At 65.6% G+C, this 57,671-nt stretch carries 47 protein-coding genes (2 of these 47 cut by a window edge); 20 read left to right on the top strand and 27 right to left on the bottom strand.

The features are described 5' to 3' along the window. From pelG to RMET_RS21470, 8 genes are all read right to left on the bottom strand, one after another. Positions 1 to 898: the 5' portion of an exopolysaccharide Pel transporter PelG gene (gene pelG, locus RMET_RS21505; RefSeq protein WP_011518650.1), read on the bottom strand. It extends 473 nt beyond the left edge of the window; the window shows 898 of its 1,371 coding nt (coding positions 1-898); it begins with the start codon at positions 896 to 898; its stop codon lies off the left edge, out of view. Position 899: 1 nt separating this feature from the next. After that, positions 900 to 2,489 (bottom strand): GT4 family glycosyltransferase PelF, encoded by a 1,590-nt coding sequence (gene pelF / locus RMET_RS21500; RefSeq protein WP_011518649.1) that lies wholly within the window; start codon positions 2,487 to 2,489, stop codon positions 900 to 902. Further along, positions 2,486 to 3,472 (bottom strand): tetratricopeptide repeat protein, encoded by a 987-nt coding sequence (locus RMET_RS21495; protein WP_011518648.1) that lies wholly within the window; start codon positions 3,470 to 3,472, stop codon positions 2,486 to 2,488. The genes pelF and RMET_RS21495 overlap by 4 nt, the downstream gene beginning before the upstream one ends. Before the next feature lie 3 nt (positions 3,473 to 3,475). Beyond that, positions 3,476 to 4,939, bottom strand: a complete 1,464-nt coding sequence (locus RMET_RS21490) for a PelD GGDEF domain-containing protein (RefSeq protein ID WP_011518647.1) — start codon at positions 4,937 to 4,939, stop codon at positions 3,476 to 3,478. 23 nt (positions 4,940 to 4,962) lie between these two features. Then, positions 4,963 to 5,511, bottom strand: a complete 549-nt coding sequence (locus RMET_RS21485) for a hypothetical protein (RefSeq protein ID WP_011518646.1) — start codon at positions 5,509 to 5,511, stop codon at positions 4,963 to 4,965. A gap of 51 nt (positions 5,512 to 5,562) precedes the next feature. Then, on the bottom strand, positions 5,563 to 9,720 hold the full coding sequence (locus RMET_RS21480) for a tetratricopeptide repeat protein (protein ID WP_029309896.1): 4,158 nt from the start codon (positions 9,718 to 9,720) through the stop codon (positions 5,563 to 5,565). Continuing rightward, entirely contained in the window at positions 9,683 to 12,544 is a 2,862-nt protein-coding gene (locus tag RMET_RS21475; RefSeq protein ID WP_011518644.1) for a bifunctional glycoside hydrolase 114/ polysaccharide deacetylase family protein, read from the bottom strand. Before RMET_RS21475 ends, RMET_RS21480 begins: the two co-directional genes overlap by 38 nt. A gap of 288 nt (positions 12,545 to 12,832) precedes the next feature. Further along, positions 12,833 to 14,041, bottom strand: a complete 1,209-nt coding sequence (locus RMET_RS21470) for an IS4-like element ISBvi1 family transposase (RefSeq protein WP_011517431.1) — start codon at positions 14,039 to 14,041, stop codon at positions 12,833 to 12,835. A gap of 755 nt (positions 14,042 to 14,796) precedes the next feature. On the opposite strand from RMET_RS21470, the gene RMET_RS21465 reads away from it, so the two are divergent. The 10 genes from RMET_RS21465 (at position 14,797) to RMET_RS21420 (ending at position 25,244) form a co-directional block, all read left to right on the top strand. Further along, positions 14,797 to 15,897 carry an IS5-like element ISRme1 family transposase gene (locus RMET_RS21465; RefSeq protein ID WP_011515952.1) on the top strand — a complete coding sequence of 367 codons (1,101 nt, stop codon included), beginning with the start codon at positions 14,797 to 14,799 and terminating at the stop codon, positions 15,895 to 15,897. A 375-nt stretch (positions 15,898 to 16,272) separates the two neighbouring features. Then, complete coding sequence (locus RMET_RS21460; RefSeq protein WP_011518643.1) at positions 16,273 to 17,238, top strand: IS481-like element ISRme14 family transposase; 966 nt, start codon at positions 16,273 to 16,275, stop codon at positions 17,236 to 17,238. A 4-nt stretch (positions 17,239 to 17,242) separates the two neighbouring features. Continuing rightward, positions 17,243 to 17,446, top strand: coding sequence for a cold-shock protein (locus tag RMET_RS21455; RefSeq protein ID WP_008650922.1), 204 nt, complete (start codon positions 17,243 to 17,245; stop codon positions 17,444 to 17,446). Between the two features lie 180 nt (positions 17,447 to 17,626). Further along, entirely contained in the window at positions 17,627 to 18,100 is a 474-nt protein-coding gene (locus RMET_RS21450; protein WP_231138555.1) for a BON domain-containing protein, read from the top strand. A 110-nt stretch (positions 18,101 to 18,210) separates the two neighbouring features. Next, entirely contained in the window at positions 18,211 to 19,059 is an 849-nt protein-coding gene (gene hpnD / locus RMET_RS21445; RefSeq protein ID WP_011518641.1) for a presqualene diphosphate synthase HpnD, read from the top strand. A 75-nt stretch (positions 19,060 to 19,134) separates the two neighbouring features. Beyond that, positions 19,135 to 21,144 carry a squalene--hopene cyclase gene (gene shc / locus RMET_RS21440; RefSeq protein WP_011518640.1) on the top strand — a complete coding sequence of 670 codons (2,010 nt, stop codon included), beginning with the start codon at positions 19,135 to 19,137 and terminating at the stop codon, positions 21,142 to 21,144. Positions 21,145 to 21,172: 28 nt separating this feature from the next. Further along, the gene (locus RMET_RS21435; RefSeq protein WP_011518639.1) at positions 21,173 to 21,820 is read left to right on the top strand and encodes a phosphorylase; all 648 of its coding nucleotides are present in this window, start codon (positions 21,173 to 21,175) and stop codon (positions 21,818 to 21,820) included. A 316-nt stretch (positions 21,821 to 22,136) separates the two neighbouring features. Beyond that, entirely contained in the window at positions 22,137 to 23,156 is a 1,020-nt protein-coding gene (locus RMET_RS21430; RefSeq protein WP_011518638.1) for a Bug family tripartite tricarboxylate transporter substrate binding protein, read from the top strand. Positions 23,157 to 23,193: 37 nt separating this feature from the next. Continuing rightward, the gene (locus tag RMET_RS21425) at positions 23,194 to 24,393 is read left to right on the top strand and encodes a CaiB/BaiF CoA transferase family protein (RefSeq protein ID WP_008650915.1); all 1,200 of its coding nucleotides are present in this window, start codon (positions 23,194 to 23,196) and stop codon (positions 24,391 to 24,393) included. After that, a complete protein-coding gene (locus RMET_RS21420) occupies positions 24,390 to 25,244 on the top strand; it encodes a citryl-CoA lyase (RefSeq protein WP_011518636.1) in 855 nt (284 codons plus the stop codon). Before RMET_RS21425 ends, RMET_RS21420 begins: the two co-directional genes overlap by 4 nt. Before the next feature lie 42 nt (positions 25,245 to 25,286). Here RMET_RS21420 and RMET_RS21415 read toward each other — a convergent pair whose 3' ends face one another. Next, positions 25,287 to 26,516, bottom strand: a complete 1,230-nt coding sequence (locus RMET_RS21415) for a GGDEF domain-containing protein (protein WP_011518635.1) — start codon at positions 26,514 to 26,516, stop codon at positions 25,287 to 25,289. Between the two features lie 151 nt (positions 26,517 to 26,667). Beyond that, entirely contained in the window at positions 26,668 to 27,444 is a 777-nt protein-coding gene (locus RMET_RS21410) for an IclR family transcriptional regulator (RefSeq protein WP_011518634.1), read from the bottom strand. 202 nt (positions 27,445 to 27,646) lie between these two features. Between RMET_RS21410 and RMET_RS21405 the strand changes: the two genes are divergently transcribed. Continuing rightward, positions 27,647 to 28,873: an MFS transporter gene (locus RMET_RS21405; protein WP_011518633.1), complete on the top strand. Its 1,227-nt coding sequence runs from the start codon at positions 27,647 to 27,649 to the stop codon at positions 28,871 to 28,873. Positions 28,874 to 28,906: 33 nt separating this feature from the next. Here the strand turns inward: RMET_RS21405 and RMET_RS21400 are convergent, their stop codons facing one another. The 5 genes from RMET_RS21400 to RMET_RS21380 form a co-directional block, all read right to left on the bottom strand. Then, complete coding sequence (locus RMET_RS21400) at positions 28,907 to 29,674, bottom strand: class I SAM-dependent methyltransferase (RefSeq protein ID WP_011518632.1); 768 nt, start codon at positions 29,672 to 29,674, stop codon at positions 28,907 to 28,909. An 84-nt stretch (positions 29,675 to 29,758) separates the two neighbouring features. Continuing rightward, a complete protein-coding gene (locus RMET_RS21395; RefSeq protein ID WP_029310267.1) occupies positions 29,759 to 30,628 on the bottom strand; it encodes an ABC transporter permease in 870 nt (289 codons plus the stop codon). 47 nt (positions 30,629 to 30,675) lie between these two features. After that, a complete protein-coding gene (locus tag RMET_RS21390) occupies positions 30,676 to 31,515 on the bottom strand; it encodes an ABC transporter ATP-binding protein (RefSeq protein WP_011518630.1) in 840 nt (279 codons plus the stop codon). Position 31,516: 1 nt separating this feature from the next. Then, positions 31,517 to 32,542: an ABC transporter substrate-binding protein gene (locus tag RMET_RS21385; RefSeq protein ID WP_011518629.1), complete on the bottom strand. Its 1,026-nt coding sequence runs from the start codon at positions 32,540 to 32,542 to the stop codon at positions 31,517 to 31,519. 49 nt (positions 32,543 to 32,591) lie between these two features. Then, entirely contained in the window at positions 32,592 to 33,518 is a 927-nt protein-coding gene (locus RMET_RS21380; RefSeq protein WP_011518628.1) for a TauD/TfdA dioxygenase family protein, read from the bottom strand. A 201-nt stretch (positions 33,519 to 33,719) separates the two neighbouring features. Here RMET_RS21380 and RMET_RS21375 point away from each other — a divergent pair, with 201 nt between their 5' ends. The 5 genes from RMET_RS21375 (at position 33,720) to RMET_RS21355 (ending at position 38,410) form a co-directional block, all read left to right on the top strand. After that, a complete protein-coding gene (locus RMET_RS21375) occupies positions 33,720 to 34,169 on the top strand; it encodes a hypothetical protein (RefSeq protein ID WP_141192917.1) in 450 nt (149 codons plus the stop codon). 187 nt (positions 34,170 to 34,356) lie between these two features. After that, positions 34,357 to 35,460, top strand: a complete 1,104-nt coding sequence (gene pdhA, locus RMET_RS21370) for a pyruvate dehydrogenase (acetyl-transferring) E1 component subunit alpha (RefSeq protein WP_008650901.1) — start codon at positions 34,357 to 34,359, stop codon at positions 35,458 to 35,460. Continuing rightward, positions 35,453 to 36,433 carry an alpha-ketoacid dehydrogenase subunit beta gene (locus RMET_RS21365; RefSeq protein ID WP_011518625.1) on the top strand — a complete coding sequence of 327 codons (981 nt, stop codon included), beginning with the start codon at positions 35,453 to 35,455 and terminating at the stop codon, positions 36,431 to 36,433. The genes pdhA and RMET_RS21365 overlap by 8 nt, the downstream gene beginning before the upstream one ends. A 16-nt stretch (positions 36,434 to 36,449) precedes the next feature. Next, positions 36,450 to 37,583, top strand: coding sequence for a dihydrolipoamide acetyltransferase family protein (locus tag RMET_RS21360; RefSeq protein ID WP_011518624.1), 1,134 nt, complete (start codon positions 36,450 to 36,452; stop codon positions 37,581 to 37,583). A 173-nt stretch (positions 37,584 to 37,756) separates the two neighbouring features. Then, a complete protein-coding gene (locus RMET_RS21355) occupies positions 37,757 to 38,410 on the top strand; it encodes a peroxiredoxin (RefSeq protein ID WP_008650897.1) in 654 nt (217 codons plus the stop codon). 278 nt (positions 38,411 to 38,688) lie between these two features. Here RMET_RS21355 and RMET_RS21350 read toward each other — a convergent pair whose 3' ends face one another. Genes RMET_RS21350 through imuA form a run of 3 tightly spaced genes read right to left on the bottom strand, consistent with a single transcriptional unit; the run spans position 38,689 to position 44,706 of the window. After that, complete coding sequence (locus RMET_RS21350) at positions 38,689 to 42,150, bottom strand: error-prone DNA polymerase (RefSeq protein ID WP_011518623.1); 3,462 nt, start codon at positions 42,148 to 42,150, stop codon at positions 38,689 to 38,691. Positions 42,151 to 42,176: 26 nt separating this feature from the next. Next, complete coding sequence (locus RMET_RS21345; RefSeq protein ID WP_049799797.1) at positions 42,177 to 43,886, bottom strand: Y-family DNA polymerase; 1,710 nt, start codon at positions 43,884 to 43,886, stop codon at positions 42,177 to 42,179. Then, a complete protein-coding gene (gene imuA / locus RMET_RS21340) occupies positions 43,777 to 44,706 on the bottom strand; it encodes a translesion DNA synthesis-associated protein ImuA (protein WP_011518621.1) in 930 nt (309 codons plus the stop codon). The genes RMET_RS21345 and imuA overlap by 110 nt, the downstream gene beginning before the upstream one ends. A 223-nt stretch (positions 44,707 to 44,929) precedes the next feature. Between imuA and RMET_RS21335 the strand changes: the two genes are divergently transcribed. Further along, on the top strand, positions 44,930 to 45,265 hold the full coding sequence (locus RMET_RS21335) for a helix-turn-helix domain-containing protein (protein ID WP_231138554.1): 336 nt from the start codon (positions 44,930 to 44,932) through the stop codon (positions 45,263 to 45,265). A gap of 58 nt (positions 45,266 to 45,323) precedes the next feature. Here RMET_RS21335 and RMET_RS21330 read toward each other — a convergent pair whose 3' ends face one another. The 4 genes from RMET_RS21330 to RMET_RS21315 form a co-directional block, all read right to left on the bottom strand. Further along, a complete protein-coding gene (locus RMET_RS21330; protein ID WP_011518619.1) occupies positions 45,324 to 45,956 on the bottom strand; it encodes a nitrogen fixation protein NifQ in 633 nt (210 codons plus the stop codon). A gap of 94 nt (positions 45,957 to 46,050) precedes the next feature. Beyond that, complete coding sequence (locus tag RMET_RS21325; protein ID WP_011518618.1) at positions 46,051 to 46,548, bottom strand: DUF1579 domain-containing protein; 498 nt, start codon at positions 46,546 to 46,548, stop codon at positions 46,051 to 46,053. A 148-nt stretch (positions 46,549 to 46,696) separates the two neighbouring features. Further along, entirely contained in the window at positions 46,697 to 47,071 is a 375-nt protein-coding gene (locus RMET_RS21320) for a DUF2880 domain-containing protein (RefSeq protein WP_008648670.1), read from the bottom strand. Between the two features lie 101 nt (positions 47,072 to 47,172). Further along, positions 47,173 to 50,244 (bottom strand): efflux RND transporter permease subunit, encoded by a 3,072-nt coding sequence (locus tag RMET_RS21315; protein ID WP_011518617.1) that lies wholly within the window; start codon positions 50,242 to 50,244, stop codon positions 47,173 to 47,175. A 44-nt stretch (positions 50,245 to 50,288) separates the two neighbouring features. On the opposite strand from RMET_RS21315, the gene RMET_RS21310 reads away from it, so the two are divergent. Then, a complete protein-coding gene (locus RMET_RS21310; RefSeq protein ID WP_011516271.1) occupies positions 50,289 to 51,317 on the top strand; it encodes an IS30-like element IS1088 family transposase in 1,029 nt (342 codons plus the stop codon). Positions 51,318 to 51,401: 84 nt separating this feature from the next. Here the strand turns inward: RMET_RS21310 and RMET_RS21305 are convergent, their stop codons facing one another. From RMET_RS21305 to RMET_RS21295, 3 genes are all read right to left on the bottom strand, one after another. Next, positions 51,402 to 52,556: an efflux RND transporter periplasmic adaptor subunit gene (locus RMET_RS21305; protein ID WP_011518616.1), complete on the bottom strand. Its 1,155-nt coding sequence runs from the start codon at positions 52,554 to 52,556 to the stop codon at positions 51,402 to 51,404. Between the two features lie 2 nt (positions 52,557 to 52,558). After that, positions 52,559 to 53,941, bottom strand: a complete 1,383-nt coding sequence (locus RMET_RS21300; RefSeq protein WP_011518615.1) for a TolC family protein — start codon at positions 53,939 to 53,941, stop codon at positions 52,559 to 52,561. 198 nt (positions 53,942 to 54,139) lie between these two features. After that, positions 54,140 to 54,577 carry a hypothetical protein gene (locus tag RMET_RS21295; RefSeq protein ID WP_011518614.1) on the bottom strand — a complete coding sequence of 146 codons (438 nt, stop codon included), beginning with the start codon at positions 54,575 to 54,577 and terminating at the stop codon, positions 54,140 to 54,142. A gap of 411 nt (positions 54,578 to 54,988) precedes the next feature. Between RMET_RS21295 and ptsJ the strand changes: the two genes are divergently transcribed. Both ptsJ and asd read left to right on the top strand, forming a co-directional pair. Beyond that, complete coding sequence (gene ptsJ / locus RMET_RS21290; RefSeq protein WP_011518612.1) at positions 54,989 to 56,284, top strand: MocR-like B6 salvage transcription factor PtsJ; 1,296 nt, start codon at positions 54,989 to 54,991, stop codon at positions 56,282 to 56,284. A 169-nt stretch (positions 56,285 to 56,453) separates the two neighbouring features. Then, positions 56,454 to 57,308 (top strand): archaetidylserine decarboxylase, encoded by an 855-nt coding sequence (asd, locus tag RMET_RS21285; protein ID WP_011518611.1) that lies wholly within the window; start codon positions 56,454 to 56,456, stop codon positions 57,306 to 57,308. 57 nt (positions 57,309 to 57,365) lie between these two features. Here asd and RMET_RS21280 read toward each other — a convergent pair whose 3' ends face one another. Further along, positions 57,366 to 57,617, bottom strand: coding sequence for a hypothetical protein (locus RMET_RS21280; protein ID WP_011518610.1), 252 nt, complete (start codon positions 57,615 to 57,617; stop codon positions 57,366 to 57,368). Positions 57,618 to 57,621: 4 nt separating this feature from the next. Next, on the bottom strand, positions 57,622 to 57,671 hold the 3' portion of the coding sequence (gene pdxK, locus RMET_RS21275; protein WP_011518609.1) for a pyridoxine/pyridoxal/pyridoxamine kinase. It continues 817 nt past the right edge of the window; the window shows 50 of its 867 coding nt (coding positions 818-867); its start codon lies off the right edge, out of view — the gene reads right to left on this strand; its stop codon occupies positions 57,622 to 57,624.

Genomic DNA, 57,671 nt, shown 5'->3' with positions numbered 1-57,671 from the left:
ACTCGACAAAGTCCGTCTCGATCCGCACCAGGAACACGGCCATGCCCGGAATGATCGCCAGATAGGCCAGGAACACCGGAATGTCGTAGATGATCGACGCATGGAGCGGCCCGATCATCTGCTGGCCGGTGGACGGCGCATACCAGAACATGAACTTGTCGAGCCAGATGCCAAGGTTGTAAAAGAGGCCGATGGCGATCAGGCTCGGATACGCGTAGCGCTTCTGGAAGACTTCGAACGACATGAAGCGGCGGCTGGTGTAGTTCCGGTAGATCAGCGTGATCATGCCCACCAGCAGGCATAGCTGGCCGACCACAAAGCCGCCGAGCAGCCCTTCGAGCCCGCTCTTGCGCATTGCCAGCGCCGCCAGCACGGTGATGGCATAGCCGATCAGGAAGGTCCACACGATGGCCTTGTACTGCTTCATGCCGGACAGGAAGATCGCCGCGATCCAGATGTTGCTCATGATCACGAAGCCCGCGATCATCAACAGCCGGTACAGCACCGACTGCTCCGGAAAGGCCCAGAACGCACACGCCAGCCCGATCAGCCCTGCCAGCATCGTGGCCAGCAACGCCACCGCGTGATAGTTCGACAGCACCAGATCATCGCGACGCTCGAACAGCCGGTCCGAGGTGAAGCGCGTGAACGAGAGCTGCATCGGCCCGGTCAGTATCAGGCTGCACGCGATCAGGTACGTCACCGAGACCTGGAACTGCGTGATCAGCATGCCCGGAATCACGAAACCGACCGACAGCAGGCCAATCAGCAGGATGCCGACGATCGACAGCACCCACGGACCGGAGCTGATCACCCCGGCATAGGCATAGGCGCCGATCAGCCCCGAAAGGCTGTCCCGCCGCAGCATCTTGCGCAGTTCGAATCCGATGCCGGCCATGTCAGCGCCCTCCCCCGTGCACCGGGCACTTTGCCGGGCTTGCCCCGCCGCGTGCGTGATGCGTGTTGTCCGGCATCGCCATCATCGATGCATAGAGCGTGCGATAGCTGCCCACCATCTGTTCCTGCGTGTAGTAGCGTTCCACCCGCGCGATGCCGGCGGCCTGGGCCGCCTGCCATCGCGCGGGCTCCTTGATCAGTTTCAGCGCCGCATCGGCCAGCGCCGCCGGGTCCGCGATGCGCACCACGTCGCCCGCGGTCCCCAGCGCCGCGTCCTCGCCGGGCAGCCCGAAGACGAGCTGGCTGCACGAGCCGACGTCGGTCGTCACGCACGGCACACCCGCCGCGAACCCTTCGAGCACCACCAGCGGCAACGCCTCGGAAATCGAACTCAGCACCAGCACGCCGACTTTCGGCAGCAGTTCGTCGATTTTCTGGAAGCCGAGAAATTTCACCTTGCCGCCCAGCCCGAGGCTTTCGGCCAGGCTGCGACACTCAGTCGCGTAATCCGGATCCTCATCCTCGGGACCGGCAATCCATCCTTCGGCATCGGGATACTCCCGCACCACGGTCAGCATCGCGCGAATGAACGTCTTGATGTCCTTGATGGGCACCACCCGGCCAATCAGGCACAGCACCGGCGGCACACCCGGCGCGCGCCGCTCGCGCAGCGCGGAAAGGCGCGGCAGGTTGATGCCATTCGGGATATTGTGCGTGCGCTCGGCCGGCGCGCCATCCAGCACCTGGCGGCTGCGGTTGCCTTCGTACAGCGCCGTGATCTCGTCACCGGCTTCATAGCAGACGCGACCCAACGTCTCGAAGAAGCGCACCCAGAGCTCGCGGAAGTAGCTAATCTGAGAAATGTCGCGCTCGAAGATGTTCCGGTTATCACGGATCCACTGGCTCTGGAACAGGTCGATCTTCCGTTCCTTCGTATAGATGCCGTGCTCCGAGACCAGCAGCGGGCGCCCAGTGCGATGCCGCAGCATCGCACCGAGGAATCCCGCGTATCCGGTGGAAACCGTGTGATAGACCTTGGCGGGAATCAGCCCGTCCACGATCCGCACGAGCTGCCACAGCGGCTTGTGCATGATCCGGACAGTCCAGAAATAGTCCGTGAACGACGGATCGGTGCAGTACCGTCGGTACTGATCGGTGATCGTGTCCCACGCCCGCTTGCTGTAGAGGAACGCATCCTCGGACAGCGCGCCGCCCTCGCCCAGCGCTGGCATCAGTTCGCGAATCAGATCCCCCGCCTCCACCTCCCTGCCGCGCTGACGCAGCATTTCGTGCAGTTCGTCCGAGCGGTCGAAGGCGTGCGCATCGCCCTTCGTGCCATGCACCATCGGCGGCGGCGCGAAGTCGTAAAGGAAATGCGTTTCCAGATGCACCACATTGTCCGGTAGCGCGTAGGCCATCTCGCCATAGTCCTGTCGGCGGCTGCCGATGAAGACGATGCCGAACCGGATATCGGGGAAGGCACGGATCATCTGATTGACCCAGCTCGACACCCCACCACTCACATAAGGAAACGTGCCTTCCAGAAGCAGCATGACGTCCGCGGACGTTCCCTTGACCAGAATCTCGCTCATGATTGCCAGTACCGCAGCAAGGGCCGCACCAGTGGGAGCGGCGAAGGACTGTCGAAATCCGCCATCAGGCGGCGCACGGTGGCATAGTCGCGTTCCAGGTAAGCCGCCTCGGCAAGCAGCGGCAACACGCGATCACGCGCGAAGCCGAGCGCTTCGGCACGAGCCAGGAACTCGCGCGCCTCGGCGGGCGCGTTGCGCGTCAGCGCCAGCCGGCCGCGCATGTACCAGAGCGCGGCGATGTTGCCGTCGATCTCCAGTGCCGCGCTGGCGTAGCGCTCCACCTGGCTGGCCGTGTAGCGGTACACATCGCCCTGCACCAGGTTCTGGTAGATCAGTTCCCAATACAGGTCAGCCAGCCGCTGGTTGATCTCCCCGCGCGCCTGCGGGCTGTCAGCCGACTCCAGACGGGGCAGCTCGGCCAGGATCTTCTGCGTAAGCTGCTTTTCCGCGCCGTCGAGCATGCCGTAGGCCAGCAGCCGGATATCGTCGGTGCTGTCGGCCAGCAGTTCGCGCAGCATCGGGCTGGCCGTTCGCGTGGGCATCGACTGCATGGCTACCAGCGCGGTCATGCGCTCGGGCAATGGCGCGCGCGAATTGCCGAGTTGCGCGCGCAGCCGCGCGCCCCCGCCATGGGTCACACGCTGGATCAGGTGGGTGACGAACTCGGGCAGCGCCACCGATGCAATACCGCTGTTGCTGCCACGGCGCGGGAACAGTTTCGAGAACAACAGGCTGCCCACGCACACCAATATGCCACCCACCGGCACGAAGAAGCAGAACGCTGCCAGATAGCCGTAGCTCCACACGAACGGTGTCCGGAAGCGGCGCGGCAACAGGCGCCACAACACCAGCCCCAGCAGCGCCGCAGCCGCGCCTTGCAGCGTCAGGAAGCCCAGCAACAGCGGCAGCCCCGTTCCGCCGCTGAACAGCAGCGCCAGGGCGGAGATCTGGAAGGCAGCGCCTCCGAAGGTCAGCTTGCCCATGGGTCAGCCTGCCCGTGCCGGTCCGGCGCTCGCCACGCTGGCGTCGCGCGTGCCATCGGCCTGCACGGCCGTGATCGTGGACGCCCCATCGAGCTGGCAGCGGTGCAGCAGCCGCATCAGCGCCTCCTCCGCACCCTCAGCGGGCACCGAGAGCGTGTAGACGCCAATATGCGCGCTCGAGAAATCGGTGCCGAACTGCGCGCGCAGCATGTCCTCGATACGCACCAGATAGGCGGATACCGCCTGGGCGTCCGACAGTGGCATCAGCGTCAGCATGGCCCGGTGATGGGCGTTGCGCACCGGCCAGGCCACATCGAGCGCACGACGGCTGCGCACGACCTGCTCGAACAGCGCATCGCGTGCTTCGTCGAGGTCGAAGACCAGCGCCACCACCGAACTTTGGATGCCCGTCTCGTGACGCAGCCGCGACAGCCGCGCGTAGTCGAGTGCGAACGCGTACGGAATAGCCGGCGCCATTTCCTGGATGCCGTGCGTGGCGCGGGCGTGTTCCACGCCATCGGCGTAGTAGCCCATCAGCACCATCAGCATCTGCAGGTTTTCATAAGTCAGCGACAGGAACGGCATCCGTTCCACGACCAGCACGCCAATCAACCGGTCCGACCCCGCCAGCACGGGCGCGACGGCCACGTAACGCGTCTGCGCGTCCTGCTGGAGCCCCGTGGAACGCAGATGCGCCAGCGCGCGTGTTTCGAGGCAATGCCGCACGAGCGGATCGTTGACGTCGATCTCGAAGGCCGGGCCGATGCTGGCCACGGCGTTCGGCACGACACGCTCGCCATCGCAGGCATAGAGCGCCGCGCCCTCGACCTGACAGGCCTGCGCGACGACCTGGAGCATCGGCTGCGCGCCGGCCAGCGGACCGGATTTGCCGCCGTTCATCGCGTCCTGCAGGGCCACCGCGCGCAGTTGCGACAACGTGTCGCGCAGCGTCGTCGGGCGCGCCAGCAGATCGTTCTCGAGCCGGGCATGAGAGATGCGCAGCAGGTAGTGGTTCTTCGTCAGCGCGGCCAGCCGTTCGTCGAGATAGCGATTCACGGCCCGCGCTCGCGCCAGGCGCGTATTCCACACGTCCCCGAACTGCCCCGCCACCAGCACCAGCAGCAGCCCGCCCATGAAGAACATGCGCGGGAAGGCGCCACTGTGCGCGCCGATCTCGTCGAAAAAGAACCAGCCGCCCAGCAGCATCAGCACCGCGCCAACGCCCACCAACGTGCCATAGCGCAGCGCCAGAATCACCGGCAGCAACCAGGCCCATGGAAAGCCCATGCCCAGCAGCAGCGGGTTCTGCGGCAGCACTAGCCAGGTGATGCCCATTGCCGCCGCCATGATCACGATCATCTCGATCACGGCTGCCGCACCGCCACCCGCGGGCGCCAGCCAGCGCGCGTAGCGCCCGCCCAGGCCGATGCCCTGCCCCTGGCGCCTTGTCTCCACGGTCTTGGCCACGTCTCTCCCCCGTCCTTCCGTGCTCAACCCTGCATCAGCGGCGCCAGCAGGCGACGCAGCAGCTTCTGCGCCACGCCCGAGAGCGACTCGCGGCTCCAGCCGGCGTTGCTGCCGGTGGCCGACCACACCACCTGGCCGCTGGCCACGTCGATCAGCTGCAGCGAGATGCCCACGGCGGGCTCGCCATCAACGCCAACCTTGTAGCGCCACTCCTGCACCGAACCCGTCAGCGCGTAGCGCGCGCGCTCGCCACGGGCCCACTCAAGCGCCTTGCCCACCGCCTCGCGCTCGGCCGGTTCGAACAGCGTTTCCGGGTTCAGCGAGGCGGGGTAGCGCTTGAGGTTCGCCACGCCGCCGGTCTTCAGCAGCGATTCGGCGATCGCCTCGGCACGCAAGCCAGCCTGGGGCGTCTCGGTGTTGTTGACGATGGGCAGTACCGCCACCACGTCACCGGGCGACATCTGTGGCGCGCGGCCCACGTCGGTAACCGCGCAACCAGCCAGCCACAGTGCCGCGCCGAGCGCGCCACACCAGGCCATCACGCGGCCCATGCGAGTCGTCATCCTGTTCATGTTTTCCATCCCCCTCGTTACTCTCAAGAACTCGATCATCAGTATTCACTATCAGTAGAGCCAGCGATATCGCAAACCCACTTCTGTCAGCGGCGTGCCGCCGTTGCGGGACGCGGTTTCATGCAGCACGTACATCGACATGTGGTCGTTGCCGAACACCGAGCCAGCCATGCCAAGCTGGCCGCGGAAGTTGTGCCCCGCGCGCGAGTCGTAGAGCGCCCCAACGTCCAGGAAGGGCCGCCACTTGCGCGTGTAGTCGTCGAGCAGTTCGGTGCCAAAGCCGAACAGCACACCTGCCTGCGTGAAGTTCTGCGGCATGTAGAACGCAGGCGTCGCGTCGCCACCGGCCGGCACCAGCCGCTGCATCGTGGGCGTCAGCGCGCCGCCGTTGGTGTTGTAAATGCCGCGCGTGCCGACGATGCGGACCGTGTAGTCGGGATACTGCGTGCGAATGCGATAGCCGGCCTCCACGTCGTAGACCATGCCGTGCCCCAGCGAACTGCGGTCCTGCCCGTAGAAACGGTCGTACTCGATCCGTCCGCGAATGAACTCGCGCAGCCCCAGCCGCCATGTCGCGCCCAGTTCGACCAGGTCCTTCATGCCGCCCACACGTAGTTGCGCCGATTCGTCCGCCTGCTGGTTGTAGCCGAGCCGGCCAGTGAAAGAGACCCGATCCTCCAGGTTCCACGCGCCGGTCAGCCGCGCCGTGGTGAAGCTCTGCAGGCCGTCGCGACGCCCCACGCCCAGCAGCCAGAGTTTCTGGGTGTCGCGGTAGGTCAACGCCAATTCGGCGCGACGGTCGCTGCCAGGCACGTTGTCGAGCGCAGTACGGTCGGTCGAGCGTTGATCGCGGAACACGCCGCGCAGGTTCAGCGCATAGCCGTCCCAAAGCCGGGCACCACCGGCCAGGCTGTACTCGTAGAACTCCAGCGGATTCTGACGCTGGTACGACGCGCGCGGCTCGATTGCCTGGGCGTTGAACAACAGTGCGTCCTGCAGTGTCTGCTGCAGCGAGTCATCGGTGCGCGCCAGCTCCTGCGTTTCAAACGCCTGGGTCTGGGCGGCGGCAAGCCGGTCGAGCTGGCGATTGACCTCGATCTGGCTCAGCACAGGCACCTTCCCGGCCTTGCGCTCCATGATCCGGTCGAGCTTGTCCATGTCGTTGTCGTCGAGCGCAATCGCAATCTCGGCATACGCGGGCCGCTGCAGCCGCTCGGCGTACTGACGGGCCAGCCAGGCTCGCGCGAGTTCGTTCGACTCCGACGACATCGCCCAGGCCAGCGCCACCTCGCGACTGGCGGCCGTAAGCTGCGCCTGTCTGCGCCGTTCGCGTTCCACCAGCGCCGGCGGCGGCGTCACTTCGAGCGGGGACAGACCCGGCACGTTGCCGAGCTGCGAGGGCGATTTTGGATCGCTGGGCGCGGCCTGGCGCGCGGCGACGCTTTCGCGATCGCGCCGCAGCATCTCGACGACGAGTCCACGCGACACATCGGCCGAGGCAAAGATCTGCCCAAGCGCGATCATCTGCCTACGGAGATCCGAGCGTGCCGGACGGCCCTGCGCATCTTCTTCGTCTTCATCGGCATACTCGTCGCCGGCGCTTTCCTCGGCCCACTTCGCGCCACCCACGGCCCACGTACGATGCAGTTCGACCCATGCCTCCCGGCGGATACGCCAGGCCAGATCGGTCTGGCCGATAGCCTCGCAGGCATCGGCGGTCACACCGAGCCAGAGCGGATCGGCGCTCTTGCCACGCTGCATCTTTCGCAGGAAGTGCAAGGCGGTGCGACCGTCCTGGAAGCGCATCGCGCCTGCCGCGTAGGCGCCCCAGAGGCTCGGATCATTCTCCGCCTCTGGCTTCAGCCGCAGCATCACCGCGCGCACCTCGGTGTCGGTACCCATGTCGACGAGTGCCCACAGCAATGCGCCGTAGGTTTCGCTATCGGCATCGGCCTGCCCGATGGCATGACGCAGATCGGCAAGCGCGCGTTCGTGGTTACCGGTCGCGCGCCAGTACTCGGCGCGACGCATCAGGAAGCCCGCCGACGATTCGGCCTGTCGCGTCTGCTCGGGAGTCAGGCTGGCCAGCATCTGCTCGATGCGGATATAAGCGTGCGCGCGCGTGTAGTAGTACATCGCCAACTGAAGCTCATCGAGCTTGCCGTTCTTGCGCCAGCCTGCCTCTGCGATGCGGCCGGCGTCGATCGGCCAGCGATCGTAGTACTCGATCAGGTTCGCGAAATCATCGTCCTCGGTGTCGCGAACTTCGGCCAGGCAATCGTTGCGGGCCGCACCGGGCGGCATCGCCATGCAGTGATCGTCATGGCTCTTGGCCATTGAGATCATCATCTGGCGATAGCCCTCCTTGAGCAGATCGTCCCGCTGCGTCAGGCGAGCAAGCTGGGTGTACGTGCGCCAATAGAGCAGGTCCTGCGTGCCGGCCTTGTCGCGCGCGGGCAGCATCGCGTCCATCGCCTGATCCAGCCGGCCGCGCACGAACAGTATGTTGGCGCGTTTGAGCGCGTAGAGCGGGCGCGCGCCGAAGCGCTTCTCCAGTTGGCCGTAGAGCTCGAACGCGCGGTCGTCCTTGCCGGCGCGCTCGGCCAGTTCGGCATTGCGCTCCATCACCTGACGCCCGTTCGGCCCGTTGGCGAGCCCGTCGAGGAATGCCATGCCGGCCTCCGGCTCGCCGAGCCGCTCGTAGGCCGCGACGACCTCGTCGATCGTCTTCAGGTCGCCGCCCGCCGCACGATGCCGCAACGCCGCCAGATAGGCGCGGTCGTCGTTGAGGCCCGGCGCCAGCCGCATCACGTTGTTCCAGGCGCGTTCGTCGTTGGTCTCCTGCGCATACTTGAGCCAGCTTTGCAGCGCGACCATTGGCTGGCGATTCCATTCGGCCACCTGCGCCAGACGCTCGCGCCAGACGGCGTCGTTGGGTAACTTGTCCACGGCCGTCTGCGCCACGCGCTGGGCCTGATCGAGCTTGCCCGCAGCCAGGAACACGCGGTAGGCCAGGTCGTAATCGTCGGGATTGAACGTCTTGCCATTGGCGACAGCCGTGGCCACTTCTGACTTGGCCGTCTCCTGGGCCTCAGCCTGCGTGATGTCGCGGGTGGCCGGCTTCGTCACGACGCCAGACGCCGGGATCGCTTCCGCAGCCACACGACGCAGGCCGAATTCGCCCACCTGTTCGCGCAAGGCAAGGCCGTGCGGACCGTCGAGGAACACCACGCCGCGCGCGAGCCACGGCTCGGTATCGGAGACCCGGCGGAGGTTCCGCTGCCGTTCGGCCTGTGCGAGCTGCGTGCTCTTCGTCGGCCGGTTGGCCGACAGCTTGAGCAGGCGCTCCACATACTTCGCCGCGATATCCGGCTTGTTCGCCGCCAGCGCCAGTCTGGTCAGATAGCGCAGTACCTCGGCGTCATCGAGCAGCTTTCCACCGTGGCGCTCGGCTTCGGCCAGCGCTTCATCGAGCAGGTTGCCGGCCTGCAGTGTTTGCAGGGCCTGCAGGAACAGCGTGCGCTGCTCGTAGAGATTCTTCGCGCGGGCCTGCGCCTCGAACAACGCGCGAGCGGAATCGCGATAGTTGCCGCCCGCCAGGGCGATGCCGGCAAGCTGGCGATTATAGAAATCCACGTTGGCCGGGTCGCGCACGCTGAGTTCGCGGAAGAGCTTCACGGCCGCAGCCGCATTGCCGACCTGGCGCGACTGCGTGGCCAGCGTCTGCAGGTCGGCCACCGACCAGGCACGCAGCATCTCCGGGGTGGTGGCGTCCTTGAGCAGGCCGTCCATCATCGCCAGACGCTCCGCGCGCTCGGCAGAATCCGGCTGGGCCGCATAGGCGCGCTGCTGCGTGATCTCGATGCGCGTGCGCAGGATCTGGCCCGTCAGGTCCTGGCCCTTCACCGCCAACATGCGTTCGAGCATCGTTTCGGCATCATCCAGCCGACCACTACGGGCGTACTGTTCGGCCAGCACGCTCATGAAGTTCGTATCGTTGGGCGCCACACGCGACCACGCCTCGAGATAGGCCACGGTCAGGCCATCGACGGCCCGCCCCTGACCAAGCAGGCGCTCACGCAGGGTCTCGCGCGGGAACATCAGCGCCAGCCCAACCCCCACGATCGCGGTAAAGGTCAGAACCAGCGCCGGCGGCAACAGCCGCTCGCGCTCAGGCGCCGCAGCGGACTTCGACTTGTTGCTGGACATGGATCGGATCATTGACCGCCGGGGTATCGAAACGCAGCGTATTGCGATCGCGCACACCGGTTACTGGCTTGCCATCGATGGAAACACTGCACTGGCCCGCGTTGGCGAGCCGGAAGAACGGCTTGTAGTAGCCGGCGAAGGTAAAGCGGGTGACATTGCCATCGCGGCGCCAGTCGCGCACGAGACCGTTGGCCTCGGGCAGCTCCGGCACCGACTGCGTGGCCGTGGGTACGAAGCGGAAGCGCGCGTTGCCGCCATCCAGATGCACGTAGACGCCGCCGCCCGGCGCCGGCGACGAACCCGTGACGCCGGTTGCGGTGACCACGTCGGGGACGCCCGCGCCCGTCCAACGCAGATTGCGCAGGTTGCCATCGCCCCGCACGCGCCACGCGCCACTGGCCGGCGCACCGTCGGCGCCATCGCCCAACTCGCGGGCCACAGCCATCCCCTGCCAGTCGATCACCTTGAGCACGTAGTCGGTGGAATGCATCGGCAGCAAGTTCTGCGTCAGCACGTAGTCATAGACCTTGCGCAGCGCCTTCAGCGATGCCACCTTGGTACCCGAGTAGCTGTGGTAGTAGATGTTCACCGCCTTGAAGCGGTACGGCTTCTCCGTCATCTCGAACGTTTCGATCACGCGCTCGAAGCCGTAGTACGGCCCATGCCACAGGTTCGTATAGACGTTCTCGTTCTGGTTGGTCGCGAACACCTGGAACGTGTGATCCGCCTTGTGGATGCCCAGCGGAGCGATGGCGGTCCAGGTCGGATTGCTGCGCGTGATCAGTGTGTCGCCGCCATTCATGTTCAGCACGCCAGCGGCTTCGGTCAGCTTGAGCGCCTCGGGCGGGGCCTGGCAGTCACCGGGCCACAACACCAGCTTCACCGGCTTGTTCGGCGACAGCACCTTGTTGATGTAATCGATCGAGCCGCCGATTTCACGGTTCAGGTCCATCTTGTAGCCCGGAATTGCCAGGTGATAGGTGTCATCGCCCTCGATGATCCTGGCGTTACTCTCCTGTCCCGGCACGGTCCGGCCCCATTCGAACGGATGCGAATAGGTATGGCTGGCCACCTCGACATACGGCTGCGCGAAGATCTTGCGGGCAATCGGCTCCAGTTCCGGTGCCAGCTTCGGATACATGCCGCTTTTGCCGACCTCGCCTTCGATCACGGACATCGTCATCGGCAGGCGGTACCGGTCGAAGATCTCGCGGAACAGCACCTCGCCCGAATATCCGCCACCGGGAATCTCAGCCTTCGAGGCAAACCCATCGCCATCGATATGGATGGTCAGCAGCCGGCGGCCGCTTTCGGTGGTGGAATCCGGGACCGGCATCAACGGCAGGCGCAATGCCTCGCGCAGGAAGTCGATCGGCTGCACGATCCAGCGGTCCTGCCCCTTGGGCGTGTTCTGCCGCACGGCGTAGGGGCCCATCACATAGCCGCCCCAGGCCGTGATCGCGGCGGCGTCATACGTCAGCGTGCCCGAACGCAGGCGCAGCAGCGTGCGCGTGTTCGCCGCGCCATCGCGTATCTGCACCGGCACCGCATCGGTACGGTCCGGGGCCACTTGCTGCTCGAAGCCCATCATCTTGTCCTGCGACAGGATCTGGACGTCGCCCGAGGTGCGGCCCTTGACTGCCTTCAGGTCCAGCATCCGTGCCAGCGCCCCGTCGGGCTGCGCGCCAAACCCATTCATGAAGGCCACGGGGATGCCCTGGCGGATCTGTTTCTCCGCCCAGGCGTAGAAGCGGCCCGGGTTCTGGCGGATATTGCCGTTGGTCCAGACCACCACGCCGGCATAGCGGTCGGGAGTGATCTCCGGCAACGTGTCGCGCGTTTCCGCGAAATCGACGCGGTAGCCCAGATAGTTGAGCGGCATCGACAGGAAACGCACGCCGACGCTGTCGTCGATGGAAACATCGAGTTCGTTTTCCTGCACCACCAGCACGCGGCGCGGCATGACCTCGAACGACCCGACGCCCACGGTCTGCAGCCCGGAATCGGTGACATAAGGAGTGATGCCCAGCGCGCCGATGCGACGCGCGGTGTCGCGTCGGCATTGGGCGTCGGTGGGCGGGCAGTAGTCGATCGAGATCACGGGCAGGCCGTACTGCTCGCGGACGATGCGCGCCTGGTTAAGCAACCAGTCACGGTCCTGCTGACTGACTTCGGTGTACGTGCCTTGCGCCTGGTTCCAGCCGCGGAACAGCGATTCAAACACCACGCCGTAGGCCAGCGAATGCACCTGGGGCAGAATCTCAAAGCCACGGTTGAACAGCAGCTTCGCGTCTGGATAGCGTGCCTTGATTGCCTGGAGCACACGCACCATGCCGGCTTCCTGACGCGCGCGGTCGGCGTCGGTCTTGGCCACGAGATGGTACGAATCGAGCGTATCGAGGAAAAAGCCGCGATAGCCGCGTTCCCACAGTGGCGTGATTACTTTGTCGACATAGAAGGCAGGCCAGCCGTCGGCGGCCTGATCGACGACTCTGGCGTTCCATGCGTCATTGCTGCCGGAAAGCCAGGCCTGGGGGATGTCCTTGAAGTACGCGCGGCTCGGCAGGACTTCGCCGACGCTGACATATGCGAACCAGGCGGTGTTCGGCGTTCTGGCGCTACGCGGATCGAAGCCGCTATCGGGCTCCACGACGGCCACGTCGAAGGCCTGCAGCATGTCCACCGGCGGCCGGGCGCCATAGTGAAATGCCACGCTCGGCGCGACGCGCGCTGGCGCCGGTGACTGCGCCAGCGCCGCGGTCGACGGCGTCAGCGTGCCAAGCACAAGCCCTACACCGGCTGCCACAATGGCAATCACGGCCATCACTACACGCCACGCACCGGATCGCGAGCGGCCCGTCGGCCCATCCCTCTCCTCGAAAAGTCCCCGAATCCATCGCTGTAATTGCTTCACTGGCTTAAAGTAAATACTGTTCAGATACGAAGCACCGGCACTGGCTGATGCCGCAAATGGAGCGCTGCGCCGCGATGCCGAACATTGAAGTTGCTCATCTTGCGCTTGACGCCGCGCGGGTTCAGGCGCCCACGACTGCTCACGCAGCGCCCGCGCGCGATCTCGGCCAGCAGGGCCTCGCGCCAGGCAGGCAAACGCTCAGGGGGAAACGGCCGCAGCTTGCGGCATCTTGCGCTTGATCACGCGCACGGCGTGCATGAAGCTCAGGCGATCCGGATCGAGTTCGCGCGCCCAGGCCGCCTGCGCCATCAACTGGCGAATCGCAAAGTGCGCCAGCAGCAGCCCCCACAGCTCCTGCTGCACCAGCTCGGGCGTCTTGCTGCGCAGCACCGTGCTGTTGGCGCGCAAATGCGTCTTGAACTCATCGAACACCCCCTCGATCTCCCAGCGCTCGTGGTACAGCGCGGCCAGCTCCAGGGCCGGCGCCGCATCGGGGTCCAGGAGGTTGGTCAGCAGCCGGTAGCTGCCCTGCGCCGGCGTGGCCGAGCCCTCGAGCGCGTAGTCGATCACACGCACCGTTTGCCCTGCGCGCCGCGCGCGGTCGTCGCTGTCGAACACGCGGCTCAGGTACGAGCCATCGGGCAACATCTGCTCTACCGGCAGCTTGAGGTTGGATTTGACCCGCCAGGCCAGCTTGGCGCCCGTAGCGCAGGCGGTCTGCCAGAGCTTGAAGCCGTAGAAGTTGCGGTCGGCCAGCACCAGCATCTCGGGCGTGAGCTTGGCGGGCAGCAACTGGGCGGCCATGACCTGCTCGCTGTGGCCGTAGGGTGCGATGCCGGCTGCCACCACCGCGTGCGTGCCGCATTCCACCAGGCCCAGAACGCGCGCCTGCGGGAAGGCGCTTTGGCCGCGCGAGGCGCCCGGGTAGCCGAAGAACTTGGCGTTGGCCGCCTCGTCGGCCACGTCCATGCAGCTGCCGTCCAGGGCCATCACGCGCAATCCCCGGTACCACGCCCCTGGCGCCCCCGGCGCGGCCAGCGGGCGCAGCACCCGATCGGCCAATTGGCGCATGACCTCGGGGCCCAGCCGGCTGCGCGCCTGCGAGATCGCGGACTTGCTGGCCTGCACCGCCTCAGTGTGGCCGCCGCCGAGCCATTGCAGGCCTTCGCACACCACGCGCAGCACTTCCTCCAGCGGCGCTTCGCGCCACAGCGCCAGCGCCATCACGTAATACACCACTGCCGGCGCGGGCAGCAGCCGCTCCCGCTGGCTGGCCTTGCCGGTCTCGGCCAACACTTCTTCGATCAACGTCCGTGGACACACGCTGGCCAGCACCCCGGCGCTGATCAAATGCGCAACGTCAACTCTCGACGGCAGCGTCTTGCGTGTTCTGGCCATCACCCTCATCCATTGAAGCTTCGATGGATGAGGATTATGGCTTTAAAAATACTATCTGAACAGTATTGGGCTTAAAGTCCGCTGCTGTTATGACGGTTGCCGATGGCGGCGCGCAGGCCCCGCTCGCATGCATGACCCGCATCTCGGACGATGCCTAAGCCTGCATTATGCTCTATGCAGCACTTTTATATAGGATTTTTCCTAATTTGCGAGCAGGTGGATCCTAGGCCATCCGTTTGAAATAGATTGTCAAAAATTGTGCCCGACAAGCCATGTCATAGGTACGACATTTGGCACGATTCAACCCGCGTGCCCCTTGACCACAGGGGAATCGGTAAGCAGATGTTACACCGGGTGGTAAAAATGCAGATGTCTGCCGCCACTACGCTCGCCTCGACCACAAGTTTCTCGGTTCTGGCATACGGGATAACCATACCTCTCAGGATTTTTATTCCGGCATCTGGCCCATTTGAGGTATTGCGGTGTGATTGTCCGCATGGCAACTGTGGGCAACTGTGTGATATCTCACACTCGTGCCTTACGAATATGTAACGACTGCCGGTACCGCCACGCCCGCAATGACTGACATAACATCGTGGAAGGCACCCTGATGTCAGACAAATCCGGAATGGATGTAGAAGAATTTAATATCTGCTGTTTGTATGCCGAAACACCATTAGCAGGCTGCTGAAATACCGGCAGCGAACGTCAGCGCGACGACTTGCTGAATCGTTAATCTGAGGACTCCATACAATCCCACGTTCATGCGCGGCGCTGACACCTTCACCGAAAGTTTGTTCACCATGCGGCGGCTGGAAGATTTCGTGCCGAAGTCCCACCCCCTGCGCGCGATCCGCACCATGGCGAACCAGGCGCTGGCGAAGATGGATCGGCTGTTCGCGCAAATGTACGAGGCCGATATCAAGGGTGGCCGGCCCAGCATCGCGCCGGAGAAGTTGCTGCGGGCCATGCTGCTGCAGGTGCTCTACAGCGTCCGGTCGGAGCGCCAGCTCATGGAACAGACGCACTACAACTTGCTGTTTCGCTGGTTCATTGGCCTGGCGATGGATGATGTGGTCTGGGTGCCCAGCGTCTTCAGCAAGAACCGGGAACGGCTGATCAAGCACGATGCTGTGATCGACTTCTTCAACGAAGTGCTGGCCATCGCGCAGAAGAAGGACTGGCTGTCGGGCGAGCACTTCAGCGTCGACGGCACGTTGATTAAGGCGTGGGCTGGCCACAAGAGCTTTGTACGCAAGGATGGCGACGACCAAGACGATAACGACGGTGCTGACTTCAAGGGTGAAAAGCGCAGCAACGAGACGCACGAGTCCAAAACCGATCCCGATGCCAAGCTGTACCGCAAGGGCAAAACCGCCAGTGAACTGCGTTACATGGGTCATACCCTGAGCGACAACCGCCACGGCCTGGTGGTGAGCGCCATGGTGACCAATGCGGACGGACACGCCGAGCGCGAGGCCGCGAAGGTCATGCTCAACGATGCCAGGCAGGTGATTGAGGACCTGAATGTGGAAGTCACCGTGGGTGCGGACAAGGGCTACGACGCGCACGAGTTCATTCAAGCCTGCCTGGAGTTGAAGGTGACGCCGCACGTCGCACAAAACACCTCTGGCCGCCGCTCGGCCGTTCCCGACGCCATTGCAGGCACCAAGGGTTATGCCATCTCACAGCAGAAGCGCAAGCTGATTGAACAAGGCTTTGGATGGGCCAAGACCGTTGGGCGCATGCGCCAGGTGATGGTGCGCGGACTAAAGAAGGTCGATCAAATGTTTGTGCTGAGCATGGCCGCCTACAACCTCGTGCGCATGCGTTCGCTGGGACAAATCCGTCCGCAGTTGCAGTAATCGCGGCAATGAGGCCGGAAACGGTCGCCAAATCAACGAAAAAGTCGGTGAAGTGACGATCAGCTTCCGGATTGTGAAAAATAGCGAGCCCATCAGCCTTGCAGAGGGAAGCTTCGCTTTTATGCGGCTAGTACTTCAGCAGCCTGTTAGGGGCATGGTCCGATTGACAGCCAGAAAAAAACAGTCAAAATGGCTGCTCGCATGTGCGCCGGCCTGTAGCGTTTTGCTCCGGTTCGTTGTGAGCGACATGCTTGGTCGGGCAATTACGCCCATTTGAAATTCGAGGTTGGATAGATGTCGTGTCCCTGATGATTGGTTAATTGGTTCACGCCGTGGTTTACTCTTGGCCCGAGAGGTCATGCTGGAGCTGAAACGATGCATCTGAGGCTGCACAAGAACGCCACCACGACACCCAGGATCCGCGCCGAGATCCAGGTCAGCAAGGAGCCCATGAGGGTTCTGGCCCAGCGCTTTGGCGTGAGTGTCTCCACCATCGCTCGCTGGAAGAAGCGTGCATCGGTTCATGACGCCTCCCATACCCCTCATCGACTGCAAACCACGCTGACGCCGGCCCAGGAGTCCATCGTGCTCGTCTTGCGTAAAAGCCTGGGCCTTTCGCTGGATGACCTGCTGGCAGTCGTACGCGAGTTCATCCATCCGACCGTCTCACGCGCTGCCTTGCACCGCATGCTCAAACGCCATGGAGTGTCGGCGCGCGAGGCATTGAGCGTGGATCGCCCCAGGACCAAGCCGTTCAAGGCCTACGAGCCCGGCTTCGTCCACATCGATGTGAAGTACCTGCCGCAGATGGCGGACGAAACCACGCGGCGTTACCTGTTTGTGGCCATTGATCGCGCCACCCGCTGGGTGTTCGTGCGTGTCTATGCCAGCAAGAGCGCTACCAACGCCCGGCGCTTCCTGAAGGAATTGCACAAGGCCGCTGCCTTCCGTATCCGAACGATCCTGACCGACAACGGCAAGGAATTCACGGATCGCTTCATCACACGGGGAGAGCGTACGCCGACCGGCAGGCATCAGTTCGATCAGCTCTGCGAGGAGCTAGGCATTGAGCATCGCCTGACCCGCCCAAAACACCCGCAGACCAACGGCATGGTTGAACGCTTCAACGGGCGCATCGCCGACATCCTGCGCACCCATCACTTCCATTCCGGCGAAGAACTTGAGGCCACCATCCTGCGGTATGTCTGGCTGTACAATCACCAACTGCCACAGAAAGCCTTGGGGCATGTCAGCCCCATCCAGGCCATGAAACAATGGCAGCGATCACACCCCGAACTGTTCAACAGACGTGTTACCAATCAGCCGGGACACGACAGATAGACATATGGAAACCGGTACCGTTAAGTGGTTCAACGACGCCAAGGGCTTCGGCTTCATCACGCCGGACGCAGGCGGCAATGACCTGTTCGCACACTTCTCGGCGATTGAAGGCAATGGCTTCAAGTCGCTGAAGGAAGGTCAGAAGGTTCGCTACGTTAAGGCTATGGGCCAGAAGGGCGAACAGGCCACGAAGATCCAGGCTATCTAACTGGATCACCGGGCAGTTTATCTTGCCTGGGAAGCCCCGCTCCGGCGGGGCTTTCTGCTTTCTGGGCTTTCCACAGGGCAGATAATGTATTGCATTGATGACGTTCGGTCATCGCGGTGTTTTTTGCGCGTGGCAATTCACTTGGCGACACTAATGGCCATGACGATATGCGCGGCGCAAATGGCACTTGGACAGACGACCCGCAACTTCGGCAACGACCCCTTCCTGCAAATCTCGCAGGCGATCGCCAATTGCCCCGAACCGGCGGGCCCGCGCATTACCGAGGCGGATTGGAAACGTGAGGCGCACCACCGCATCGAGGAAGGTAACCACTGCTATATGGAAGGCCGTTGCAGGCTGGCCAACGCTTACCAGTACGACCAGGAAATTGCCGAGGCCCTGCGGCGTCGGCTCGATACGCTGCGGCACACGATGCCCGCCTGGCAGCAAAGCTCGCTCTGGATCATGGTGCGGGGCCGCTGGCTGACCGTGCAGGGCTGCGTGGCCACGGATTTCGACCGGAAAGGATTCCTGGGCGCGCTGCGCGAAGTGCCCGACGTAGAACGGGTTATCGACCAGACCACCACCACCCCGGCACGCGGCGTACCATACCCGCGTTATGGTGATAACGTCACAAATCCCCCGGCGCGATGAAGTTGCTATAATCGCCCGACTTCGAATCCCCCCAAATTCTGCCGTTCCCGGGGCGCCACCCGCTGGCTGCCCCGCTGGAAGGTATTTGACAATGCGTGCCGAGGAAACCCGTGGCCGGTACTGAAATCGCAACGCCAGGCGGGCCGATCGCCGGACCCGCCGTGTCATCCGGAAGCTCGTTCCATGCGGCCATGCGCATCCTGCCCGCTTCGCAGCGGCAGGCCATGTTCGAGATCTACGCGTTTTGCCGCGCCGTGGACGACATCGCCGATGGCGACACCCAGCACGCCGACCGCCTCGCCGCGCTGGAACAGTGGCGCGCCGACATCGCCGCCTGCTATGCAGGCCAGGCGCCTGCGGCGCTGCGCCCGCTCGACGAGCAGATCAAGGCGTTCAATCTCCAGCAGCAGGATTTTTCCGACGTCATCGACGGCATGATCATGGACGTCGTCGCCACGATCGTCGCGCCGGATGCCGCCACGCTGGACACCTACTGCGACCGCGTGGCCAGCGCCGTCGGCCGCCTGGCCGTGCGCGTGTTCGGCCTGGACGAAGCACCCGGCATCGCGCTGGCGCATCACCTTGGCCGTGCGCTGCAGCTGACCAACATCCTGCGCGACCTCGACGAGGACGCCGAGATCGGCCGTCTGTACCTGCCGGCCGAGGCCCTGGCCGCCGCCGGCATTCCCGTCGGCAAGCCATACGACGTCATCCATCACCCCGCGATCGCCGAGGTCTGCACCGGCATCGCGCGCGATGCTCAGGCTCACTACGATGCCTCCGCCGCGATCATGGCGCGCTGCCCGGCGCGCGTGGTGCGTTCGCCGCGCATCATGTCCGATGTCTATCACGGCATCCTGACCCGCCTGCTGGCCCGTGGCTGGCAACCGCCGCGCGCGCGCGTGCGCGTGCCCAAGGCAAAGCTGGTCTGGATTCTGCTCCGACATGCCATCGCATGATTTGCCCGCCTTGTATTTAGCCAAGGCACGCGGCCATTGCCGCGTGCCCAGAACAGAGAAGTGCCCCCGATTTAGATGAACCAGGCCGCAACAATAACCCGCCCCCAGGATGAAACGCTGACCACCAGCGCCCGTCGCCCTGCCCAGCCGGCCCTGCCCGATCCGCTCGATGCCGGCATCGCCCATGTCGTCGAATCCCTGCTGGCGCAACAGCAGTCCGATGGCCACTGGGTCTACGAACTCGAAGCCGACGCCACGATTCCGGCCGAGTACATCCTGATGGTCCACTACCTCGGCGAGACGCCGGATCTGGTACTGGAAGGCAAGATCGCCAACTACCTGCGCCGCATCCAGAACGCCGATGGCGGCTGGCCGCTGTTCCACGCCGGCGCCTCGGACATCAGTGCCAGCGTGAAGGGCTACTTCGCGCTGAAGATGGCCGGCGACAACCCGGAAGCCGAACACATGCGCCGCGCGCGCGCCGCGATCCACGCGATGGGCGGCGCCGAGGCCAGCAACGTATTCACGCGCACGCTGCTCGCGCTGTACGGCGTGATGCCGTGGCAGGCGGTGCCGATGATGCCGGTGGAGATCATGCTGCTGCCCGAGTGGTTTCCGTTCCATCTGTCGAAGGTGTCGTACTGGGCCCGCACGGTCATCGTGCCGCTGCTGGTGCTCAACAGCCTGCGTCCGCAGGCGCGCAATCCGCGCAAGATCGGCATCGACGAATTGTTCGTACGCCCGTGCCAGGCCACCCGCCTGCCGCGCCGCGCGCCGCACCAGAGCCCGCTATGGGTCGGCGTGTTCCGCACGCTCGACGCCGTGGTGCGCATGGCCGAGCCACTGTTCCCGCGTGGCCTGCGCCAGCGGGCCATCGAGCGCGCGCGTGAATTCACGGTCGAACGGCTGAACGGCGAAGACGGCCTCGGCGCGATCTTCCCGGCGATGGTCAACTCAGTGCTGATGTTCGACGTCCTCGGCGTGCCCGAGAGCGACCCGAACCGGGCCATCGCCCGCCGCTCGATCGACAAGCTGCTCGTGATCAAGGATGACGAGGCTTACTGCCAGCCATGCCTGTCGCCGGTCTGGGATACGTCGCTGGCCGCCCATGCCTTGCTGGAAGTCGGCGAGCCGCGCACGATCGCGGCTGCGGCACGCGGGCTGGACTGGCTGCTGCCGCTGCAGGAACTCGAACTGCGCGGCGACTGGACGGTGCGCCGTCCCAACGTCCGCCCGGGCGGCTGGGCTTTCCAGTACGCCAACCCTCACTACCCCGACGTGGACGACACCGCCGTGGTGGCTGCCGCGATGGACCGGGTGGACAAGGGCGACCGCTCCAACCGTTATGACGAGGCCGTATCCCGCGCCTGCGAGTGGATCGTCGGCATGCAAAGCAGCAACGGTGGCTGGGGCGCGTTCGAACCCGAGAACACGCACCTTTACCTGAACAACATCCCGTTCGCCGATCACGGCGCGCTGCTCGATCCGCCCACGGCCGACGTGTCCGCGCGTTGTCTGGCGATGCTGTGCCAGCTAGGCCAGATGCCGGCCAACAGCGAGCCGGCCGCGCGCGCGCTGCGCTACCTGCTCGACGAACAGGAAGCCGACGGAAGCTGGTTCGGCCGCTGGGGCACCAACTATATCTATGGCACGTGGAGCGCGCTGTGCGGGCTGAACGCCGCCGGCATCGGCACGGACGCGCCCGAGATGAAGCGCGCGGCCCAATGGCTGCTGTCGATCCAGAACGAGGATGGCGGCTGGGGCGAGTCGGGCGACAGCTACAAGCTCGAGTATCGGGGCTATGAAAAGGCGCCGAGCACGGCATCGCAAACCGCCTGGGCCATGCTCGGCCTGATGGCCGCCGGCGCAGGCGACCACCCCGCCCTGGTGCGCGGCGTCGAGTACCTGCTGCGCACGCAGGCCAGCCATGGTTTCTGGGACGAGCCGTACTTCACGGCGGTGGGTTTCCCTCGCGTGTTCTATCTGCGCTACCACGGCTATTCGCGCTTCTTCCCGCTCTGGGCACTGGCGCGCTTCCGCAACCTGCTGCGCGATGGCAATCGCGCCATCTCCTGGGGGCTCTGAAGTCGTGGCGGTACTGGCAGTCAGCGGGATGGATTTCGAGGCGCGCATCGCGTCGGGAGCGGGCGTGGAAACGCTCTACGGGCATCGCGATGCGGCACTGGCGCGTGTGCTTGACGCCCGGCTGGCGCAAGGCTGCGACGGCGTCATCAGCTTCGGCGTGGCCGGCGGGCTCGATCCCACGCTGCCGCCGGGCACCGTGATCGTCGCCACCGCCGTACGGGCGGGCGACGCATCCTACTCGACCGACCCGTACTGGACAGCGGCGCTTCGCCGCGCCCTGCCCCAGGCCGTGTGTGGCCTGCTGGCGGGGTCCGATACCCCGGTCACCACGGTGACCGGCAAAACAGCGCTGCACGAATCCCACGGCGCATTGGCCGTGGACATGGAATCCCACATCGCCGCGCTGGCCGCCCAGACCCACCATATTCCGTTCGCCGCGCTGCGCGTGGTGATCGACCCTGCCGATCGTCCCGTGCCCCCGCTGGCCGTGGCCGGCATGGCGGCCGATGGCAGCACCGACATCGGCGCAATCATCTTCGGCCTGCTCAAGGCTCCGCATCAACTTGGCGGCCTGCTGCGGCTGGGGCGCGATGCTTCAGCGGCAAAGTCCGCGCTATCTGCCGCCCGACACGCTGTCGGCGCTGGCTTCGCATTGACCGCACTCGCGGCGGCCTGACGCCACCCTCCCATCTTTTCGCCCTCCCCCTACCCCTCTCGCGCCATCGCGGGTGAGGGGAGCACACCCACGCCCATCAAAACACCCGCTGTTTTTTCCCATCTCCCGCAGCGCCAGAGCGGGCCGGGGAGACGGCAAGCCGTTCAAATTCCCATCCAGGTCAGGATCACACCCGCGCGCTGCGGCCTGACATCCCGCCACCGCCTGTCATCCACCATGACTTGACAGTCCGTCGCCCCCCTCCTATTCTCCGTTTCATTCCTTTCTTAAGATCGATGTTCTGTTCTATAGAACCACAGAAATCGGAGACCCCAGCATGAACAAGATCCACCCGACCCGTCCGACCCGCTCGGCCTCCTCGCGACGCCGCACCCTCGTGCACGGCCTGATCGCCGTGGCGGCCATCGCCGCCCTGCCGGGTGCGTCCGCATTTGCCGCCGACGCCTATCCGGCTCAGCCGATCCGTCTGGTCGTACCGTTCCCGCCGGCAGGCGGCACCGACGTGCTGTCGCGTCTGGTCTTCAACAAGATTGGCACCGCCACGCACTGGACGGTGGTGGTGGAGAACCGCGCCGGCGCCGGCGGCAACATCGGCCTCGACGCCGTGGCCAAGGCACGCCCGGATGGCTACACGATCGGCATGGGCCAGACCGCCAACCTCGCCATCAACCCGACGCTCTACCCGAAGATGCCGTACAACGCGGTCACGGATTTCACGCCCGTGGCCCTGGTGGCCGCGCAGCCCGTGGTGCTGATCGTGCGACAGGACTCGCCCTACAAGACGCTGGCTGACCTCGTGGCCGCGGCCAAGACCAAGCAACTGTCGATGGCGTCAGCGGGCACCGGCACCGTGGGCCACCTGACCGGCGAGATGTTCCAGCGCCGTGCCGGCTTCAAGGCGCTGCATGTGCCATACAAGGGCGCATCGCCCGCGCTGACCGACCTGATGGGCGGCCAGACCGACTTCTACTTCGCCACGCCGCCGATCGCCATGCCGATGCTCAAGGCTGGCAAGCTGCGCGCGCTGGGCGTGACGTCGGTCAAGCGCGTGGCGCTGCTGCCGAATGTGCCCACCGTCGCGGAGCAGGGCTACGCGGGTTTCCAGGCCGAGGACTGGAAGGCACTGGTGGCGCCCGCCGGCACACCGGCCGACGTGATCGCCCGCCTGAACGCGGAAGTCAACAAGGCGCTCAAGGATGCGGATACGATCGCCAGGCTGCGTGACGAAGGCAGCGAACCGCGCGGCGGCTCCGCGGCCGACCTCGCCACGTTCATCAAGAGCGAGCACACGCGCTGGGGCACGATCGTGCGAGACTCCGGCGCTCGCGTTGAATAAGACCAACAACATGCCTGGCCGGACCCACATACCCCTCATGCAAAAGCCGCTTCGCAATATCCGCGTGCTCGACCTCACCAACGTGCTGGCCGGGCCCTTCTGCTGCCACCAGCTCGCCCACATGGGGGCTGAGGTGATCAAGGTGGAAACGCCCGGCACGGGCGACCTCGCACGTCAGCTTGGCGCCGATGCCGAGCTGAACCGCAAGCTGATGGGCGTCTCGTTCCTGGCGCAGAACCCCGGCAAGCGCTCGATCACGATCAACCTCAAGCACGCGCGCGGCAAGGAAGTCTTCCGCAAGCTGGTGCAGAGCGCCGACGTCGTTGTCGAGAACTTCCGCCCCGGCGTGATGACGCGCCTGGGCCTGGGCTACGACGAACTCAAGCTGGTGAACCCGCGCCTGATCTACTGCGCGATCTCCGGATTCGGCCAGGATGGGCCGCTCTCCGACCTGCCGGCCTATGACCAGATCATCCAGGGCATGGCAGGCGTGATGAGCATCACCGGCGACCCGCAGACCGCGCCGTATCGCGTCGGTTATCCCGTCTCCGACACCATCGGCGGCATGACCGCGGCCTTTTCCATCGCCGCCTCGCTGGCCGATACCGAACGCACGGAAGGCTACTTCCTCGACGTATCGATGCTGGAAGCCACGCTGGTCACGATGGGCTGGGTGGTTTCCAACCATCTGGTGGCGGGCAAGGACCCTGCCCCGATGGGCAACGAGAACATGACAGCGAGCCCGTCTGGCACGTTCCGCACTGGCGACGGCCCGCTCAATATCGCGGCCAACAAGCAGGAGCAGTTCGAAGCGGTGTGCCGCGTGGTGGGCCGCCCCGAGCTCGCGACCGACCCGCGCTTTGCCGAGCGCCAGTCGCGCCTGGCGAACCGCGCGGCGCTGACCGCCGAACTGGAAGCGGAACTGGCGAAGAAGTCCGCCACCGACTGGTGGCAACTGCTCAATGAGGCTGGCGTGCCGGCCGGGCCGGTGCTGAAGGTGCCGGACACGCTCGCACTTCCGCAGGTGCGCGACCGCGGCATGATCGGCGCGTTCGAAAACGTGCCTGGCGTGGGTCGCGACATCCGCCTGCTGCGCACCGGTTTCAAGGTCAACGGGCAGGCACCGTCCGTGGACACGCCCCCGCCGCAACTCGGCGAGCATACCGACGACATCCTCGGCGAACTCGGCTATGACGCCGCCGCCATCGACACCCTCAAACAGGAGCGCGCGCTATGAGCGCCACGAACGAAACGATCGACGCCGGCCAACAGGCTTCGCAGGACTGGTGGCGTACCGAAATCATCGACATGAAGCCGGGCGAGATCCGCTATCGCGGCTACCCGATCGAGCAGTTGATCGGCAATGTGTCGTTCGCGCAGATGATCTGGCTGATGCTGCGCGGCGAGCTGCCGGGCAAGCGCGAAGGCGAACTGCTCGACGCTGCGCTGATGGCCGCCGTCGACCACGGCCCGCAGGCACCCAGCATCGCCATCGCCCGCATGGCCGCCACCTGCGGCGTGGGGCTGAACAATGCGATGGCCTCAGCGGTCAACGTGCTGGGCGATGTGCACGGCGGCGCCGGCGAGCAGGCGGTGGAACTCTATCAGGACATCGCGCGCCGCTTCGACGCCGGCACGCCGTTCGATGATGCCGTGGCCGCTGGCCTGGCCCACTATCGCGACCTGCACGGCAAGTTCGTCTCGGGCTTCGGCCATCGCTTCCATCCGCTCGACCCGCGCGCGCCGCGCCTGCTGGCGTTGGTGGATCAGGCTGCCGACGATGGCGTGGTGTCCGGCCGTTACGCGGCGATTGCCCGCGCGGTGGAAAAGGCGCTCGGCGCAGGACGCGACAAGCCGATCCCGATGAACATCGACGGCGCGACCGCTGTCATCTACGCGGAACTCGGCTTTCCGGCGCCGCTGGCACGCGGGCTATTCTGCCTGTCGCGCTCGGTGGGCATCCTGTCTCATGCGTGGGAGCAAACCCAGCAGGGCGGCCGCAACAAGGGGCCGATTCCGCGCCAGTTCATCTGGACGTACGACGGGCAGCCGCAACGGGATGTGCCGGTGGATGGCGGGGCGGTATAAGGACGGCCCAGGTACCCACCGGGCCCGCCTGGGTATCCGCCGTCAAACAATCATCTGCGGCTCGGTCACCGATTGCAGCGCGTCGCCGACCGGTGTCTCTTCGATCATGCTGGACGCCAGCATGAACTGGTCGCGGCCGCGCTGCTTGGCCTGATAGAGCGCGCGGTCCGCCGTGGCGAACAGGCTGCGCCACAGGCCCTCACGGCTCGAGGGCCCGCCGCGCAGCTCGGCCACGCCGATGCTGACGCTGGCATGACCGCCCGCGCCGGGCAGTTCGATCGCCCTCACCTTCCGCAGAATACGATTGGCCAGCGCAGTGGCCTGGTGCTCGTCCGTATGCGGACAGAGGATGCAAAACTCCTCGCCACCGTAGCGCGCGGCAATATCCGACGCGCGCCGCGAATTGTCTAGCGCCGTCGCGATTTCACGCAGCACGTTGTCACCGGCATGGTGGCCGTGCGTGTCGTTGACCAGCTTGAAATAGTCGACGTCGATCACGAGGCACGACAGCGCCTCGCCGTTGCGCTGCCAGCGCGCGATCATGCTGATGGCCAGCATGTCGAGCGCGCCGCGATTGAGCAGCCCGGTCAGCGCATCGGTACGCGCGCCGCTCTCGTTGCGCGCGATGATCTGCTCCATCGACATCAGGCAGAAACCGAACAGGCCCAGCAACACGGCCACCAGCGGCGCCAGCAGCCAGACCGAGCCTTCGGGCTGCAGGAAGAAAGGCGTGACCTCGAAACCCTTGAATGTCGCCCCGTAGCTCAGCGCCGCCACCTGCGAGATCAGCAGCACCAGGTGGGAGGCCAGCACCAGCGGGCTGCCGATGCTCCTGCGGCCGCGCGCGCTGCGCAGCATGGTGATGACAGTGAAAAACGAGATCAGGGCCAGCAAGCCGTACGCGAGGCCATGCACGAGCCTGCTGCCATCGGGCAGGCCGGTCAGCAGCATCAGCAGCACCAGCGTCACGAAGCCGACACCGTGCAGCAGCGCCGCGTGTTCGGACATGCCGTAGTAGACGCGCACACCCCGGTAGATCGTCAGGCGGCCAAACACATAGGCACCGGCGCCGAGCGCGCCGAGTTCCGCCGATCCGGCGCTTGCGCTGGCCGCGATGACCAGCCCCGCGCCCGAGGCGATCACATGCCCGACGGCCCACAGGCGGCCAGCCTCATTGGCGCGCAGCGCGAGCACCAGCCCCGCCGCCATGACGAGCGTGCTGGAGAAAACCACCATCATCACGACCAGGATGGTCTGCTGGGCCAGGTGCACGGGAGTCGAATCCTCTAAAGCTACCGGGGGCGGCTGCCGCTTGTCGAGGTTTACCCTTGACGGGTAGCCCCTGTTGCTATCGTCGGCACGAAAGCACGCATCTTATCCCGCGCGGGTCACCGAGCGGCACCCCCGACAAGCCGGGGGATACTCAGTCGTCCTGCGGGGCAGTTGCCGCCGAGGATGAGGGTCCGGCGGCTTCGACGACCTCCGGGAAAATCCCGCCAAGCGCCTGCGTCAGCCGCCGCGCGGCATCGAGTACCTGTTCGCGGAACGATTCGGAGAAGCGCGGCGTCGGGCAGGTCAGCGTCAAGGCGCCCTTCAATTCCCCACCGGGCCCGAACACCGGCGACGACACGCCCGCGATGTCGGGGCTGCGGTCGCCCACCAGCGCGATTACGCCTTCGTCACGGATACGCTGATAAATCTCTCCGCGCGCGCCGGCGAAAGCGCGCAGCACACGGCCGCCGGCGCCGCGATTGAGCGGCAGCAGATCGCCGGCACGAATGTGGTCGCGCACCGGCTGCGGGGAGTCCACGCGATAAAGGCAGAGCCGGTGTTCCCCCTGCTGGATGTGGAACGCGGCCGATTCGCGCGTGGTGCGCACCAGTTCGCGCAACGCCGGCAACACGACCTGCTCGAGCGAGAACGACGCCGCGTAGACCGCATTAAGCCGTGCGATCTCGGGGCCGAGCCCATAGCGTCCATCCGTATGACGCTGGATCAGCCGCGCGTGCTCCAGCGACGCCAGCAGCCGCAGCAGCGTGCTCTTGTACAGGCCGCTGCGTTGCGCGAGTTCGGCCAGCCCCAACGTCCCGTCGCCTTCCCGGAAAGCCGACAGCACGAACAACGCCCGATCCACGGCGACGGCACCACCTTCAGCGGCGTGCTTGTCGGCTTCGGAGAGTTGGGCGGCTTTGCGGGGCATGGAGAAAGCGTCGAGGACGTGGCATGGAACGGGCGTCCACGGTATAGAACGGCAAAATCAATGTCAATCTGCACGCCAACACGCCGCACGGACCGCGCCCATTCCCGGTATGATTGCCGCTCCCGGGTTTTCCCTATGTTGTCGTACCTGATACACGACCCGGACCCGGCCTGTATCCCCGTCCAATCGCGCCCCGCACCGAATGACCACCCCGCTTTCCCCCGAGGCCACGCCACCGCATGGCGATCTCGCCTCCGGTAATGTGACTCGCCGCATACTTGGCATCGTTGTCTTCAACTTCATCGCATATCTCAGCGTCGGCCTGCCGATCGCCGTGGTGCCCGGCTTCGTGCATGGCGACCTTGGCTATAGCGCGGTACTGGCGGGTCTGGCGGTCAGCATCCAGTATCTGGCCACGCTGCTGAGCCGCCCGTGGGCCGGCAGCCTGTGCGACATGAAAGGGCCGAAGCGCTCGGTGCTGACGGGCCTGCTGCTGTGCGCGGGCAGCGGCTTGCTGATGCTGGTCGCCGCGCAGTTCGCGGGCAACGACTGGCTCGCGCTGGGCTGGCTGCTGTCGAGCCGCCTGATGCTGGGCGCGGGCGAGAGCCTGGTGACCACCGGCACCATCGCCTGGGGCATCGGCAGCGTGGGCGCGCGCCATACGGCAAAAGTGATTTCCTGGAATGGCGTCACCACCTACGGCGCGCTGGCGGTGGGCGCGCCCGTGGGCGTGCTGCTGGCCGGCCACGGTGGCCTGACCGCGATCGGCATCGTGACGTCAGTCATCGCCGGCGCCTCGTGGCTGCTGGCGCGCCGCCAAGCCGCCGTGCCAATCCTCAAGGGCGAGCGGTTGCCCTTCCGTAGCGTATTCCGCGCGATGTCACCGTTCGGCCTGTGCCTCGGGCTTGGCTCGGTCGGCTTTGGCGCGATCACGGCCTTCATCACGCTCTACTACGCGGGGCATGGCTGGGATCATGCCGCGCTGGCGCTGACCGCGCTCGGCACCTGCTTCGTCCTGACGCGGCTGATCATGGCCGACAGCATCACGCGCTTCGGCGGTTATCCGGTGGCGCTGGTGTCGTTCGCGGTGGAGGCAGCGGGTCTGGCGATGCTGTGGCTGGCCCAGGCGCCGTGGCAGGCGCTAGCTGGCGCAGCCGTGGTTGGCTTCGGTTTCTCGCTGGTCTTTCCGTCGCTCGGCATCGAAGCCGTCAAGCGCGTGCCAGCCACCAATCGCGGCTCCGCGCTGGGCGCCTACGCGCTGTTCTTCGATTTCTCGCTCGGGCTGACCGGCCCCGTCGCCGGCCTGATCACGAAGCACGCCGGCTATCCGGCCGTGTACCTGTTCGCCGCGTTGGCGGCAGTGCTGGCGCTGGTGCTCAGCCAGGTCCTGGCTGCGCGCTATCGCGACCGGCTGGCGCCGGCCACCTGATGCTCATCTGACGGTCATCTGACCGCCACCCGATCAGAGCCGTTCGCAGCAGTACGCTTCGGTGCTGTACGGGAACGACACCACGTCGTGCCCCTGCAGCGCCGGGTCGGTGGCAATGACCTCGCGCAACCGGGCGCGCACGGCGTCCTGCTGGTCCTGCGGCAGCGACGCGATAAAGCTGACCGACATCACGCGATCGACGATCACCTGTTCCGGCGCGCCGCTGTGGGTGTACGCAAAGCGTGTCAGACCGAGCGGTCCCATGCCATCGGCCGGGAAGACCTTCTTCCAGTCCCCCTTGTAGAAGCGCGGCGCATCGCCCTCGAACGGCGTCATGATCTCGGTCAGCCTGGCGACCCAGCCCACCGACTCGTCGCGGACATTCCACACCAGCCCGAGCTTGCCGCCGGGCTTCAGCACGCGGCGGATTTCCTGCACGGCAGCAGTGTTGGCAAACCAGTGGAACGCCTGGGCGCAGACCACCGCGTCGACGCTGCCGTCGGGCAGCGGAATCGACTCGGCGCTACCCGCCAGCGCCTGCACGTCCGGCAGTTTCGACGACAGTTGCGCGCGCATGGCATCGACCGGTTCCACGGCAATCACCGTGGCGCCGGTCTGCGCCAGCAGGCGCGTGAACTTGCCGGTGCCCGCGCCGAGGTCGACAACGCTCTTGCCGGGTGCCACGCCAAGCGTGTCGCGCAGCCAGCCGGAAAGCTCGGCGGGATATTCGGGACGCCCACGGGCGTAGGTATCGGCCTGGGCAGAAAAGCCCTGGGCGGCAGCATGATGGATCGCGGTCATGAGCGCGTACGTTACTCCGCTCGCATGACAACGGCAAGACCTGCCTGCCAGTGCTACTGCTACTGCGGCCTGCTAGTGCGGCTACTAGTGCTGCTGCCCCCAGCGCCGGACGGTAACGCGCTCCAGTGTGGCGAATACCAGCCCTTCCACGGCCAGCCCGATCAGGATCACCGTGGCCAGCCCCGCGAACACGCGGTCGGTATAGAGCTCGTTGCGGTTCTGGAAGATGTACCAGCCCAGGCCGCCCTTGCCCGACGAAGCGCCGAAGACAAGCTCGGCCGCGATCAGCGTGCGCCAGGCGAAGGCCCAGCCGATCTTCAGCCCGGAAAGGATGGCCGGCAACGCCGCGGGCACCAGGATCAGCACCACGAAGCGCAGCCCACGCAGGCCATAGTTACGCCCCGCCATGCGCAGCGTTTCCGGCACGCCGCGAAACCCGGCATACGTATTCAGCGCGAGCGGCCACAGCACCGAGTGCACCAGCACGAAGATCAGGCTCTTGCTGCCAAGCCCGAACCACAGCAGGGCCAGCGGCAGCAGCGCGATTGCCGGCAGGGGATTGAACATCGCCGTCAGCGTGTCGAGCAGATCGCGCCCGATACGCGTCGACGCAGCCAGCGTGGTGAGCGCGAAGGCCAGTACGATGCCGGCCGCATAGCCCTGTAGCAGCACCGTCAACGACACCGCCGCCTTGCCCGGCAGTTCGCCACTGGCGACGCCTTCGCCGAACGCCCGCACTGTGGCCAGGAACGTCGGCAGCAGCAGGTCGTTGTCCTGGATGCGGGCGATGATTTCCCACAGTGTGGCCAGCACCACCAGGATCAGGGCCTTGCGCATCCAGCCTTGCTGCCACAGTTGCCGGTACCACGGCAGCGGCAGCGACAACGGCGCGGCCGTGAAGGGAGCCAGCAGGTGCTCGTACTCGGGGCGAACCGGGGGATTGGCGGTACTCATCGCTTGCATCTCGAATCGAAGGGCGGGAATTGGGGGTATCTGGGGATTCAGGCGTGAACGATGCGGCTCGACGCATCCTCCACGGTGGCGGGTTCGTCGAACAGCATCCGGTGGATGCGGTGCGCGGCCGTCTGGAATTCCGCGCTGCCCTGGCTGGCCAGCGTGAACTGATGACTGTTGAGTTCCGCGCGCACCCGCCCCGGATGCGGCGACAGCAGCAGAATGCGGCTGCCGACCACCAATGCTTCCTCGATCGAATGGGTCACGAACAGCAGCGTGAAGGCCGCGTCGTCCCACAGCGCGAGCAATTCCTCCTGCATCCGGCGGCGCGTCAGCGCGTCGAGCGCGGCGAACGGCTCGTCCATCAGCAGCACTTTCGGCCGCATGGCCAGCGCTCGCGCAATCGCCACCCGCTGCTTCATGCCGCCCGACAGCGTGTGTGGATAGGCATCGGCAAAGGCCGCGAGCCCCACCTTGTCCAGGAAATGCAGCGCCACGTCGTTGGCCTCGGCCTTTGACATGCCACGCGCCTGCCGCAGCGGGAACATCACGTTCTGTCGCACCGTCTTCCACGGCGGCAACTGGTCGAATTCCTGGAACACGACGATGCGGTCCGGCCCCGGCTTTTGCACCCGTTGCCCGTCGAGCCGGATCTCGCCTTCGGCCGGCGGCACGAAGCCCGCAACCGCCTTGAGCAGCGTCGACTTGCCGCAACCCGAAGGCCCCAGCAGCACGAACCGGTCCGTGGCGTGGACGTCGAAGCTCACGCGATGCGTGGCGCGCACCACGCGCTGCGCGGTGCGGTACTCCAGCGATACGCCATCCACCTGCAGCAGCGGTTCGTGACTGGCGACCACACGCAGGTGCGCGCTATTGCCTTCGGCCATGTCAGCTCCCTTCGGCGGTTGCCGGGTCCTGGAAGAAATAGTCCTGCCACGACTTCGGCTGATGCTTGATCGCACCCACGCGATACATGAAGTCCGCCAGCGCGAACGTATTCTGCGGCGTCACCTTGAACTGCACCTGCGGGTTCTTCAGGATCTTCACCAGCAGCGCGCGGTCGATCTTCGCCTTGTTCACGCGGATATACAGATCGGCGGCAGCTTCCGGGTTCTTCGTTGCGAACTGGGCGGCTTCGGCCAGCGCATCGACGAACGCGCGATAGGTTTTCGGGTTCTCGCTGCGGAATTTCTCGGTCGCGTAGAGCACCGTGGCGGAGCTGGGACCGCCGAGCACATCGTAGGAATTGAGCACGATGCGCGCGTTCGGATTCCCCGCCAGTTCCTGCTCCTGGAACGGCGGGTTGCCGAAGTGCCCAGTGATCTCGGTGCCGCCTGCAATGATCGCCGCCGCAGCATCGGGATGCGGCACCGCCACGGTCCATTTGTCGAGCCGGTTGAATTCCTTGTCACCCCACTGCTTGGTAGCGGCATATTGCAGCACGCGCGACTGCACCGAGACCGTCACCGCCGGCAACGCGATGCGGTCCTTCTCGGTGAAATCCGCAATCGTCTTGATCTTGGGATTGTTGCTGACCAGGTAATACGGGAAGTTGCCAAGCGACGCCACGCCCTTCACGTTCTGCTTGCCCTGGGTGCGATCCCACAGCGTCAGCAGCGGGCCGACACCAGCTCCGGCGATGTCGATCGCGCCGGAGAGCAAGGCATCGTTGACCGCCGCGCCACCGGAAAGCTGCGTCCATTCGACCTTGACGTCGATACCCTGCTGCTTGCCGTGTTTCTCGATCAGTTGCTGGTCACGTGCGACGTTGAGCAGCAGATAGACCACGCCGAACTGCTCGGCAATGCGCAGGCGGCCTTCGGCGTGCGCATTGCCAGTCAAGGCGAGGCCCGCTGTCAGCATGGCAACGGCGGCGCGACGGGTCAGGGTGGAAGCGGACGAAAACAGCGACATGCAATGGACTCCTGAAAAATGGGGCCGGAGTGAAAAAACGAGAATCGAATCAGAACGGCTGATCGCCTTCGATCGTGGTGCGATACATCACGCGCCGCAGTTGATCGGGCGTGCCGGCGGCCAGATGCAGCAGCGACCGGTTGTCCCAGAACACGAGGTCGTGCTCGCGCCACTGATGGCGGTACACGTGCTCGGGCTTCACGCTGTGCGCAAACAATTCATCGAGGATCGCGCGGCTTTCGGCATCAGGCAGGCCGACGATGCGCGTGGTGAAATGCTCGCTGACGAACAGCGCGCGACGCCCGGTCTCCGGATGCGTGCGGACCACCGGATGCACCACGGGCTTGACCTGCGCGATCTGCTCCGGCGTCAGGTTCGGACGCCACGGGCTGCGCGCCTGCAACTCGGCGTACCGCGCCAGATACGTGTGCTCGGCGGTGAGATCCGCCACCTTGCGCTGCAGCGCTTCCGGCAGGCTCTCCCATGCGGTGTGCATATTGGCGAAAAGCGTGTCGCCGCCTTCGGCGGGCAACTCCCGTGCGTGCAACAGGGAACCAAGACTCGGTGTCTCCTTGTACGAGAGATCCGAATGCCAGAAGTGGCCGGCATCACCCAGCCCGATCGGCTTGCCGTTCTCGATCACGTTCGAGACGATCAGCACTTCGGGGTGGCCCGGCAACTGGAACTGGTTCAGCACGTGAATCTGCAGCGGCCCGAAGCGGCGGCTGAAGGCGATCTGTTGTGCCGGCGTGATGCGCTGGTCGCGGAACACCAGCACGTGATGATCGAGATGCGCCTGATGGATGCGCTGGAAATCACCATGCGACAGCGGCCGCCCCAGATCGACCCCGATGACTTCCGCACCCAGTGCGGCGCCCAGCGGGCGGATCTCGAAATCCTGAAGGGATCTGGTGGAAGACTCGGTGGCGAGGTTGGCGGAGGTATCGACGGAAGCGTCGGCAGTGGCAATCGTCATGGCAGGTCTTTGCTCTGGGGGAAGCACAAGCCTTGCACTGTAGGGAAGCCGCACCGGCCGGACAACGAATCAAATCGCGCGCGATTATGCGGATTCCTTATATCGCGTTGGCGCGCCCGCGGCCTCGCGCCTAAACTTGCTGGAATGACTGGAACAACACCAGGCGCGCGGGAGGCCCGTATGCAAGATGCAATACGTTCCATGCTGTCTCTGTCGATGGCGACAGCCTTCATGGTCTTGACCGGATGCGGAGGCAGCGACAAGCCCAAGGCAGCGGCGCCCGCCACGTCCGGCAGCAATCCGGTTTCCGCCGCATCCAATGCCGCATCCGTCGCCGCATCCAACGCCGGGGCCGGGGCCGTCGCCCAGCCGCCCATCCCGGGAGGCCAGCCAGCGGAGGCCGCAGCGCCCGGCCGGTTCCAGATCGTCGCCAGCGGCCAGACTCGCACCGGCCCGTTCCTGCTCGACACGCAGACGGGCCGGATCTGGCAGTTGAGGGAATTCGCCGGTCTTCAGGGCTCGCCCGTCGCGTGGCACGAGATGACGATCATCGACGACAAGGGCGGCATGGGCATTACGTCCACCCAGTTCCAGAAACTCTATCCACCACGTGGCGGCGTGCCGCCACACGCTGCGTACCGGCACCGCTAGCGCCCCGGCTGCACGTCCGCCGATGAAACCGCCCCACCCGCCCGCGCTGACAATGTGACGGCGGTGCGCCACCGCACGCCCGCAGCGCGATTCCGTGCCCTACACTCAAAGGCAGCAGCGTTCACAAGATGCTGCGCCGCACAGGACACCGCGAACCACAAGGGAGCAACCTCAAGGGGACAACCACATGGGCACTGTTGCGCGTTTTGAAATCGGCTTTACCCGCTACCTCTCCCCCGACGGCTCGCCAGAGCCCGACCTTCCCGACTTTGCCCGCGATCCGGCCACCCTGCTGCCGCTCTATCGCGCCATGGTGCTGACCCGGCAGTTCGATCTCAAGGCCATCGCGATGCAACGTACCGGCCAGATCGGCACGTTCGCGTCCGCGCTGGGCCAGGAAGCGATCGGCGTCGGCGTGGCCACGGCGATGCGCCGCGACGACGTGCTGGTGCCGTCGTACCGCGATCATGCCGCGCAGTTTGTGCGGGGCGTCACGATGACGGAGAGCCTGCTGTACTGGGGTGGCGACGAACGCGGCAGCGCGTTTGCCGCAGTGCCATATGACTTCGGCAACTGCGTGCCGATCGGCACCCAGGTTGGCCATGCGGCCGGCGTGGCCTACACGTTCAAGCTGCGCCAGGCACCGAACGTGGCGGTGTGCATCCTCGGCGACGGCGGCACCTCGAAGGGTGACTTCTACGAGGGGATGAACATGGCCGGCGCGTGGCACGTCCCGCTGGTCATCGTTATCAACAACAACCAGTGGGCCATCTCGATGCCGCGCGCCAAGCAGACGGCGGCGGCGACGCTGGCCCAGAAGGCGATCGCAGCGGGCATTCCGGGCGAACAGATCGACGGCAACGACGTGATTGCCGTGCGGCAGCGCGTTGGCGCGGCCATCGAACATGCGCGCCACGGCGGCGGGCCGACGTTGATCGAGGCGGTGAGCTACCGCCTGGGCGACCATACGACAGCCGATGATGCGTCGCGCTACCGGGACGAGGCATCGGTCAAGGAAGCCTGGCGCTGCGAGCCCATTATCCGGCTGCGAGACTACCTGGCCCGCCTCGGCGCCTGGGACGCCGCGCAGGAAGAGGCGCTGATCAAGGAATGCCAGCAGGCCGTCGGCGCGGCCGTGCAGGCCTATCTTGCGCTGCCGCATCCCGATGCATCGGCGATGTTCGATTGCCTGTATGAAACGCTGCCCGACGCCATGGCCGAACAACTCGACACCGCGCGGCAATACGACGCCTCTGGCAAGACCGATACCTCGGGAGCCCATCATGGCTGAACTGCATATGGTGGAAGCCGTCAACCTGGCCCTGGCCCATGCCCTCGCCAACGATCCCGACGTGGTGCTGCTGGGCGAGGACATCGGCGTGAACGGCGGCGTATTCCGCTCGACTGTGGGGCTGCAGTCGCGCTTCGGCGAGGCCCGCGTCATCGACACGCCGCTGGCCGAAGGCGCCATCGTCGGCGCGGCCATCGGCATGGCGGCGATGGGGCTCAAGCCCGTCGCGGAGATCCAGTTCGCCGGCTTCATCTATCCGGCGATCGACAACATCCTGAATCACGCGGGTCATATGCGGCACCGCACACGCGGCCGGATCACGTGCCCGATGGTTGTGCGCGCGCCGAGCGGCGCGGGCATCCACGCGCCCGAACACCATTCCGAAAGCCCGGAGGCCCTGTTCGCGCAGATGCCGGGCATCCGCGTGGTCATGCCTTCATCGCCGGCGCGCGCCTACGGGCTGCTGCTCGCGGCGATTCGCGACCCGGACCCGGTGATCTTCCTGGAGCCCACCCGCCTGTACCGGCTGTTCCGGCAGGAGGTCGCCGACGACGGCCAGGCGCTGCCCCTCGACGCCTGCTTCACGCTGCGCGAGGGCACGGACCTCACGCTGGTGAGCTGGGGCGCGATGTTGCGGGAAACGCTGGCCGCGGCCGATGTGCTGGCCGACGACGGCGTTTCCGCGGCAGTGATCGACGTGGCCACGCTCAAGCCGCTGGACATGGAGACCATCCTGGAGTCGGTTGCGCAGAGCGGCCGATGCGTGATCGTGCATGAAGCACCGCGCACCGCCGGCCTGGGCGCAGAGATTGCCGCCAACCTGGCCGACGCGGGACTCTATTCGCTGAGCGCCCCGGTGCAGCGCGTGACGGCGCCTGACACGGTGGTGCCGCTGGCGCGACTCGAACACAGCTACATGCCGTCGGTGGCGCGGATTGTCGACGCGGCGCGACGCGCGCTGGAAGCAGCCTAGCCAAGGAGAGATAGCGATGCGGATCTTCAAGCTGCCCGACCTGGGCGAAGGCCTGCAGGAAGCGGAAATCGTCAACTGGCATGTGAAGCCCGGGGACACCATCGCAGCCGACCAGCCGCTGTTGTCGGTGGAAACAGCCAAGGCCATCGTCGAGATCCCCTCCCCGTTCGCCGGACAGGTTGCGAAACTCTTTGCGCAACCGGGCGACATCGTCCACCTGGGCGCGCCGCTGGTTGGCTTCGAGGGCGCGGGGGCGTCCGACGATGCCGGCACGGTGGTAGGCGCCGTGAAGGTCGGCACGCATGTGGTCAATGAAGGCGTCACGCGCGTAGGCGCCGCCGGCATTCCCGGCGGACATGGCATCAAGGCCACGCCGGCCGTGCGCGCGCTGGCGCGCAAGCTGTCGGTCGACCTGTCGATGGTCACCCCATCCGGCCACGATGGCGTGATCACGGCCACCGATGTGCAGCGCGTGGCCACCACCCTGGCGGACGTCGGCGCGCCGGACGTGCTGCGCGGTGTGCGCCGCGCAATGGCGCAGAACATGGCGCGCGCGCAGAGCGAAGTGGCCGCGGCCACGGTCATGGACGATGCGGACCTGCATGCGTGGCAGGCGACCGGCGCATCGGTGACCGGTCAGGACATCACGATCCGCCTGGTGCGCGCGCTGGTGGCCGGCGTGCGCGCGGAACCGGCGCTCAACGCGTGGTACGAAGGCAGGACCGGCAGACGCCACCTGCTCGAGCGGATCGACGTGGGCATTGCGGCGGACCTGCCGGAGGGGTTGTTCGTGCCGGTGCTGCGCAACGTCGGCAAACGCGATGCCGCCGACCTGCGTGCCGGGCTGGACCGAATGCGCGCCGACGTGGTCGCACGCACCATCGCGCCGGAGGAGATGCGCGGCAATACCATCACCCTGTCGAACTTCGGCATGATCGCGGGCCGCTACGCGGCGCCCATCGTGGTGCCGCCAACGGTTGCCATCCTCGGCGCGGGGCGCGTGCGCGACGAAGTGGTGGCATCCGGCGGCGTGCCTGCCGTGCACCGGGTCATGCCACTGTCGCTGACATTCGATCACCGCGTGGTCACGGGCGGCGAGGCGGCCCGGTTCCTGCGCGCGGTCATCGAGGATCTGGAACGGCCCGAGTAGCACGACAGGAGTGATTCCGGCGATACCGGCACGGCCCTGGCCAGGCCGGCCATCCGCCACATGGATGAAGCCCATTGTCCGTCCGGCGGGCAAACCAGTTCCTATACTGGATTTTCGCCGCACAGACGGCTGCGTCACGCCCCCACCCAACCCACCAATAAAGGAGCACGACCATGGCAATCCGACTTGGCGAGGAAGCACCGGACTTCACCGCCGACACCACTGAAGGGAAGATTCATTTTCATGAGTGGATCGGCGACAGCTGGGCCATCCTTTTCTCGCACCCCAAGGATTTCACGCCGGTCTGCACCACCGAGCTCGGCTACATGGCCAAGCTGAAGCCCGAGTTCGACAAACGCAATACGAAGATCATCGGCCTGTCGATCGATCCGGTGGGCGACCATTCGCGCTGGGTCAAGGACATCGAGGAAACGCAGGGCGCCACGGTCAACTACCCGATGATCGGCGATCACGACCTCAAGGTGGCCAAGCTCTACGACATGATCCACCCCGAGGCGAGCGGCGGCCCACGCACGGCAGCGGACAACGCCACGATCCGCGCGGTGTTCATGATCGGCCCTGACAAGAAGGTCAAGGCCATGCTGGTCTACCCGATGAGCGCGGGACGCAATTTCGACGAGGTGCTGCGCCTGCTCGACTCGCTGCAACTGAACGCGAAACACACCGTCGCCACACCCGTCAACTGGAAGCCGGGCGACGACGTGATCATCCCCACCTCGGTGTCGGATGACGACGCGAAGAAGAAATATCCACAGGGCTTCAAGACGCTCAAGCCTTATCTGCGAACGGTTGCCCAGCCGAAGTAGGGACCGAAGTAAGCACCTCTGTTAATACAGATGGGGTAGTCCGCACGACGGATAGGAACTATCCACAGAGAGCGTGGATAATCCCCCTCTTGACAACCCGCCAGCCCGCGCCGGTATTGGCTCAAGGTTGATTGCCTAATTTTTGTGCAATCAACCCTGGCGGGGTTTTGCTTGCAGGGGTTGAAAATTTGTGCGTTGAGTTGGGGACCGGAGTCGGGGACCGGCCTGCTGCGCTCTGCTCCGATGCATGAGAAGGGGAGGGAAGCTGGACCTCCTTCTCAATGAAAATCCCGACTCCCCACCATCAGCCTCCCCAGCAACGGACTCAGATCCACCAGTTCGTCCGCAACCAGATGGCGCACCTCGCCCTGTCGTTGCCAGGTGCCAATCACGCCGAGCAGCGTCGCCCCCAGAACCTCCTTGCGCTGCCGCTCCACCAGGTCTGGCCAGATGATGACGTTGACGGCGCCGGTCTCGTCCTCGATCGAGGTGAAGATCGTGCCGCTGGCCGTCGATGGCCGTTGGCGCACGGTCACGATGCCGCAGGCACGCACGCGGCGGCCGTTGGCGCAGTTCGCGAGTTGGCGTGCCGTCGCGAACTTGAGCGCGCGCAGTCTGTGGCGCAGTAGTGTCAGCGGATGGCACTTCAGCGATAGCCCCAGGCTGGCGTAGTCGGCGGCCACGTCCTCGCCGAGTTTCGGCTCGGGAAGTTGCAGTGCGTGCTCCTGCGGTGGCGCATCGTGCAGCAGATCGCGATGCGCGGTCTGCACCGCCGCGCCACGCGCGTGCCAGCGTGCCTGGCGTCGATGCCCCGCGAGGGATACCAGCGCATCGGCCGCGGCCAGCGCGTCAATGTCGTGCCGGTCCAGTGACGCGCGGCGCGCGAGGTCCTCGACGCTGTCGAATGGCCGCGCCACACGCGCCGCCTCGATCCGCAGCGCGGCAGCCTCGCGCATCCCCTTCACGCGATTCATGCCCAGCCGCACGTCGCGGAAGTTCTGCCCTTCCCGGCGCGGCTCCAGCGTGCTCTCCCAGTTGCTGATCGTCACGTCCACGGGCTGCGACGTCACGCCATGCCGGCGCGCGTCCTGCACCAGTTGCGACGGCGAGTAGAAGCCCATCGGCTGACTGTTGAGCAGTGCGCACAGGAACGCCTCGGGGTAATGACACTTGATCCATGCGCTGACGTATACGAGCTTGGCGAAGCTGGCCGCATGGCTTTCCGGGAAGCCATATTCCCCAAACCCCTCGATCTGCTTGCAGATGGCCAGCGCGAACGATTCGGGATAGCCGCGCCCGGTCAGCGCCCGTACCAGCGCGTCCTGATGCTTCTTGAGATCGCCACGACGACGCCAGGCCGCCATCGAGCGCCGTAACTGATCCGCCTGCCCGGGCGTAAACCCGGCCGCCTCGATCGCAAGCTGCATGACCTGTTCCTGGAAGATCGGCACGCCCAAGGTGCGGCCCAGCACGCGGCGGATCACGTCGTCGAAGTAGGTCGGCAGCTTGCGGGTGAGGCGAAACGCTTCGCGCCGCTTCAGATACGGATGCACCATGCCGCCCTGGATCGGCCCCGGCCGCACGATGGCCACTTCCACCACGAGGTCGTAATACTCCCGCGGTTGCAGCCGCGGCAGCATCGATTGCTGCGCGCGCGATTCGATCTGGAACACACCGATCGTATCGGCCTTGCAGATCATGTCGTAGGTCTTGACGTCGCCATCGGGCAGATCCTCCATGCGCGTGGGCAGTCCGGCGCGCTCCGGGTCCGGATTCGGGATCATCGTCAGCGCACGGCGGATCGCGGTCAGCATGCCCAGCGCGAGCACATCGACCTTCAACAACCCCAGCGATTCCAGGTCGTCCTTGTCCCACTGGATCACACTGCGGTTTTCCATCGCCGCATTCTCGATCGGCACGAGCCGCGACAGCTTGTCCCGCGCGATCACGAAGCCGCCCACGTGTTGCGACAGGTGACGGGGAAAGCCGCGCAACTGCTCCGTCAGGCTGGCCCATTGCCGCACGGTGATGGAATCGGGATCGAGCCCGTAGCGCGAAATGCGGTCAATGAACGCCGCGCCGCCATCCCACCAGGCCTGCCCCTTGACCACCTGTTCCACCACACCCGGGTCGATGCCGAGCGCGCGCCCCACGTCGCGCAACGCGCTGCGCGAGCGGTACGTGATCAGCGACGCGGCCAGCGCGGCGCGATGGCGGCCGTATTTTCCATAGATGTACTGGATCACCTCCTCGCGCCGCTGGTGCTCGAAATCGACATCGATATCGGGCGGCTCGTCACGCTCGCGCGACAGGAACCGGCCGAACAGCAGGTTGGCTTGTTCCGGGCTGACCTCGGTGATATGCAGGCAGTAGCAGACTAGCGAGTTGGCCGCCGATCCGCGCCCCTGGCACAGGATGCCCTCCTGGCGCGCGAAGCGGACGATATCGTGCACGGTCAGGAAGAACGGCTCGTAGTGCTTCTCCTCGATCAGTTCGAGTTCTTCCTTGAGTTGCTTCTTCCATTCCGGCGCCATGCCATGTGGAAAACGTTCGGTGATGCCGCGCTCCACCTCCTTGCGCAGATAGGTGATCGGCGTTTCGCCGTCGGGCACGAGTTCCTCGGGATACTCGTAGCGCAGCATGTCGAGCGAGAAGCGGCATTGGTCCGCCAGCTTCAGCGTCTGCGCCAGCGCTTCGCGCGGATAGAGCCGCGACAGCACCTGGCGCATGCGCAGATGCGCCTCGGCATTTGGCGCGAGGGCCCGTCCACACGCAGACAAAGGCTGGCCGATGCGGATCGCGGTCAGCACATCGGCCAGCGGCTTGCGCGAGCGGACATGCATGTTGACCGCGCCGGCCGCCACCAGCGGCACGCCGGTTTCCGCCGACACCTGCTGCAAACGCGCGCGATGCATGGCTTCGGCATGGCCCTGCAGCAGTTCCATCGCCATCCAAGCGCGGTCGCCGAAGGTTGCGCGGCACCAGCGTGCCTGCGCGCGCAGGACGTCGAGATCGGCGCAGTAATCGGGCAGCAGGACCACCAGGCAATCCGGCATGCCGCGCAGATGCGCCTGCTCCGGCTGCGGATCGGCAAGATCGGATGGATACAGCAGATAGCTGCCCTTCTCCGCGCGGGTGCGGCCCAGCGTGATGAACTCGCACAGGTCGCCAAATCCGATGCGATTGCGCGCCAGCAGCACCAGGCGCGGTGGCGGCATGGTGTCTTCGGGCGCGGCTGTCAACGTGAAGCGGCTGCCGATGATCAGGTTGAACGCATCGGCAGCGGCGGCGCGGGCTTCGAGCACGCGATGACGGCGCGCGGCGGCATCGGGGTCATCGTCGAAATCGTCCGGCGACAGCGCATCCTCATCCTCCGTATCCTCCGCATCATCCACACCTCCTGCATCGCTCTCTTCGCCGCCGGTGTCGAGGTCGAATGCCGATAGCTCCTCTATCTCGTCGACATCGCCCGCCGTCTGCCCCGCGGCCAGTCGCCGGGCGCTGCGTGTTACCGCCTCCCACATATCCTCGCGCAGCACCTTGATCGCATGATGCGCGCGGGCGGTGCCGGCCACCGAGCATTCATCGGTCAGCGCCAGCCCGCTGTAGCCCAGTTGGAACGCGCGCGAAATCAGTTCCTGCGGATGCGAGGCACCGTTCAGGAATGTGAAGTTGGAGATGCAGTGCAGCTCGACATAGTCGGGCAGCGACGGCAACAACGAAGACAGGCCGGACAGCACGATCAACCTCCTGGCATCCGGCGCGCTCAGGCAAACAGCCCATGCAGGAACCAGCGGTATTCGCCGCCGTCTTCCTGCCCGTCGCGCGTGGGATGCCCCGGGCGTTCACGATAGACCCAGCAACGCAGCCCGTCGTCGCGCTCGGCGATGAAGTAGTCGCGCGTGGCCAGGCCACCATCCCACCAGCCGGCCTCGATGCGTTCGGGGCGCGTCAGCATCACCAGCGGGCCATCATGAACGGGGCGATGCTTGTGCACGCGCAGCGGCAATGGCGACTCCAGCAGCCATAGCGGCCGTTCGGGCGGGGCCGCGCCGCCGCTTGTCCTGCCGTTTGTCGTGCCGCTTGTCGTGCCGCTTGCCGCGACCCGGGCGGGCGGTTCGTCGACGGGCGCCCATTGATTGGCGCGCTCGGGCCGGTGATCCGCCTGTGGATGCGGCTGCAGCACGTTGTCGCGCCCTAGCCGCGCCACCAGCGTATCGAGCAGCCGGCCCAGTTCCGCCGGTTCGGCACCCGGTTCCGGAAACAGCGAGTCGCTTTGCGGCACGCAAATTTCCATCGCCTCCACGCGCAACGCCAACCCGCCCACCGGCGCATGAAAGCGGATCTTGTCGAGCTTCTCGCGCAGCAGCTTCGACAGATGCACGGGATCACGGCTTGGCTGCGCCAGCCGGAGCGGCACCGGCGTGCTGTCAGTGTCCTCGCCCAGCCGGTAGCGTTCGTGCTCCAGCATCAGCACGCAGCGCGTCACGCCGGCCTGCTGCACGGCCAGCCAGCCCGAGAGCGCCAGCAACAGCCGCTGCGCCCCGGCCAGCACGCCCTCGGCCGACTCCACGCGGCCTGGCAGTTCCATGCGCTGCGCAAACGCCGGTGGCGCCTCGAACCAGGCAAACCCGGACGAAATCTGGCCATAGGCCTGGTCGAGCCGCGCCAGCAATTCCGTGCCAATACGGCGTGACAGCCCCGCGCGCGGCAACCGGCGCACCTGCCCCAGCGTGCGGCAACCAATGCCTTCGAGCCATTCGGGATCGGCCAGCGTGTGCAGGCATTCCACGGGCAGGCGGTCGAGCAGGCGCGTCATGCGGGCGGCACGCACCGCGCGGCGCGCGGGCCGGACAATGCCGCGCGACGTCTTGCGTAACGGCTGACGCGCCAGCCACGCGGCGCCCTGTGCCGTGGTACCGCTACCGATCTGCGCAAACGTGCCCAGTTGCCGCACACGCGCGCGAATCGCCCGGCACAACGCGCGATGGCCGCCGAACAGCCGCAGGCTGGCCGTGACATCGAGCATCACCGTGGCCGCTTCGGGTTCGGCGTCGATCGCCACGGCCGGCGTGAAATGCAGCAACGCCAAAGCGGCCGAGGTCATCAATGCGGACTCCGCCGCCAGATCGCGATCGAGCTGCACCACATCGGCCGACAGCGCCTGCACGCCGCCGCGCCGCATTCCATAGCGCACGCCCAGCGCCACGGCCGGGCCATTGGCCAGCACCACGCGCTCGTGCTCGATCACCGCCACCGGCAGCGCCTGATGCAGCGTTCCGGTATGGGGTGCGGGCCGGGGATCGACGGACGTACTGGCGGACGCATGGGCAGACGTAGCGGCGGGCATACCGGCATCGACCGGCTCAGGCCAGCTCGGCTGCAGCGCGTCCAGCGGCAGGCGCGGCAGGTGCACCGCGATCCAGTACGCCGGGATGGCTGGCGCTGCCGCGGATGTCGGAGATATCGGGAACATGATGATCGGCTCCTGCCGGAGTTGCTGGAACGACCAGAGCGACCGGCGTGGGCACCGCGGGTACACCCGCGCGCCGCGGCACATGAAGCATGCCTTCCAGCGGCAACAGCAGCGGCGTGTCGCGTGCCGGGCCGCGCCGCTTGTGAAAAACGATGGATAGCAGATTGCCGGGCAACGGCGATAACGCCAGCCGCAGCATGGCCGGCGACGATTCGTGCAGCACGCGGATCGGCCGCAGCACCCACACCACGGTATCGCCGGCCTGCGCCAGCACCTGCAGACGCCGCAGCGCCTCTGGCCGCGCCGCCGGGAGCCAGACCAGCACCGCGCCGAACGCCTGGCTGCGCAACATCTGCTCGGCCGCCCACGCCATGTCGGCGCGGCGCGATGCCACGCTCGCACCAGCCTGTGGACGTACCCAGTAAAGCTGACGCGCGGGCAGGCCACCGTCGGCCAGTCCTGCCGCCAGCCCTGCCGCATTGGGCAGGTACGGGGGATCGACAAAACCGATGCAGCGCCCCGCCGCGGCCAGCGCACGCAACGCCGGCATCAGCAGACGCAATTCGCCCGCGCCACCCTGGGCCAGCAGCAACTCGGTCACGGCGCCAACAGGCCAGCCGCCGCCCGGCAGTTCGGCCGTCAGGGCATCGTACCCGGTCGGGCACACGGGCAAGCGTCCGGCGCGGCCGAGCTGACCCGCGCGCCACAGCCCGGGGTAGCGGTGCTCGAGTTCGCTCACCGATGCACGGGGCGCGGAGGAGGAGGAAGCCGCATGGCCCGCCACGACTGTCGGCGGCGTGACATGCGATGACACGGTCATGATGTGGATGAAGAGGCGCAATCGACTGGCGCTGCCCTCGTATTTTTACGAATACTGTATGTTTATACAGTATCGAGACCGATGCAAGCCTGCAGCACGAATGTGGCGCGTTCACCGCCTGGAATGTGCGCTTGTCAGCGAACTGCCACGGATTCCCGGCACGAATGCAAACAAATGTCATGCACGATTGTGCAGTCCGGGGCAGGTACGCAAAATGCGCGACATGAAACAACGGAATACGCGCGATTGCGTGCATCTGCTGATCGATGGTCTCAAGCGTCAAGGTCCGCTGCGCCGTGACGTGATGGCCGACGCGTGTGGTCTTACCCCCGAGGAAACCACGCGCGCGCTAAAGGCCGCGCGCCAGATGAACGTGGTCGATCACGTGCCCTACGGTCCCGGCACGTTGCCCGGCGCCATCTTCTACCAGCTCACGGGCCGGCAGCTCCCGCCCGCCCGCAAGAGCACGCGCGTGCCGCGCGCGCCCGACGACCGCTTCCAGCCGCTGCTGGAGGCCTGGTGGAGCAGCAACGAACTCGATCGCGTCGATCGCGCATAACCACGCTCATACGCTCGCCCGCCTGCACCGGGGAGGCTGGGGAGACTTCCATCGGGAATCAGGAGCGGGGCTGTCTCACGATGACCGATTCGATGACCGATTCGATGGCTGATTCGATGGCTGATTCGGCGCCGTGACAGGCCGCGTAATGGTCGCAGCCCTCGCACGAGGGCTCAGGGCAAGGATGAATATCGAGCCGCTCGCAGACGCGGTGATAGAAGAACTTCTTCCATTTCATGTCCGTGGTATTGGCCGCGAAGACCGGCCAGAAGACCTGCCGCAGCAACGCGGACACATCGTCGCGCCCGGACAGGCCCATGTCCTGCCACAAGTGCGTATGGCCGAAGCAGCCGCAGGCCAGCGCGTGCGCGGCCCAATGCACCAGCGGCACCAGCGTCCCTGCCGCGCCCGGCGTGCAGCCGTCCTCGAGCATCTCCACCAGATCGGCGAATTCGCACGGCAGGCTGTCCGGCGCCTGTGGCGGAACATCGGGCGCCCACCCCGCCTGCGCGGCCCCGGGAAAGCAGTGATCCAGCATGTGCCGGAACGCGTCCGGCGGCAGGCCGAGCCATTGCGCGAAGCGCGGCAGGCGCCCCGCGCAGGCGGACTCCAGTACCCCGGCCAACGCCCGTGTAACGGGATCGCCGGGTTGGGCGGCAAAGGCATCCAGCAACAGCAGTGAGCGGTTCATCGTGGCAACAATGCGGCAGCACGCCCGCGGAATGGCGGGCGTCGCATCGCAATATAACCACGTATATAACGCCAGTCAAACCGCGAACGGCGCCCTACTTCTCGCGACGATAGCGAGCCTGCACGATCTGCATCCACTCGCCGTTGTCGGCCTGCATGAACGACGTCAGCGTGCGGTGATCGTCGTCAACCATGGCCACAACGTCGCGGTACTTCGCCGTTTTTCCCTCGATCACATTGCCATCCGGGCCGAACGCCGGGCCATCGGCACGCAGCGTGAGCGTACGGCCATCGGCCTCGAGATCGCCTTCGTAGACCCACATGTGGGTCATCATCGAACCGATGAACGTGCCGACAAAATGCTTGCGAACGGGGTCGTAGCCGAGCGTCATGATCGTGACCGCCGACCCACATCCCGGAAACTCGCCCTCCGCACGCGCCTGCACCCAGACGTCGCCCACCTGGCTGACCTGCTCGGGGATCTTCCATTTTTCAGGCGGTGCCTCGGGGCCCATCTGGGCCTCGCCCTCGCCTACCCACCTGCCGACGAGCTTTTGTAGCCAGCGGTGTTCGTTGGTCGCTTCGATCTTCATGCAAACGCCTCCTTGTGAGTTGCGCCGCTATTTGTGTACGACGTACACAAGAGGTTAGAAGACGAGGTCGTCGATGTCCAACAAAAACCCCCAAGATGACAAAAATGTCATCGAGCGGGTTTCCGGTGTGGCAGGGTCAGCGCGGAAATTACTGGGGCAAACGCACCTTCGGCACGATGAACTGGTTACCGGGGGCGCGCATCACATCGCACTGCGCCTCGCCCTTGCGGGCCTGTCCTGACTTGTCCACGTACTCGATGCTGCCGACCACGCTGTAGACGTCTTCGGCCACGCGGCGAGTGGTGCCGCGCACCCAGCGAAACTGGTCGGGATTCGGCAACGCGGCCTTCACCGCGTTCATGCAGGCACCGGGTGCCTCGGGCGCTTCGGGCTTGCCGCCGCGCTGGCCCAGTTCGACGTTGACGGGCGCGTCGGCCGAGGATGCGGCAGGCGCCGCCATCGCGGTCACCGGCAGCGCGATCAATGCAAGCGCCGTCAACACGCGGCGCGCTTGGATCGTCATGGTATGCACTCCAAACAAAAAAGGCCGGCACGCGCGTTGCATGCCGGCCGGTTGCCATTGTACTGGCGTACTGGCGTACGGATCGAATGTTCCGGGTCGCGTTACACCGACATGTCGCGCGGCTCCGGCTTGCGGTCATCGAACCAGCGGTACAGCGTGGGCACCATGACCAGCGTGAGCAGCGTCGACGTGATCAGCCCGCCGATCACCACCACCGCCAGCGGACGCTGCACCTCGGAGCCGGGGCCCGTCGAGAACAGGAACGGCACCAGACCCAGCATGGCGATCGTCGCGGTCATCATCACCGGACGGAAACGCTGCGTGGCGCCGCGCACCACCGCGTTGCGCAGCGACATGCCCGACTCGCGCAATGTGCGGATGTACGACACCAGCACCACCCCGTTCAGCACCGCCATGCCCCACAGCGCGATAAAGCCCACCGACGCCGGTACGGACAGGTACTCGCCCGTGACGAACAGCCCGATGATGCCGCCGATCGATGCAAACGGCAGCACCGTGATGATCAGCGTGGCATAGCGCACCGAATTGAACAGCAGGAACAGCAGGAAGAAGATCGCGGCGATGGTAATCGGCACGATGATCTTCAGGTGGCCCATCGCGCGTTCCATGTTCTGGAACTGGCCGCCCCACTCGAAGTAGTAGCCCTCGGGCAGCTTGACCTTGCTCTCGGTGGCGGACTGCAGTTCGGCCACGAAGCCGCCGAGATCGCGATCCTTCACGTTGATCATCACCACCACGCGGCGCTTGGCCATTTCGCGGCTGATCTGCGCCGGACCATCGGTCACTTCGATCTTCGCCACGCTCTGCAGCGGCACCTGCACGCCATCGGGCGCCGATACCAGCAACTGGCGAATCTCCTGCACGTTGCTGCGGAATTCCTCGGGCAGACGTACGGCCGCCGCAAAGCGACGTTCGCCTTCGAAGATATCCGTGGCACGCTTGCCGCCGATGGCGATCTCGATGATGTCGTGGATGTCCGACACGTTCAGCCCGTACCGCGCAATCGCCTGACGGTCGATCTCGATCGACAGGTATTGCTGGCCCGAGATCCGTTCGATACGGATGTCCTGCGACCCCTGGATGCCACCTGCCACGCGGGCGATCTGGCCGGCCAGGTCACGCAGCGTCTCCAGGTCGTCGCCGAAGATCTTCACGGCGATATCGGAACGCACACCACTGACCATCTCGTCCACGCGGTCCGAGATCGGCTGCGCCATCACAATCTGCACGCCGGGAATGGCCTTGAGCTTCTCGCGGATCGCGTTGGCGATGTCGTCCTGCGTCCAGCCATCGGGCCACTCGTCGCGGTCCTTGAGGCTGGCGATCGGCGTCGATTCGTTCTGACCCTGCGGGTCGGCCGGGCTTTCACCACGACCCACGCCCGAGACCACCGACTTCACGCCCGGCACTTCGAGCACCAGCTTGTTGGCCTGTTTCTCCAACTTGATCGACTCTTCCAGCGAGATGTTCGGCACGCGGTCGATAGCCGGCACGATCGAGCCTTCCTTCATCTCCGGAATGAATGATGTACCAAGCAGCGGCACGATCATCAGCGTGGCGATGAACAGCCCCACCGCCGACAGCACGGTCTTCTTGCTGTTTGCCAGCGACCAGTGAAGCATGCGCAGGTAGTAGCGCTTCATGAACGCGATGACGCGCGTGTCGTGTTCGGCGCCGCCCTTGAGCAGGTACGACGACAGCACCGGCGACAGCGTCAGCGACAGGAACAGCGAGATCGCCAGCGCGATCGAGATCGTGAAGGCCAGCGGCGCGAACATCTTGCCTTCCATGCCGGACAGCGTCATCAGCGGCAGGAACACCAGGATGATGATGCCCACGCCCACGATCACCGGCGTGGCCACTTCCTGCACCGCCTTGACCAGCACCTGCGTGCGCGTCAGCCCGGTTTTCTCCGCGTGGCCGAGCCGCTCGAACGCGTTCTCGACCACCACGACCGAGCCGTCGACCATCAGGCCGATGGCGATGGCCAGCCCCCCCAGCGACATCAGGTTGGCCGACAGCCCCACCTGGTTCATCACGATGAACGTCAGCAATGGTGTCAGCACCAGCGTGGCCAGCACGATCACCGAGGAACGCACGTCGCCCAGGAACAGGAACAGCACGATCACCACCAGCACCACGCCTTCGAGCAGCACCTTGGTGACGGTCCACAGCGCGGAGTCCACCAGTTCGCTACGGTCGTAGTACGGCACGATCTGCAGCTTGCCCGGCAACATGCCACGCTCGTTGATATCCGCCACGCGAGCCTTGACGCGGCTCACCACTTCCTTGGCGTTGCCACCGCGCATCATCATCACGATGCCGCCAACGGCCTCGGTCTGGCCGTTCTTGACCAGCGCGCCCTGGCGGACCTCGTGGCCGATCGTCACCTGTGCCACATCGCGCAGGTAGACCGGCGTGCCGTTGATCTCCTTGAGCACGATGCTGCCGATATCGTCGACACCCTTGGCCAGGCCCACGCCGCGAATCAGGTACTGCTCGGCGTAATGCGGCAGCACGCCACCGCCGGAGTTGGCGTTGTTACGCGCCAGCGCCTGGTAGACCTGCTGGATGTTGATCCCGTAGTGGCGCATCCGCTCCGGATTGACCAGTGCCTGGTACTGCCGCACGAAGCCGCCCTGCGAGTTGATTTCCGCCACGCCCGGGATCGAGCGCAGCAGCGGCCTCACCACCCAGTCCTGCGCGATGCGGCGCTCCGACAGTTCCTCCTGCGTCAGTTCGCGGTCGCCGTCGTCGGCGCGGTCCAGCGTGTACTGGTAGACCTCGCCCAACCCGGTAGAAACCGGCCCGAGCACCGGCGTCACGCCCTCGGGCATTCGGCCGGAAACCTCGATCAGCCGCTCCATGACGAGCTGCCGCGCGAAGTAGACGTCGGTCTTGTCCGTGAACACAAGCGTGATCAGCGACAGGCCCGCCTTGTTCAGCGAGCGCATCTCCTCGAGTCCGGGCAGGCCCGTCATCGACATCTCGATCGGCACCGTGACAAAGCGCTCCACTTCCTCAGGCGACCGTCCCGTGGCTTCCGTGGCGATCTGCACCTGGACGTTGGTCACGTCCGGGAACGCATCGACGGAGAGCTTCCCGGCCGCACGCAGGCCAAAGAAGAACAGCACCACGGCGATCACGCACACGGCGGCCTCAATTCCGAAGTGCAACACCGAGAATTGAGGCCAAGATGACCAAGAAAAATTACCAGCAGTTGAGTGAGACCGAACGCCATGCGATAGCCCTGGGGCTGCAGCAAAAGCAAAGCCTCAGCGCCATAGCCAGGGCCCTGGGGCGTGACAAGAGCACTATCAGCCGCGAGTGCAATCGCAATGCAGGCGGCAAGGGCTACGCCTCCAAGTTCGCCCAGCAGCGCAGTGACAATCGCAAACGCCAAGCCCGTCCCAGCCCCAAGCTGCACCGCCAAGGGCCCTTGTTCCCGCTGGTTTGCGACTACCTGCGCCACAAGTGGTCGCCCCAGCAAATCGCCAACGAACTCCAGCGTCTTCACCCACAGGATCGCCGCTTGCAAGCCTCACACGAAAGCATCTACACCTGCATCTACGCCCAGCCCCGGGGAGAGCTCAAGAAGGAGCTGGTGTCCTGCCTGCGCATGGCCCACGCCAAACGTTGGCCCCGCTCCAGGGGAAAGGATCGCCGCAAGGAGACGCAAGACTTGCTGAGCATCCATGTGCGAGCACCCGAGATCGAGGATCGCCAGTTGCCCGGCCACTGGGAGGGTGATCTGATCAAAGGCAAGGCTAACGCCAGTGCGATTGGCACGCTGGTCGAGCGCACCACCCGTCTGGTGGTGCTGGTCAAGCTGCCACACCCCAACCCCGCCACAGCGGCGCATGTACTGCAAGCCTTCAGCGACAAGCTCAAGACAATAGCCCAGCCGATGCGCCAGACCCTGACCTACGACCGGGGCAGCGAGATGGCCGAGCACCGCCAGCTCAGCGAGAACACAGGCATGAAGGTGTACTTCTGCGACCCCTACAGTCCCTGGCAAAGGGGGAGCAACGAGAACACCAATGGGCTCTTGCGCCAGTACTTCCCCAAGGGGACTGATCTGAGTGGCTACAGCCAGGAGCAGTTGGACGCTGTGGCCGATGAGCTCAATGGACGGCCCAGGATGACTCTGGGGTGGCGCAAGCCCATCGAGGTCTATGCCGAGCATTTGGCGCGGCTGGCCCAGCAGCCGGATTTAGTGCATTGAGTTTTTGTTGCACTTGGACTTGAAACCGCCCACCACCAGCCGCTGCTTGATCGCGGCTTCAACAAGCGATGTCATCATGGCCGGTTACCCCTGCTCCTGCTGCTTGCGCTCGTTGTCCAGATGGAACGCGCCTTCCACGACCACGCGGTCGCCAGGCTTGATGCCGCTCTGGACCACACGCATGCCGTCGCTCTCCGGGCCCAGCTTCACCTTGGTCAGGCGGTACTGGCCGTCGCCAACTTCCACATAGACCTGTTCATCGTTGCCTTCACGGACCACGGCTGAACCCGGCACCACCAGCAGTTCCACCGGCTTGGCGGCGATCAGCATGGTGGCAAGCATGGCGGGCTTGAGACGGCCATCCTTGTTCTGGAGTTCGGTACGAACCAGCACCGTGCGCGACTGCGGATTCACGGTCCGACCCACGTAGATCAGCTTGCCCGTGATGCGACCATTGCTGTTGGCCAGTGACGGCACCTCGATATCGACGCTCTGCCCTTCGGCCACCTGCGCAGCCTGCTGCTCGGGCACCTCGGCGACGACCCACACGCGCGACAGATCGGCCACCGTGTACAGCGCGTCAGCCGGCTGCACCACCTGGCCCTGCGCCACATTGCGCTCGACCACCGTGCCGTTGATGCTCGAGAACACCGGCGAATACGACTCGATGCTGCCGCTCTTCGCCAGCGTGGCGATCGACGCGGCGGACATGCCGAGCACGCGCAGTTGATCGCGGTAAGCACGAGCCTCCGCCGCGGCAATCGCGTATTCGCTTTCGCGGCGCTGCAGTTCGGCACGGCCGATCACGTCGGCGGCGAACAGTTGCCGCGCGCGCTCAGCATTGCGGGCCTGCAGCGTGTTCTGCGCTTCGGCCTTCAGGAAGGCCATCTGGGCAGCGCCCAGTTCACTACTGTGCAGGCGGGCCAGCACCTGGCCGGCCTTGACTTCCTGGCCGAGCACGGCATAGAGATCGGTCACGCGGCCAGTCACGCTGGCGCCAATGCGCGAGACGCGCTGCTCGTCGAAGTCGATACGGCCCGCCACGCGCAACATCTCGCTGAATGGGGACGCGGCAACCGGCGCCACCTTGAGCGTGCGCTTGAGGTTCTCCTCGGGCTTGACAATGCCAGGTGGCAACTTTGGCGCCTCGGCGGCCGGGGCGGGGTCATCGGAACAGCCGGCCAGCGACAGCATCATCACGGCGGCGGCTGCAAAGGAAAGCAGGAATTGGGGACGCATGATCAGTTCAGATTCGGGAGGTCGGGCATGGACGACGCAGGGGCGGTATTGACGCCCGGCGAGGCCGACATGAGCTTGTCAATCTGGATGGCGGCGACTTGCAGTTCGTATTGCGCGGCAATCAACTCGCTGCGCGCGCTACGCAGCACGCGCTGGGCGTCGAGGTAGTCGAGAATGCCGCGCTCGCCAAAGCGATAGGCGGATTCGGCCACGCCCAAGGCCGACTCGGCCTCGCGCACGATGCCCGATTCCAGCGCCGTCACCTGGGCCTGCGCGATCTCGTATTGGCGATAGGCGGTGTCGAGTTCCTGCATCAACTCGAATTCACGCGCTTCGAGCGCCGTGCGGGCCTGCGTGGCCTGCGCCGTCGCCTCGCCCACCGGGCCGCTGCGGCGATCCCAGATCGGAATCGTCATCACCAGGCCGATCTGCGAAACATTGTTGTCGGGCTGCCGGTCGGTGCTGGCACGCACCGCCACCTCGGGCCAGCGCAGCGCGCGCTGGTAGTCCACGCCCAGCTTCGCGCGTTCCAGCTCGCTGCGGCGCTGGGTCAGTTCCGCATTGCTGGCCTGAAGCGTGTCGCGCAACGTTGCCAGCGGAGGCATGTCGGGCGCGTGCCCGAGGCTGCCGTCCAGCGCAAAGCGCGCGGGCATTACGCCTCCCACCTGCTGGCGCAGCGTGGCCTTGGCCTGGTCGACGCGCAGCTCCGCCGTCTGCAGCGTCTTTTGCGCAGCCAGCAGTTCCGTGTCGGCCTTGATCAATTCATAGCGCGGGGCCTCGCCGACGTTCACGCGCACCTTCGCGCGCTCCTGGATCTGCCGCATCATGTTCAGGTCCTCGCGCGCGGCGGCCAGTTCGGTCTCGCGGCGAAGCACCTGGTAGTACGACGTCTTCACGCGCGCGGCCAGGTCACTGCGGAAGCCTTGCCGCATTGCCTCGGAAGCCTCCAGGCCGCGGCCCGCCATCTGCTCGCGCAGATTGCGCTGGTTCGGGTAATCGAGTTTCTGGACGATTGCGTAGGACGGCGCATTGCCGCTGGTCACGCCCGGCTGCTTGCCGGACAGGCGTCCATACATCACTTCCACCTGCGGGTTCGGATACGCACGGGCGCTGGTAATAGCAGCCGTGGCGGCATCCACATTGGCCTGCGCGGCTTCCACGCCCTTGTTGGTCGACTGCGCCAGTTGCAGCAACTGCGGCAGGTCGAACGTATCGGGGGCTGGCGTGGTAGCGCGCGCCATGGCCTTGGCGGCGAGCTTCGCCGCTTGTGGCGAGGCAGCCCCGGGCGCGGCGGTAACGCCGGCCGGCACGGGCTGCGCGGCCCAGGCCGGCGCGCTCATCAACGACAGCGCGGCGGCCCAAGTCAACGTTTTCTTGGTCTTCATGTCAGGATCGGTCGAACGGCACGACTGCCCCGGCGCCTACACACACGCTTCCCGTCACACGCCCCGCCACCGGACATCGTTCGGCAGGCGGGCACGCATGGCGTCAGACCGCGACGGCAACCGTCACGGACGTGTGTGGACTCAGGGGCAATGAAGGCGCACCGCGCGTGCAGTCAGCACGGACGGCGGCCTGAGCGATCAGACGAAGGGTCTGGGCGGCCGGAACTGGCCTTCGGACTGGAACTTGCCGCGTTCCGTGAGCGTGGGCAGCACGACATCGACGGATTGCGCAAGCTGGAATGTGGGAAGGATGAATAACGCGCTGGTCTCGTCGACCGCGTCGAAAAGATCGGGCGGATCGAGCAGATCAGCCGACCAGATATTGCAGTACCCCGGCGGCGGGCCGTCATCGAATTCCGCGTCGTCACCGAAGTCGGGATCTCCCGGCAGCGCAAGCTGCGCGAGATCGTCGCCGGTGGCGAGCCTCGCATCGTAATCGGGTATGGCCACCTCGACCTTCGCCGCTTCCGCTTTCGCCGCTACCACCTTCGGCACGGCCGAGCGCACGTTCGCCGCTGCCGAGAACGACAGCGCGGACAGGCACAAGGCAGTCAGCAGGAAGAGGACGAAACGCATCAAATCGGGGGCGTGAAAAGCCGGTAAAAATCACATTTCTTGTGACGAATACGATACAACTGCAGCGTCAGCCTGAGAATTGTGATATTGCGGCACAGCATTGTAACCGACCGCAACAATGGACCCGGCGGAGGGCGGCAAGTTCCTTTGGCGGCTCCAACGGCCGATCGGCGTGGAGCACCGGCGCGGCGTGCCCCCGGGGAGCCACCGCCGCGAATGCGGCGCGAAGCCCACTTCAATCCGGTGTCCCCGATTCCGCTGCATCACCGTTTTTTGCCCTATGCCAATCGCTGGATTGGCATACCCGCCAAATGTCCGGGCATGTCAGAATGACGCCCTCGGGCAAGATCGGGCAAGATCGGACTGGATGAATCCTGGCTTTCCCGCACACATCGACTGTCCTGGCACCCAATGAAAATACACGGCAAGACCGCCGCGGAGATCTTCGACTGTGTACGCACCCTGACGCAGTCCCGGCAACTGCTCCCCGGAACGTCTCTTCCCCCCGTACGCGACCTGGCCCTGGAACTGGGCATCAATCGGAACACGGTGGCCGCGGCCTACAAGCGCCTCGCCATGGCGGGCATTGCCGTGACGCAGGGGCGGCTTGGCACGATCATCCGCGACCAGTACGAGCCGGGTGAGCAGGAAGGCACGCTGGCGGGCAGCCCCCTGACCGATCTTGCCAGCGGCAATCCGAATATCGAGTGGCTGCCGGATATCTCGGCCGCACTGCAGAGCCGCCCCTACAAGCCGCGGCTCTATGGCGAACCCACTGTCAATGCCGGGCTGGAAGCGTATGCGCGGAAATGGTTCGAGCCCGACTGCCCCGCGCCTTTCGAAGTCAATCTGGCGCATGGCGCCGTCGATGCCATCGAGCGGCTGCTCAACGCGTATCTGGTGGCTGGGGACAAGGTAGCGGTCGAGAATCCCTGCTTCCTGAGCAGCATCAACACGCTGCGCGCCATCGGGCTGCAGCCGATTGGCGTGCCCATGGATGCGGAAGGCATCCAGGCAGAAGGTCTGGCAAGCGCCCTTGCCAAGGGGGCTCAGGCTGTCATCCTGACGCCGCGCGCGCACAACCCGACGGGCTGCTGCCTGAGCGAGAAGCGGGCGCGGGCAATCTCGCGATTACTGGCAAAGCATCCCAATGTGCCGGTGATCGTGGACGACCATTTCGCCCTGCTCTCTGGCGCCGCCTATCACCCGGTGATACCGCGCAGCACCTATCGCTGGGCCGTGGTGCGGTCCTTCACCAAGGCACTGGGCCCCGATCTTCGGGTCGCCGCGGTTGCCAGCGATGTGGCCACATCCCGGCAGCTACGCTTGTGCCTGGCGCCCGGAACAAGCTGGGTCAGCCACCTTCTGCAGGACATCGTCGAGGTCACCGTCACCCGCCCCGAGACCATCAGGCTGATCGACAAGGCCCGGAACGACTACGCCCGACGCCGGCAGGCGATGGAGCAGGCGCTGGATGCTCAGGGCATCGGGCACATGGCGCAGGGCGATGGCTTCAACCTCTGGGTGCCCTTGCAGTGCGACGATCAGGCCATCGCCCTGGCACTGGCCCGGCAAGGCTGGCTGGTCCGGCAAGGGAGCGTTTTCTCCGTGCAGGATGGCGTGCGGGGCCTGCGCATCACGATTTCCGCCATCGAACCGGCACAATGCGAACGGCTGGCGCAGGACATCAGGCGCAGCCTTGGGTAGATCGCCGCCGCCACGGAGGCAATACAGTGATTCCCTGCCGTAACAACGATACCTCGCGACGATACCGGGCAGAAACGGTACAAACGGGATCGTTCCACATTAGAATTCTGCCCCATGAAACAATCAGCGGCCCGATGCGTTGCACCGGGTCGCCCCAACGCCCGCCTCCATGTCCTTCTCGGTCCTGCTGCAACGCCTCGCCCCGCTACACCTGCTGACCCGTATCGCAGGTCAACTGGCGGATTGCCGCCAGCCCTGGCTCGCCCAGTACCTGATCCGCACGTTCGTGCGCCGGCACAAGATCGACCTCGATGAGGCATTGGTCAGCGACCTCGCCACCTATCCGACGTTCAACGAGTTCTTTATCCGCGCGCTGCGCCCCGGCGCGCGCCCGATCGCCGCAGCAGACTGGACCAGCCCGGTGGACGGCACGATCAGCCAGATTGGGCGCGTCGAAGCTGGCCAGATGATCCATGCCAAGCAACATGCCTATAGCGCCACCGCGTTGCTGGGGGATGCCGCCCTCGCGAAACAGCTGGAGGGCGGGTGCTTTTCCACGGTGTACCTGAGCCCCCGTAACTACCACCGGATTCACATGCCGTGCGAGGGGCGCCTGCTGGGCATGCGTCATGTGCCCGGCAAGCTGTACTCCGTCAGGCCCGATATCGTTGAAGGCATCGACGGACTGCTCGCCATCAATGAGCGTCTGGTTTGCTGGTTCGAGCATCCGCAGCACGGCGTCTTTGCGCTGGTGCTCGTGGGTGCTGCCATCGTCGGGCGCATCGCCACGGTCTGGCATGGCCTGGTGGAGCCCAAGCGATCCGGGCAAGTCTCGGAGTGGCACTACGCCGACGGCGCTTCCGCACCTCAACTGAAGGATCTGCTTCAGGGTGTGGAGATGGGGCACTTCCAGCTCGGCTCGACGATTGTGCTGCTGATGCCGGGATCGGCATGGCAATACCATCCTGACTGGCAGGTCGGACAGCCGGTGCGGCTGGGTCAGGCAATTGCCAGCCGCGGCTGAATCGCCCCGCAATCGCTCCTCAATCGCCCCACAACCGCCCCACGCACCTGACCGATTTCAGCCCCGGGGGTGCTCGTCCAGGGAAGTCTTGACGAACAGCGGCTCGATGCCGAGCACCCGCACGCCACCGGGGCCGCTTTCCACCACACGACGCTCATCCGTTGCCACAAGCAACTCGAGTCGATAGCCATCCGCGGCACCCAGGCGGCCCGCAACGTCCTTGACGGCCTCGGCGGCCCACGGCGTGCCGGAATCGAAATGACCCAGCAGCCTGTCATGGCGCCAGATGTTGAGTCGATAGGTTTTCATCGGATCACTCTCGATGCGTGATACAGGGGTTCGATGGCAATTGAAGCTCCAGGC

Source organism: Cupriavidus metallidurans CH34, from assembly GCF_000196015.1.
GTDB classification, from domain to species: domain Bacteria; phylum Pseudomonadota; class Gammaproteobacteria; order Burkholderiales; family Burkholderiaceae; genus Cupriavidus; species Cupriavidus metallidurans.
The sequence above is the reverse complement of the archived record's forward strand: the minus strand, read 5'-3'. Positions and strand labels throughout refer to the sequence as shown.

What these genes read in the sequence shown, in the direction of transcription:
- pelF (WP_011518649.1), bottom strand. Translation starts at nt 2,489, where the DNA reads ATGAGCGAGATTCTGGTCAAGGGAACGTCCGCGGACGTCATGCTGCTT.
- RMET_RS21495 (WP_011518648.1), bottom strand. Translation starts at nt 3,472, where the DNA reads ATGGGCAAGCTGACCTTCGGAGGCGCTGCCTTCCAGATCTCCGCCCTG.
- RMET_RS21485 (WP_011518646.1), bottom strand. Translation starts at nt 5,511, where the DNA reads ATGAACAGGATGACGACTCGCATGGGCCGCGTGATGGCCTGGTGTGGC.
- RMET_RS21480 (WP_029309896.1), bottom strand. Translation starts at nt 9,720, where the DNA reads ATGTCCAGCAACAAGTCGAAGTCCGCTGCGGCGCCTGAGCGCGAGCGG.
- RMET_RS21475 (WP_011518644.1), bottom strand. Translation starts at nt 12,544, where the DNA reads ATGGCCGTGATTGCCATTGTGGCAGCCGGTGTAGGGCTTGTGCTTGGC.
- RMET_RS21470 (WP_011517431.1), bottom strand. Translation starts at nt 14,041, where the DNA reads ATGAGGGTGATGGCCAGAACACGCAAGACGCTGCCGTCGAGAGTTGAC.
- RMET_RS21465 (WP_011515952.1), top strand. Translation starts at nt 14,797, where the DNA reads ATGCGCGGCGCTGACACCTTCACCGAAAGTTTGTTCACCATGCGGCGG.
- RMET_RS21460 (WP_011518643.1), top strand. Translation starts at nt 16,273, where the DNA reads ATGCATCTGAGGCTGCACAAGAACGCCACCACGACACCCAGGATCCGC.
- RMET_RS21455 (WP_008650922.1), top strand. Translation starts at nt 17,243, where the DNA reads ATGGAAACCGGTACCGTTAAGTGGTTCAACGACGCCAAGGGCTTCGGC.
- RMET_RS21450 (WP_231138555.1), top strand. Translation starts at nt 17,627, where the DNA reads ATGGCACTTGGACAGACGACCCGCAACTTCGGCAACGACCCCTTCCTG.
- shc (WP_011518640.1), top strand. Translation starts at nt 19,135, where the DNA reads ATGAACCAGGCCGCAACAATAACCCGCCCCCAGGATGAAACGCTGACC.
- RMET_RS21435 (WP_011518639.1), top strand. Translation starts at nt 21,173, where the DNA reads ATGGATTTCGAGGCGCGCATCGCGTCGGGAGCGGGCGTGGAAACGCTC.
- RMET_RS21430 (WP_011518638.1), top strand. Translation starts at nt 22,137, where the DNA reads ATGAACAAGATCCACCCGACCCGTCCGACCCGCTCGGCCTCCTCGCGA.
- RMET_RS21425 (WP_008650915.1), top strand. Translation starts at nt 23,194, where the DNA reads ATGCAAAAGCCGCTTCGCAATATCCGCGTGCTCGACCTCACCAACGTG.
- RMET_RS21420 (WP_011518636.1), top strand. Translation starts at nt 24,390, where the DNA reads ATGAGCGCCACGAACGAAACGATCGACGCCGGCCAACAGGCTTCGCAG.
- RMET_RS21410 (WP_011518634.1), bottom strand. Translation starts at nt 27,444, where the DNA reads ATGCCCCGCAAAGCCGCCCAACTCTCCGAAGCCGACAAGCACGCCGCT.
- RMET_RS21405 (WP_011518633.1), top strand. Translation starts at nt 27,647, where the DNA reads ATGACCACCCCGCTTTCCCCCGAGGCCACGCCACCGCATGGCGATCTC.
- RMET_RS21400 (WP_011518632.1), bottom strand. Translation starts at nt 29,674, where the DNA reads ATGACCGCGATCCATCATGCTGCCGCCCAGGGCTTTTCTGCCCAGGCC.
- RMET_RS21395 (WP_029310267.1), bottom strand. Translation starts at nt 30,628, where the DNA reads ATGAGTACCGCCAATCCCCCGGTTCGCCCCGAGTACGAGCACCTGCTG.
- RMET_RS21390 (WP_011518630.1), bottom strand. Translation starts at nt 31,515, where the DNA reads ATGGCCGAAGGCAATAGCGCGCACCTGCGTGTGGTCGCCAGTCACGAA.
- RMET_RS21385 (WP_011518629.1), bottom strand. Translation starts at nt 32,542, where the DNA reads ATGTCGCTGTTTTCGTCCGCTTCCACCCTGACCCGTCGCGCCGCCGTT.
- RMET_RS21380 (WP_011518628.1), bottom strand. Translation starts at nt 33,518, where the DNA reads ATGACGATTGCCACTGCCGACGCTTCCGTCGATACCTCCGCCAACCTC.
- RMET_RS21375 (WP_141192917.1), top strand. Translation starts at nt 33,720, where the DNA reads ATGCTGTCTCTGTCGATGGCGACAGCCTTCATGGTCTTGACCGGATGC.
- pdhA (WP_008650901.1), top strand. Translation starts at nt 34,357, where the DNA reads ATGGGCACTGTTGCGCGTTTTGAAATCGGCTTTACCCGCTACCTCTCC.
- RMET_RS21365 (WP_011518625.1), top strand. Translation starts at nt 35,453, where the DNA reads ATGGCTGAACTGCATATGGTGGAAGCCGTCAACCTGGCCCTGGCCCAT.
- RMET_RS21360 (WP_011518624.1), top strand. Translation starts at nt 36,450, where the DNA reads ATGCGGATCTTCAAGCTGCCCGACCTGGGCGAAGGCCTGCAGGAAGCG.
- RMET_RS21355 (WP_008650897.1), top strand. Translation starts at nt 37,757, where the DNA reads ATGGCAATCCGACTTGGCGAGGAAGCACCGGACTTCACCGCCGACACC.
- RMET_RS21345 (WP_049799797.1), bottom strand. Translation starts at nt 43,886, where the DNA reads ATGTTCCCGATATCTCCGACATCCGCGGCAGCGCCAGCCATCCCGGCG.
- imuA (WP_011518621.1), bottom strand. Translation starts at nt 44,706, where the DNA reads ATGACCGTGTCATCGCATGTCACGCCGCCGACAGTCGTGGCGGGCCAT.
- RMET_RS21335 (WP_231138554.1), top strand. Translation starts at nt 44,930, where the DNA reads ATGAAACAACGGAATACGCGCGATTGCGTGCATCTGCTGATCGATGGT.
- RMET_RS21330 (WP_011518619.1), bottom strand. Translation starts at nt 45,956, where the DNA reads ATGAACCGCTCACTGCTGTTGCTGGATGCCTTTGCCGCCCAACCCGGC.
- RMET_RS21325 (WP_011518618.1), bottom strand. Translation starts at nt 46,548, where the DNA reads ATGAAGATCGAAGCGACCAACGAACACCGCTGGCTACAAAAGCTCGTC.
- RMET_RS21320 (WP_008648670.1), bottom strand. Translation starts at nt 47,071, where the DNA reads ATGACGATCCAAGCGCGCCGCGTGTTGACGGCGCTTGCATTGATCGCG.
- RMET_RS21310 (WP_011516271.1), top strand. Translation starts at nt 50,289, where the DNA reads ATGACCAAGAAAAATTACCAGCAGTTGAGTGAGACCGAACGCCATGCG.
- RMET_RS21305 (WP_011518616.1), bottom strand. Translation starts at nt 52,556, where the DNA reads ATGCGTCCCCAATTCCTGCTTTCCTTTGCAGCCGCCGCCGTGATGATG.
- RMET_RS21300 (WP_011518615.1), bottom strand. Translation starts at nt 53,941, where the DNA reads ATGAAGACCAAGAAAACGTTGACTTGGGCCGCCGCGCTGTCGTTGATG.
- RMET_RS21295 (WP_011518614.1), bottom strand. Translation starts at nt 54,577, where the DNA reads ATGCGTTTCGTCCTCTTCCTGCTGACTGCCTTGTGCCTGTCCGCGCTG.
- ptsJ (WP_011518612.1), top strand. Translation starts at nt 54,989, where the DNA reads ATGAAAATACACGGCAAGACCGCCGCGGAGATCTTCGACTGTGTACGC.
- asd (WP_011518611.1), top strand. Translation starts at nt 56,454, where the DNA reads ATGTCCTTCTCGGTCCTGCTGCAACGCCTCGCCCCGCTACACCTGCTG.
- RMET_RS21280 (WP_011518610.1), bottom strand. Translation starts at nt 57,617, where the DNA reads ATGAAAACCTATCGACTCAACATCTGGCGCCATGACAGGCTGCTGGGT.